This window comes from Corynebacterium sp. HMSC074C11, from assembly GCF_001809455.1.
Lineage (GTDB): Bacteria > Actinomycetota > Actinomycetes > Mycobacteriales > Mycobacteriaceae > Corynebacterium > Corynebacterium amycolatum.
In genome coordinates, this window is sequence record NZ_KV797719.1 from 1 (window position 1) to 57,671 (window position 57,671).

The 57,671-nt window shown below is 58.4% G+C and carries 46 protein-coding genes, 3 tRNA genes, 1 other RNA gene and 1 pseudogene (1 of these 51 running past the window's edge); 20 read left to right on the top strand and 31 right to left on the bottom strand.

The annotated features are described in order from the left end of the window. Positions 1-396 precede the first annotated feature (396 nt). The 5 genes from brnQ (at position 397) to HMPREF2614_RS00185 (ending at position 8,120) form a co-directional block, all read left to right on the top strand. Complete coding sequence (gene brnQ / locus HMPREF2614_RS00165; RefSeq protein ID WP_070559715.1) at positions 397-1,800, top strand: branched-chain amino acid transport system II carrier protein; 1,404 nt, start codon at positions 397-399, stop codon at positions 1,798-1,800. A gap of 80 nt (positions 1,801-1,880) precedes the next feature. After that, entirely contained in the window at positions 1,881-3,125 is a 1,245-nt protein-coding gene (locus HMPREF2614_RS00170; protein ID WP_038625930.1) for a dicarboxylate/amino acid:cation symporter, read from the top strand. A 123-nt stretch (positions 3,126-3,248) separates the two neighbouring features. Continuing rightward, positions 3,249-4,697: a threonine synthase gene (gene thrC / locus HMPREF2614_RS00175; RefSeq protein ID WP_038625932.1), complete on the top strand. Its 1,449-nt coding sequence runs from the start codon at positions 3,249-3,251 to the stop codon at positions 4,695-4,697. Positions 4,698-4,830: 133 nt separating this feature from the next. After that, complete coding sequence (locus HMPREF2614_RS00180) at positions 4,831-6,615, top strand: thiamine pyrophosphate-binding protein (RefSeq protein ID WP_224786586.1); 1,785 nt, start codon at positions 4,831-4,833, stop codon at positions 6,613-6,615. Between the two features lie 77 nt (positions 6,616-6,692). Then, complete coding sequence (locus HMPREF2614_RS00185) at positions 6,693-8,120, top strand: MFS transporter (RefSeq protein ID WP_052155536.1); 1,428 nt, start codon at positions 6,693-6,695, stop codon at positions 8,118-8,120. A 29-nt stretch (positions 8,121-8,149) separates the two neighbouring features. Here HMPREF2614_RS00185 and HMPREF2614_RS00190 read toward each other — a convergent pair whose 3' ends face one another. From HMPREF2614_RS00190 to HMPREF2614_RS00200, 3 genes are all read right to left on the bottom strand, one after another. Next, the gene (locus tag HMPREF2614_RS00190; protein WP_070559718.1) at positions 8,150-10,372 is read right to left on the bottom strand and encodes a hypothetical protein; all 2,223 of its coding nucleotides are present in this window, start codon (positions 10,370-10,372) and stop codon (positions 8,150-8,152) included. A 98-nt stretch (positions 10,373-10,470) separates the two neighbouring features. After that, complete coding sequence (locus HMPREF2614_RS00195) at positions 10,471-13,653, bottom strand: bifunctional [glutamine synthetase] adenylyltransferase/[glutamine synthetase]-adenylyl-L-tyrosine phosphorylase (RefSeq protein WP_049181605.1); 3,183 nt, start codon at positions 13,651-13,653, stop codon at positions 10,471-10,473. A gap of 56 nt (positions 13,654-13,709) precedes the next feature. Then, on the bottom strand, positions 13,710-15,050 hold the full coding sequence (locus HMPREF2614_RS00200; RefSeq protein ID WP_038625946.1) for a glutamine synthetase family protein: 1,341 nt from the start codon (positions 15,048-15,050) through the stop codon (positions 13,710-13,712). Between the two features lie 140 nt (positions 15,051-15,190). On the opposite strand from HMPREF2614_RS00200, the gene panB reads away from it, so the two are divergent. Next, complete coding sequence (gene panB / locus HMPREF2614_RS00205; protein WP_224786587.1) at positions 15,191-16,000, top strand: 3-methyl-2-oxobutanoate hydroxymethyltransferase; 810 nt, start codon at positions 15,191-15,193, stop codon at positions 15,998-16,000. A 162-nt stretch (positions 16,001-16,162) separates the two neighbouring features. Continuing rightward, on the top strand, positions 16,163-17,989 hold the full coding sequence (locus tag HMPREF2614_RS00210) for a CYTH and CHAD domain-containing protein (RefSeq protein ID WP_038625950.1): 1,827 nt from the start codon (positions 16,163-16,165) through the stop codon (positions 17,987-17,989). Positions 17,990-18,001: 12 nt separating this feature from the next. Here the strand turns inward: HMPREF2614_RS00210 and HMPREF2614_RS00215 are convergent, their stop codons facing one another. Beyond that, positions 18,002-18,205 carry an SPOR domain-containing protein gene (locus tag HMPREF2614_RS00215; protein WP_016423068.1) on the bottom strand — a complete coding sequence of 68 codons (204 nt, stop codon included), beginning with the start codon at positions 18,203-18,205 and terminating at the stop codon, positions 18,002-18,004. A gap of 276 nt (positions 18,206-18,481) precedes the next feature. Between HMPREF2614_RS00215 and HMPREF2614_RS00220 the strand changes: the two genes are divergently transcribed. Continuing rightward, entirely contained in the window at positions 18,482-19,645 is a 1,164-nt protein-coding gene (locus tag HMPREF2614_RS00220; protein ID WP_038625952.1) for a galactokinase family protein, read from the top strand. Positions 19,646-19,656: 11 nt separating this feature from the next. Here the strand turns inward: HMPREF2614_RS00220 and rnpB are convergent. The 5 genes and pseudogenes from rnpB to cobC form a co-directional block, all read right to left on the bottom strand. Next, positions 19,657-20,121, bottom strand: an RNA gene (gene rnpB / locus HMPREF2614_RS00225) — RNase P RNA component class A. 59 nt (positions 20,122-20,180) lie between these two features. Continuing rightward, positions 20,181-20,846: pseudogene (locus HMPREF2614_RS00230) on the bottom strand (histidine phosphatase family protein); the annotation flags it as partial. Between the two features lie 24 nt (positions 20,847-20,870). Further along, complete coding sequence (locus HMPREF2614_RS00235) at positions 20,871-21,614, bottom strand: zinc ribbon domain-containing protein (RefSeq protein WP_038625957.1); 744 nt, start codon at positions 21,612-21,614, stop codon at positions 20,871-20,873. A 5-nt stretch (positions 21,615-21,619) separates the two neighbouring features. Further along, positions 21,620-22,807 (bottom strand): Nif3-like dinuclear metal center hexameric protein, encoded by a 1,188-nt coding sequence (locus tag HMPREF2614_RS00240; protein WP_038625959.1) that lies wholly within the window; start codon positions 22,805-22,807, stop codon positions 21,620-21,622. Between the two features lie 69 nt (positions 22,808-22,876). Next, positions 22,877-24,010, bottom strand: a complete 1,134-nt coding sequence (gene cobC, locus HMPREF2614_RS00245) for an aminotransferase class I/II-fold pyridoxal phosphate-dependent enzyme (RefSeq protein ID WP_070559720.1) — start codon at positions 24,008-24,010, stop codon at positions 22,877-22,879. Positions 24,011-24,045: 35 nt separating this feature from the next. Between cobC and HMPREF2614_RS00250 the strand changes: the two genes are divergently transcribed. After that, the gene (locus HMPREF2614_RS00250) at positions 24,046-24,726 is read left to right on the top strand and encodes an HAD hydrolase-like protein (RefSeq protein WP_038625963.1); all 681 of its coding nucleotides are present in this window, start codon (positions 24,046-24,048) and stop codon (positions 24,724-24,726) included. A gap of 68 nt (positions 24,727-24,794) precedes the next feature. Continuing rightward, positions 24,795-25,298: a low molecular weight protein-tyrosine-phosphatase gene (locus HMPREF2614_RS00255; RefSeq protein WP_370547223.1), complete on the top strand. Its 504-nt coding sequence runs from the start codon at positions 24,795-24,797 to the stop codon at positions 25,296-25,298. On the opposite strand, the gene HMPREF2614_RS00260 is transcribed toward HMPREF2614_RS00255, so the two are convergent. Beyond that, the gene (locus HMPREF2614_RS00260) at positions 25,295-25,876 is read right to left on the bottom strand and encodes a GtrA family protein (protein ID WP_038625967.1); all 582 of its coding nucleotides are present in this window, start codon (positions 25,874-25,876) and stop codon (positions 25,295-25,297) included. The two genes, HMPREF2614_RS00255 and HMPREF2614_RS00260, sit on opposite strands and share 4 nt — an antisense overlap. Positions 25,877-26,151: 275 nt before the next feature. Between HMPREF2614_RS00260 and HMPREF2614_RS00265 the strand changes: the two genes are divergently transcribed. After that, entirely contained in the window at positions 26,152-27,138 is a 987-nt protein-coding gene (locus HMPREF2614_RS00265; protein WP_049181612.1) for an SURF1 family cytochrome oxidase biogenesis protein, read from the top strand. A gap of 8 nt (positions 27,139-27,146) precedes the next feature. Here HMPREF2614_RS00265 and HMPREF2614_RS00270 read toward each other — a convergent pair whose 3' ends face one another. The 4 genes from HMPREF2614_RS00270 to HMPREF2614_RS00285 all read right to left on the bottom strand — a co-directional run bounded on the left by HMPREF2614_RS00270 (position 27,147) and on the right by HMPREF2614_RS00285 (position 29,378). After that, complete coding sequence (locus HMPREF2614_RS00270) at positions 27,147-28,130, bottom strand: cobalamin biosynthesis protein (RefSeq protein ID WP_370547261.1); 984 nt, start codon at positions 28,128-28,130, stop codon at positions 27,147-27,149. Next, positions 28,096-28,701 carry a zinc metalloprotease gene (locus HMPREF2614_RS00275; protein ID WP_038625973.1) on the bottom strand — a complete coding sequence of 202 codons (606 nt, stop codon included), beginning with the start codon at positions 28,699-28,701 and terminating at the stop codon, positions 28,096-28,098. Before HMPREF2614_RS00275 ends, HMPREF2614_RS00270 begins: the two co-directional genes overlap by 35 nt. A gap of 71 nt (positions 28,702-28,772) precedes the next feature. Then, positions 28,773-28,844 (bottom strand) — tRNA-Val (locus tag HMPREF2614_RS00280). Between the two features lie 123 nt (positions 28,845-28,967). Continuing rightward, the gene (locus HMPREF2614_RS00285) at positions 28,968-29,378 is read right to left on the bottom strand and encodes a DUF3052 domain-containing protein (RefSeq protein ID WP_005511050.1); all 411 of its coding nucleotides are present in this window, start codon (positions 29,376-29,378) and stop codon (positions 28,968-28,970) included. A 276-nt stretch (positions 29,379-29,654) separates the two neighbouring features. Here HMPREF2614_RS00285 and aceE point away from each other — a divergent pair, with 276 nt between their 5' ends. Further along, a complete protein-coding gene (gene aceE, locus HMPREF2614_RS00290; RefSeq protein WP_038625976.1) occupies positions 29,655-32,411 on the top strand; it encodes a pyruvate dehydrogenase (acetyl-transferring), homodimeric type in 2,757 nt (918 codons plus the stop codon). Then, the gene (locus HMPREF2614_RS10765; protein WP_083300176.1) at positions 32,411-32,770 is read left to right on the top strand and encodes an acyl carrier protein; all 360 of its coding nucleotides are present in this window, start codon (positions 32,411-32,413) and stop codon (positions 32,768-32,770) included. Before aceE ends, HMPREF2614_RS10765 begins: the two co-directional genes overlap by 1 nt. Here the strand turns inward: HMPREF2614_RS10765 and HMPREF2614_RS00300 are convergent. The 4 genes from HMPREF2614_RS00300 to HMPREF2614_RS00315 all read right to left on the bottom strand — a co-directional run bounded on the left by HMPREF2614_RS00300 (position 32,746) and on the right by HMPREF2614_RS00315 (position 37,843). After that, positions 32,746-33,369 (bottom strand): DUF3145 family protein, encoded by a 624-nt coding sequence (locus HMPREF2614_RS00300; protein ID WP_049181618.1) that lies wholly within the window; start codon positions 33,367-33,369, stop codon positions 32,746-32,748. The two genes, HMPREF2614_RS10765 and HMPREF2614_RS00300, sit on opposite strands and share 25 nt — an antisense overlap. Positions 33,370-33,637: 268 nt before the next feature. Then, entirely contained in the window at positions 33,638-34,492 is an 855-nt protein-coding gene (locus HMPREF2614_RS00305) for a serine hydrolase domain-containing protein (RefSeq protein ID WP_038625980.1), read from the bottom strand. Between the two features lie 10 nt (positions 34,493-34,502). After that, complete coding sequence (locus HMPREF2614_RS00310) at positions 34,503-35,879, bottom strand: dicarboxylate/amino acid:cation symporter (RefSeq protein WP_049181620.1); 1,377 nt, start codon at positions 35,877-35,879, stop codon at positions 34,503-34,505. A gap of 320 nt (positions 35,880-36,199) precedes the next feature. Next, entirely contained in the window at positions 36,200-37,843 is a 1,644-nt protein-coding gene (locus HMPREF2614_RS00315) for a DHA2 family efflux MFS transporter permease subunit (RefSeq protein WP_141745453.1), read from the bottom strand. 278 nt (positions 37,844-38,121) lie between these two features. Between HMPREF2614_RS00315 and HMPREF2614_RS00320 the strand changes: the two genes are divergently transcribed. Continuing rightward, positions 38,122-38,195, top strand: a tRNA-Ile gene (locus tag HMPREF2614_RS00320). Between the two features lie 120 nt (positions 38,196-38,315). On the opposite strand, the gene HMPREF2614_RS00325 is transcribed toward HMPREF2614_RS00320, so the two are convergent. Beyond that, positions 38,316-38,882: a thymidine kinase gene (locus HMPREF2614_RS00325; protein ID WP_038625984.1), complete on the bottom strand. Its 567-nt coding sequence runs from the start codon at positions 38,880-38,882 to the stop codon at positions 38,316-38,318. 94 nt (positions 38,883-38,976) lie between these two features. On the opposite strand from HMPREF2614_RS00325, the gene HMPREF2614_RS00330 reads away from it, so the two are divergent. Further along, on the top strand, positions 38,977-39,981 hold the full coding sequence (locus HMPREF2614_RS00330; protein WP_038625986.1) for a PfkB family carbohydrate kinase: 1,005 nt from the start codon (positions 38,977-38,979) through the stop codon (positions 39,979-39,981). A gap of 69 nt (positions 39,982-40,050) precedes the next feature. Here the strand turns inward: HMPREF2614_RS00330 and HMPREF2614_RS00335 are convergent, their stop codons facing one another. The 9 genes from HMPREF2614_RS00335 to HMPREF2614_RS00375 form a co-directional block, all read right to left on the bottom strand. Then, positions 40,051-40,683 carry a MusI family membrane protein gene (locus tag HMPREF2614_RS00335; RefSeq protein WP_038625988.1) on the bottom strand — a complete coding sequence of 211 codons (633 nt, stop codon included), beginning with the start codon at positions 40,681-40,683 and terminating at the stop codon, positions 40,051-40,053. Between the two features lie 115 nt (positions 40,684-40,798). Continuing rightward, the gene (locus tag HMPREF2614_RS00340) at positions 40,799-41,695 is read right to left on the bottom strand and encodes a carbohydrate ABC transporter permease (protein ID WP_038629092.1); all 897 of its coding nucleotides are present in this window, start codon (positions 41,693-41,695) and stop codon (positions 40,799-40,801) included. An 18-nt stretch (positions 41,696-41,713) separates the two neighbouring features. Next, positions 41,714-42,559 carry a carbohydrate ABC transporter permease gene (locus HMPREF2614_RS00345; RefSeq protein ID WP_038625990.1) on the bottom strand — a complete coding sequence of 282 codons (846 nt, stop codon included), beginning with the start codon at positions 42,557-42,559 and terminating at the stop codon, positions 41,714-41,716. A 179-nt stretch (positions 42,560-42,738) separates the two neighbouring features. Next, a complete protein-coding gene (locus HMPREF2614_RS00350) occupies positions 42,739-44,022 on the bottom strand; it encodes an ABC transporter substrate-binding protein (RefSeq protein ID WP_222867013.1) in 1,284 nt (427 codons plus the stop codon). Between the two features lie 526 nt (positions 44,023-44,548). Next, complete coding sequence (locus tag HMPREF2614_RS00355) at positions 44,549-45,772, bottom strand: DUF4032 domain-containing protein (RefSeq protein WP_038625992.1); 1,224 nt, start codon at positions 45,770-45,772, stop codon at positions 44,549-44,551. A 61-nt stretch (positions 45,773-45,833) separates the two neighbouring features. Next, positions 45,834-46,970 (bottom strand): ABC transporter ATP-binding protein, encoded by a 1,137-nt coding sequence (locus HMPREF2614_RS00360; RefSeq protein WP_038625994.1) that lies wholly within the window; start codon positions 46,968-46,970, stop codon positions 45,834-45,836. Between the two features lie 97 nt (positions 46,971-47,067). Then, positions 47,068-48,342: a PhoH family protein gene (locus tag HMPREF2614_RS00365; protein WP_038625995.1), complete on the bottom strand. Its 1,275-nt coding sequence runs from the start codon at positions 48,340-48,342 to the stop codon at positions 47,068-47,070. Positions 48,343-48,523: 181 nt separating this feature from the next. Further along, positions 48,524-49,960: an FtsX-like permease family protein gene (locus HMPREF2614_RS00370; protein WP_038625997.1), complete on the bottom strand. Its 1,437-nt coding sequence runs from the start codon at positions 49,958-49,960 to the stop codon at positions 48,524-48,526. Beyond that, a complete protein-coding gene (locus HMPREF2614_RS00375) occupies positions 49,957-50,673 on the bottom strand; it encodes an ABC transporter ATP-binding protein (protein ID WP_038625999.1) in 717 nt (238 codons plus the stop codon). The genes HMPREF2614_RS00370 and HMPREF2614_RS00375 overlap by 4 nt, the downstream gene beginning before the upstream one ends. A 126-nt stretch (positions 50,674-50,799) precedes the next feature. On the opposite strand from HMPREF2614_RS00375, the gene HMPREF2614_RS00380 reads away from it, so the two are divergent. The 3 genes from HMPREF2614_RS00380 to HMPREF2614_RS00390 all read left to right on the top strand — a co-directional run bounded on the left by HMPREF2614_RS00380 (position 50,800) and on the right by HMPREF2614_RS00390 (position 53,958). Then, the gene (locus tag HMPREF2614_RS00380; protein ID WP_038626001.1) at positions 50,800-51,594 is read left to right on the top strand and encodes a sensor histidine kinase; all 795 of its coding nucleotides are present in this window, start codon (positions 50,800-50,802) and stop codon (positions 51,592-51,594) included. Beyond that, on the top strand, positions 51,591-52,316 hold the full coding sequence (locus HMPREF2614_RS00385; protein ID WP_038626003.1) for a LuxR C-terminal-related transcriptional regulator: 726 nt from the start codon (positions 51,591-51,593) through the stop codon (positions 52,314-52,316). Before HMPREF2614_RS00380 ends, HMPREF2614_RS00385 begins: the two co-directional genes overlap by 4 nt. A gap of 121 nt (positions 52,317-52,437) precedes the next feature. Then, the gene (locus tag HMPREF2614_RS00390; protein WP_049181669.1) at positions 52,438-53,958 is read left to right on the top strand and encodes an acetaldehyde dehydrogenase ExaC; all 1,521 of its coding nucleotides are present in this window, start codon (positions 52,438-52,440) and stop codon (positions 53,956-53,958) included. A gap of 185 nt (positions 53,959-54,143) precedes the next feature. On the opposite strand, the gene HMPREF2614_RS00395 is transcribed toward HMPREF2614_RS00390, so the two are convergent. Both HMPREF2614_RS00395 and HMPREF2614_RS00400 read right to left on the bottom strand, forming a co-directional pair. After that, positions 54,144-54,581, bottom strand: a complete 438-nt coding sequence (locus HMPREF2614_RS00395; RefSeq protein WP_141745454.1) for a hypothetical protein — start codon at positions 54,579-54,581, stop codon at positions 54,144-54,146. 423 nt (positions 54,582-55,004) lie between these two features. Continuing rightward, positions 55,005-55,076, bottom strand: a tRNA-Asn gene (locus HMPREF2614_RS00400). A gap of 284 nt (positions 55,077-55,360) precedes the next feature. On the opposite strand from HMPREF2614_RS00400, the gene HMPREF2614_RS00405 reads away from it, so the two are divergent. Together HMPREF2614_RS00405 and HMPREF2614_RS00410 are read left to right on the top strand one after the other, a co-directional pair. Then, a complete protein-coding gene (locus HMPREF2614_RS00405) occupies positions 55,361-56,518 on the top strand; it encodes an S-(hydroxymethyl)mycothiol dehydrogenase (protein ID WP_070559725.1) in 1,158 nt (385 codons plus the stop codon). Beyond that, on the top strand, positions 56,515-57,147 hold the full coding sequence (locus HMPREF2614_RS00410) for an MBL fold metallo-hydrolase (protein ID WP_016423101.1): 633 nt from the start codon (positions 56,515-56,517) through the stop codon (positions 57,145-57,147). The genes HMPREF2614_RS00405 and HMPREF2614_RS00410 overlap by 4 nt, the downstream gene beginning before the upstream one ends. 49 nt (positions 57,148-57,196) lie before the next feature. Here the strand turns inward: HMPREF2614_RS00410 and dnaG are convergent, their stop codons facing one another. Beyond that, positions 57,197-57,671, bottom strand: the 3' end of a protein-coding gene (gene dnaG, locus HMPREF2614_RS00415) for a DNA primase (RefSeq protein ID WP_083300179.1). The gene runs 1,457 nt beyond the window's last position; only the last 475 of its 1,932 coding nucleotides appear in the window; its start codon lies off the right edge, out of view; the stop codon is at positions 57,197-57,199.

The following is a 57,671-nucleotide window of genomic DNA, read 5'->3' on the forward strand; positions in this document are numbered from 1 at the left end:
AAGATCAACGCACTCTAAAAACGGAAGAGCCACTTTCTGGGAGTTTTCTTGATTTTCCCTCTCTCGAACGCCCCATTAAGATAAATAGAGTGCCTTCGTCGGCACCACCAACGCCGTCGAAGCCCCTTAATAGTTCAAATAAAGACGGCTCATACAAGCCACAACTTAATTCACGCAACAGGCTCCACCCAGCCCGTGACAATTCACAATTTCACATTAAAGTGTCAGTTTTCGGCATCGTGGCCTGTCATCTACATGGGCACACGAACTGCAATTGCGCTGCTGTAACGGGCGTTTGCGCTACCGCAGCACCAGCAACAACGGCGTCGCCACAGCAGCATGCAGCATCGCCCTTGACCTTATGGGCGACACTAATTTAGAAAGAACACAATTCTCATGACCAAGTCGAGCGGAGTGGAGTCCCCGAAGTCTTTCGCTTCCATAATCGTTGTTACAGCGCTCATGCTGTTTTCGATGTTCTTCGGCGCGGGCAACCTCATCTTCCCGCCGAAGCTCGGAGTGGATTCCGGTACCAACTTTGGCCCCTCAATCACCGGCTTCCTGCTCACCGGTGTGGCGTTGCCAGTTCTGGCCATCATTGCGATCGCCATTTCAGGCAGCAATTTACGTGACCTAGCGTTCCGCGCGGGCCGCATCTTTTCCCTGGGCTTCCCGGTAATCGCATACCTTTCCATCGGTGCTTTCTACGCTCTGCCGCGTACCGGTGCCGTGTCGTACGAAACCGGTGTCCAGCCGATTTTCGGCAGTGATTCGCTGGCCGCCGCTGCGTCCTTCTACTTTGTTTTCTTCGGTATCGCGTTGGCATTGGCGTGGAATCCGAATGAAATTGTGTCCAAACTGGGCAAGATTCTCACCCCGGCTCTGCTGATTCTCTTGGTTGTATTGGTTGGAATGTCGGCATTCAAATTCGATGCCGCTCCGGCTGCGCCAATTGAAAAGTACTCCTCTACCCCATTTGCCTCCGGCCTAGTCGAGGGCTACCTCACCATGGACTCCATCGCCGGCCTTGCATTCGGCATCATTGTCATTTCTGCCCTCAGCGTCAGCGGTGTCCCAGAGGGCAAGCGTATGGTTCGCGGCACAATGATCTCAGGCCTGTTCGCCGGCATTTTGCTGGCCATCATCTACTTGGGATTGGGCTATGTCGGCCAGGTGCTGCCGAATGCTGCCTCCTTCGATAACGGCTCGGGCATCCTCGCAGAGGCTTCCAAACAGGCCATGGGTCAGGGCGGTCAGATTGTCTTCGGTCTCATCGTTCTGCTGGCATGCATGACCACGGCCGTCGGTCTGATTGCCGCAACCAGTGAGTTCTTCAATCTGCTGCTTCCGGGTATCAGTTACAAGGCCTGGGCGATTGTCTTCACGGTTATGTCCTTCGTAATGGCAACACAGGGGCTGTCTCAGGTACTGGCGATTGCCGCGCCGATTATCACCTTTATTTACCCGCCGGCAATCACGCTGATTGCACTGACACTTCTCGACCCAGTCATTTCCTACTCCTTCAAGCTGTATTACACCTACCGCCTGGGCGTCTGGGTTGCCACCATCTGGTCGGGTATCTCAGTACTCTCCGGTTTGGGTGTCGGTGGTTCTGCTTTGGCGGACTTCCTTAGTCTCGTGCCTGGTCAGACCATCGAGTTCGGATGGTTCCTGCCGACTCTGGCAGCGGTGGTGATTGGTTACGCAATTGACGTCGTCACGCGAAAGCAGCGCGCAAATCGCCCGGCGAGTGTGCTTGCCGACGAGGCCGTTACAGAAGAGGTAGCCGAAAAGGCGTAAAACCACACCCGGTCATTTGCGTTGCTTAACGTAAATACCGCACGCTAGAGAAGTAAATTCCATCCGAACAAGGATTGACTATGAGTACCCGAATGCGTTTTACGCAAACGCTCCTATTCCGCGTTATTGTCGCGATTATTCTGGGCATTGTCTGCAGCTTTTTCTTCCCGGAATGGCTGGCTCGAATTTTTGTCACTTTCAATGGCCTCTTTGGTAACTTTCTGGGCTTCTTTATCCCGGTGCTGATTTTTGCCCTCATCACGCCGGCGATTGCCAGCCTGGGCCGTGGTGCCGGAAAGTGGTTGGGTATTACCACTGCTATTGCCTACGGCTCGACGGTGTTTTCGGGCCTATTGGCCTACGCCGCTACCCAGGGGCTCTACCCTTGGCTGCTCGGCGCTGATCAGGCCGGTGCATCGGTGGATATTGATGAGGGCGCGCTGGAGAGCTTCTTCAATGTAGAGATGCCACCGCCGTTTGACGTCATGACCGCCCTGCTGCTGGCTTTCACGGTCGGTGTGGCGATGACCACCGTGAAGTCGGACTCGCTCTACCGCGGTGCGACACAGCTGCGCGATGTGATTATGAAGATCATCTCGGCGTTTATCATCCCGCTGCTGCCGGTTTACATCTTCGGCATGTTCCTGTCTATGGGCATGAACGGCAACCTGACCACGACGCTGTCGATGTTCTTCAAGGTGCTCGTTCTGGCAGTCATCGGCACCGTGCTTCTGTTGGCAATCCAGTTCTCCATCGCGGGTGCCATCGCTGGCCGCAGCCCGTGGCAATCCCTGAAGAACATGCTGCCGGCCTACGCCACCGCGCTCGGCACCTCGTCCTCGGCCGCTACCATTCCGGTGACTTACAAGGCCGCGCTGAAGAATGGTGTCTCGGAGAAGGTCGCTGGCTTTACCGTGCCGCTGTGCGCGACCATTCACCTGGCCGGTTCGATGATGAAGATCATCCTGTTCGCGTTTGCGGTGATGTTCATGGCGGACAAGCCGGTTTCGCCGGGTATGGCCATCGGCTTCATTCTCACTTTGGGTATCACCATGATTGCGGCTCCGGGCGTTCCGGGTGGCGCAATTATGGCCGCGGTCGGTGTGCTGCAGTCCATGCTCGGCTTCGATCAGGAGCAGGTCGCTTTGATGATTGCCGCCTACATCGCCATCGACTCCTTCGGTACCGCATGCAATGTCACTGGTGACGGCGCAATTGCCATGATCGTTAACCGCTTCGCCAAGGATGATGTCGTCGACCGTTCCGAAGAGCTCAGCTTCGACGCGGAAGTGGCCAATTCCGCATCTTCCGCAGCCGAGGCCTGACTGGCTTCAGTGCATATGTAAAAATTAAAGAAAACATCCACCGGTCAACCCCGCCGCAATCTTTCACAAGGCCTTCTTATAGGCCGATGCGGCGGGTGTTGGCATACATGTAAGGGGCCCGCCTTGGACTTCATTTCGACTCGCGACCCAGAGCGCACGCCGCACAAGTTCTCAGACATTCTCCTGGGAGGTCTCGCTAACGACGGCGGCCTCTACCTGCCGGTCGAGTACCCACAGGTTGACGATGCCACTTTGACGCGTTGGCGCTCCGTGCTTGTCGACGACGGTTACGCAGCCTTGGCTGCAGAGGTCGTCAGCCTTTTTGTGGACGACATTCCGCTGGAGGATTTGCGCGGTATCTGTGCACGGGCGTACACCTACCCGAAGTTCTCCGATCCGGATATTGTGCCGGTGACGAAGCTGGAAGATCAGCTCTACATCGGTCACTTGTCCATGGGCCCCACAGCGGCATTCAAGGATATGGCGATGCAGCTGCTCGGTGAGTTCTTCGAGTATGAGCTGGCTCGTCGTGGCGAGACCCTGAATATCCTCGGCGCCACCTCTGGTGACACGGGTTCCTCGGCCGAGTACGCAATGCGTGGCCGTGAGGGAATCAACGTGTTCATGCTAACGCCGGCTGGTCGAATGACCGCTTTCCAGCAGGCTCAGATGTTTGGTCTGCAGGATGCCAACATTCACAACGTCGCCCTCGACGGTGTCTTCGATGATTGCCAGGACATCGTTAAGGCTGTCTCCGGCGACTTGGATTACAAGGCCAGCCGCCACATTGGCGCAGTCAACTCCATCAACTGGGCTCGCCTGATGGCTCAGATTGTGTACTACGTCTCCTCGTGGATTCGTGTCACTGGCGGCAACGGTGCTGAGGCCGATAACTCGCAGAAGGTCAGCTTCAGTGTGCCGACCGGCAACTTCGGTGATATCTGCGCTGGTCATATTGCACGTCAGATGGGTGTGCCAATTGACCGCCTGATTGTGGCTACCAATGAAAACGATGTCTTGGATGAGTTCTTCCACACGGGCGGCTACCGCGTGCGCAGCGCTGCGGAGACACAGGCGACCTCTTCCCCATCGATGGATATCTCCCGCGCGTCTAACTTCGAGCGTTTCATCTTCGATCTGCTGGGGCGCGATGCTGAGCGGACTGCAGACCTCTTTGGTGTCAAGGTCAAGGAGGGCGGCTTCTCTCTTACTGCTGATCCAATCTTCCCGGAGGCTTCTGCCAAGTACGGGTTCCTCTCCGGTCGTTCCACCCACGCTGACCGCGTCGAGACCATCAAGGACTGCTGGGAGCGCCTGGAGGTCATGGTCGATCCGCACACCGCTGACGGCATCCACGTCGCCCGCGGCCTGGTAGACCAGGTATCCACCCCAATTGTCTGCCTGGAGACCGCCCTGCCGGTGAAATTCTCCGAGACCATCCTGGAAGCCACCGGCCGCGAGCCGGACTGTCCGGAGCGTTTCGCGGACATCATAAATGCCCCACGCCGCGTTACCGAGCTTCCGAACGATGTCGATGTGGTGAAGAAATTCATCGACGACAACGTGGCTTAAAGCCGATCTAGCTCAACGCCCCCCCATCCGCGCAGCAGCGATGTGGAATAGTGCCCTCTTTTTTAAGGGCAAACGGCATTATCTTGGGCTATAGGGCTGTTATTACCCCCGTGGTTACCTCACAATTGTTCACATGAGTTTCACTCGAGTTAATAGCCGTCCTATGCCCCACGCGCCCGCGTCTTCCCCGCGGGAAGGTTCCCAAAAGACCACAACGGTCTCGCGGGCGCTGGCCGACACACTGGCCCAGCACTGCGACCACTGCTTCGGTCTCATCGGCAATGCGAACTCCCACTTCACGTCAGCCCTTACTGAATCGGGATTCGGCTACTCCTCCGTCCGACACGAATCGGCTGCTGTCGGGGCCGCCGATGCCTTCCACCGCGCAGGCGGAGGGCTTGCTATCGCGACCGCCACTTGTGGCGCAGGATTCACCAATGCGCTAACCACTCTGGCGGAGGCTCGCGTAGCCCGTATCCCGCTTATTTTTGTCGTCGGCACGCACCCGGAACGCCCCCGCCCCTTTGACCTCAATCAGGCGGCGCTCCTCGACGCCCTCGACGTCTGCCATCGCACTGTTACTCCCGAGTCCGCGCTTGACGACGCAAACTTTGCAGTCCAGCACGCACTGAGCTCTCGGCAGCCTGTCGTGCTGCTGCTCCCCTATGACCTCCAAGAAGCACAGATAACGACATCTGCGTCTGAAACACAGTCAGCTAACCAGGAGCATCTACACACCAGCAGACCAGAATGGTTAGAGTCAACTGTCACGTCGCTGGCAGAGGAACTGCAGGCTGCCCGTCGCCCTCTCATTATTGCTGGTAGAGGTGTGCTACTCTCCGATACCGCCGAGCTAGTCCGCCGCATCGGGGACAGTGTAGGGGCACTGTTTATGCACTCAGCGATGGCTCGTCATGTGCTTTCCAGCCCGTGGCAGATCGGCACCGTGGGCGGTTTTGCGCATACGTGGCAGGTAGAACTAGCTCGACAGGCCGATATGGTGCTGTTCCTGGGAGCAAGCTTCAACGCTTTCCAAAACCGTGGCGGCAACATGTTTGCACCGGACGCGAAAATTATCCAGGTTGTAGACGAGCCCCATCCCGCCGCTCAGCCATCGGTGACACCGCTATTGGCTAAGTTGGAGGAACTTCTGCCCGTCCTGGCAGAGCAGCTGGAGAAGCCCCTGGAATCTCGGGCGCAGACAGCCAAAGATAGCGCAATGGGTGAGACGCTGGGATCGTCGTCAAGCACATGGCGTGCGGAGTTGAAGGCACTGCCGACGACAGCGCAGGTCGAGTCGCTGACGTGCGCGGATGGCCGGTTGGATCCGCGGGCGTGCCTGCAGTATCTAAATCGTATCCTGCCCAATGAGCGCGCTGTGTGTAGTGACGGTGGCCATTTCCTGGGATGGGTTCCGAAGTATCTCGATGTACCTGGTCCGCAGCAGCAAGTGATTGTGGGCACGGCGATTCAGTCAATTGGTTTGGGCATGGGCTCGCTTGTCGGCCTCGCGGCGGCACGGCCCGAGGACTATTGCGTGCTAGTCGCCGGTGACGGTGGCGGCACGATGGGTATTGCGGATTTACCTGCGGCGATCGAGCAGCTGCGGTGTGGTCGTGGCGGTTGTGTGGTGTTCATTAACGATGCTGCCTACGGCGCGGAGCTGCACCAGTTTGGCGATGTCGGGTTGGACACCTCGTCCATGGAGATTGCCGACTACAACTTCGCCGCAGTCGGGTGCGCCTATGGCGCTCACGGTTTCAGTGTCGGCAAACCTGAAGACTTTGCCCAGCTCGACGCTTATTTCCATGACGTTTCCAACTCCGATGAGGCTTCCGTTGCCGTAATTGATTTCAAGGTCTCACGGCTGGTGGTTGCGGACTTCGTGAAGGAAGTTCTGGCTAAGGCACAAAGGTAGTTTGCCGCGAGCATGATCGGGTCACCTAGCCCCCCGGTGCGACCCCACTTCAGGCCGGTTAGTTGATGGGGTCTACAATGTGGCGAGTGGTAAAGCAGCGTAACGGTAAAGATCAGATTTCATCAACAGATCAGCCCTCCACCGCGGTGGCAAAGGACCCGCGCGAGCACGTCACTGGCCGCGCGATTGCCGTCTGGCTGGCGGCGCTGATTACCTACATCGTTGCCATCGTCGGCCGCACCTCCATGGGTGTCGCTGGCGTCGAGGCGCTCGATCGCTTCCATATCAACGCCTCCCAACTCGCGCTGTTCACCGCCGTGCAGGTTGGTGTCTACGCCCTGGCGCAGATTCCGACGGGCATCATCATTGACCGCGTCGGCGCCAAGAAAACCATGGTCGTGGGCGCACTGATCATGGCGCTGGGCCAGGTCATCATCGCGTTTACGACATCGTATCCGCTGGCTGTCATCGCTCGTGTATTCATCGGCGCCGGCGATGCCACCGCATTCCTCGGTGCTATGCGCCTGCTTCCCGCATGGTTCCCGCTGCGCGTCACTCCGCTGTTCACACAGCTCACGGCTGGTCTTGGCCAGCTCGGTCAGTTCATCTCTGCTGTCCCATTCCTCGCGATTCTGCACGCCGCAGGGTGGGTACCCGCGTTCCTGTCGCTGAGCACCGCAGGTCTTCTCATCGCCATCGTAGGCATGATCGCGCTTGCCGACGTCCCGGAGAACTCCTCCACAGCGAGGATGTCACTTCGTGAACGCCGCGCCGCCAAAAAGTCCGCGAAGACGGCTGCTGATGGCGGAGCCTCTGCCACAGCCGATGAGAAGCTGACAATCGGACAGACGCTGAAGACTGTGACCACTCACCCGGTGTGCTGGCAGGGTTTCTTCACGCACTGGACTGGTTTGATGCATCAGTGCATCTTCACATTGCTGTGGGGCATGCCTCTGATGATGCTGGGTATGGGGCTTAAGCCCTCCGAGGCCAGTGTCGTGCTGGTCATTAACACGCTGTCAGTAATTATCGCCGGGCCGTTGATGGGCATGGTATCGGCACGCACCGGCCGCGACCGCATCAAGGTTGTTGTCGCAATCGCGTTTATCAACATGGCCGTCTGGATTGTGTTCCTGGCACCGAGCACCCCACCAGCGTACTGGGCAATTATCGTGGTCAACATCCTCATGGCCGGTCTTGGTGCGATGTCCAACTTCGGCTTCGACTCAGTGCGCGAAGAGGTCGATCGCAAGGTACTCGCCACCGGCACTGGGCTGGCGAATATGGGCGGTTTTGTGGCCACCATGCTCGCCGCACAAGGTGTCGGCTTCCTGCTGGATATTGCAGCTCCCGATGGAAACTACACCTGGGAAACCTTCCGCATTGGCTGGTTGGCTGTCGTCGGTGTGTGGGCGATTGGTTTCGTTGGCCTGCTGGTCGCAAAGCGTGCGGCGGCACGCTTTGTCGCCCAGCAGAGCCGTTTTGAGCTGGAACCTACGGAGTAGGAACTACAGGAAGCCGAGAGACAGATTGGTTAGAACAGCGAAAGCTGCTCTGGCCCTTCCAGCCCCTCCGAGTCGTCCGAGTCCTCCGAGTCGTCCGCTTGCTCAGAGGTGTCTGCGTGGTCGCTATCCGCCGTGCGTTCGCTGCCATCGGTCTGAGCACCATGGGAAACGCGCTCACCGGTGTCAGTTTCGGGGGCTGCGTTCTCCGGGGCGTCGTCAAGCGAAGGCGTTGGTTCTACGGCCTCACGCTCATACATTTCCTGCAACTTCTCGGTCTTAGTAATGCGGACTAGCTCGGCGTAGATGACCAGCTTCATAGAACTATTGACCAGTGGCCCCAGCTGGGAAAACAGGACATCAACGTCACCGTCAACCGCGAGGCATGCGCGACGCAGGCTCTCCTCGGAAATAATCCAGCGGGAGGTTTCCGCGCAGGTTTCGCGGTCACCGATGAAGTCCAGCGCGAGGGCAACCTGATTACTGGCGACGCCATCCAGTGTGGCAGCCAGACGCTCGTTAGGCGCTGCATCCTTGAACAGGCGGGCAATCTGGACTGCCTCCGCCGTCGGCACCTGGCCAGCGGCATACTCAGCGATAAGTTCAGCGATACGCTGAGCTCCGACATGCTGATCAGTCAGCCAAATGTCGTGCAAGGCATACATGATGGCCATGGCCTGCCACGAGGCGTGCCCATGGTAGAGAATGCCCAAGATGCCGGCCTGCTCCAGCAGCCAACCGACCATCGCGTCCCCATCAGCGCCGTTGCGAGCGCAGAGGTTGTCGACATTCCAAGCCATATGCCCTTCGACGCAGCAGCCATAGAACTTCTGGTCTTCCTCCAGCTGCGCGGCCAGCGACACTACTTCACGTGCGGCAAACGGGTAGCCGTAAGCAAGGGTGGCATGCGACAAATCATCGACACCCACCGTCACCCACGGAAACTCACCGTGCCACGGACCGCGACCAACGAGGAAGCCCGCCACGAGATACGCCCAACGGGTCGAGGCATCGGCGTTGTACCAGTACTGCAGTGCACGCGGAGTCGGATGCCCGCTGTCAGCGTGAATTAGTCCCGCGTTGACCAGCATCTCCACAATCCAGGGCGCCGCGAAACCGCTCGCGCCTATTGATGCTGCAAAGTCCTGAATCCACAGCAGGCTCGATTCCTCATACATGTGCAACGGGTCCTTCAGGCGCCCGTCGCCGCTGCCCGCAGCATCCATAAACGCCGAAGCAAACGCCACCGCAGCCACAGAAGCTTCGGTCAACTCCTTTGACTCCAGCGTTGCCGGGAAAGACTCCGTCGGATGCGGCTTACGAATCGACCACATGTCGCCCTTGAGCGCCAACGCTACTGCGCCCACCAGACGGGCAACCTCTGTCGGCCCGTTGTGTGCTTCCGCCTCTTGCTCGAATACCGGCATCGCCGGTTCTTCAACCACAGTCAGCAGCAGACGCTCTTCGGCCCATCGCACCGCGTCGGCACGCAGTTCGGACCACATGTAGGAGGGCAAGTATTTCTCGTCGGTTGCCATCCAACGCAGCTCATTGCGAATATCCACCGGCGCTGTCATCACCAGCGCCCGCACCTTCACCGGATCGCAGAGGAAGCCTGCAACTTGCTCCACCTGGCGAGCCTGCAAATTGCGCACCGTCAAATCGCTGGCGTTCAGAGCTCGCGGTGCGCCCTCTCCGCGCGCGCTATCCGGCTCCAGCCCCATGCGCTCCATACGACGACTCAGCACATCCGCTGGCATATTCGCCACCAAGTCGGCGACGCGGAAGTTGAGGCTCGGTTCCGCCGGGAACACCTCCGAAATATGTGGCGGCACATGCCACACGCCCGCCGGTTCCTCCCACACGAGCCCCTGGCGCTGGCCACGGCGTAGCACATGCTCAAGCTGTTGCTTGCCGACGCGACGACGTTTGCGGTCAACACCCTTCGGCGTATCGTGTGCCATCACGTCCGCATCCGATGCCCAATAGGCCACTTCTGCGAGGGTATCCAGCGATGCGGAATCCTCCAGAATATGAACTAAGTGAGCCACATCGAGAACATCGGGATCACAAAAAGACAGCGCCGTATGCGCTGAATCCTGTGACATCAGCAATTCCACCGCCTCTTGTCCAGCAGCTGAGGTGTCAGCTGCTGGACACGTGCGGCTCAATAAAAAACGCAGGTCAGTGCCATCGAGGTTGAGAATGAAATCCTCATACCTAGGGCGTACCGAGTAATCGACGTTGCGTTCCATAGCCCACCATTATGCCCGGTCGCCGTGCTAAGACAAAGGCTGCACCCCGCTGCCGCATAATGAGCCTCGCAGCAAGGTTCGGCAGACCTCTGCCCGGGCTACTCGTGGTCGGGGTTCTCCTCACCCCAAAACACGCGATTGACGACACGGCTGGAGTGGCGAGTCAGACGCAAATAGTGCTCAATAAAACCGTTGGAATCCGATGCATCCCATCCTGCAGCACCTGCGACCTGAGTCAGCTGACGCCCCGGCTGTGGCAGCTGGTCCGTGCGCTTACCACGCGTGAGCACCAGCGCATTACGAGCATTCGTCGCCATCAGCCAGGCATCCCGAAGTGCGTCGGTATCCTCCGCATCTAGAATCTCGCGATTTTTCAGCACTTCCAGACACTCCAGCGTCGAAGTGTTGTGCAACTCCGGCACTTCATGGGCATGCAGCATGATTAGCAGCTGCACAGTCCATTCAATATCGGTCAGTGCGCCGGAACCGAGTTTGGTGTGGGTACGCCGATCAGCGCCGCGCGGCAGTCGCTCCGAATCAACACGCGCCTTCATACGACGGACATCGCGGACCATCTTGGCATCAGCTCCGCCCTGTGGGTACCTCAGCGAATCGATGGCCTTGAGGAAGCGGGTGCCGAGGTCTTTATCGCCGGCAATCCAGGTAGCACGTAGCAGTGCCTGAATCTCCCAGGTTTCACCCCAGCGCTCGTAGTAGGTCACATAGGAATCCAGGGTCCTGACAATCGGGCCCGAGCGTCCTTCTGGACGCAGGTCCACATCGACCTCCAGTGGCGGGTCCTGGCTTGGCTTTGCCAGTCGACGACGCAACGAGTCACAAATCCTGGTTGCCCACTTGACTACCTCGGAATCGTCGACAAGCGGCGTTCCTTCGGTGTCCTTGCGAGGTTCACAGATAAACATCACGTCGGCATCGGAGCCGTAGCCCAGTTCAGCACCGCCAAGTCGCCCCATACCAATCACGGAGATAACGCCCGGAACCTCCGAGTCAGGATGCTCCAGCGACCACGCACGGATTTCGGCGGCGAGGGCAGCTTCGAGCACGTTGTCCCACACCATCGACAGAGAGTGACAGACCTCTTGCACATCCATCAGCCCGAAGAGATCCGCGGAGGCAATGCGCGCGAGCTCTGCACGGCGCAACGCACGTGCCACACCAATGGCCTTAGCTGGACTGTTGTGACGGGCAGCCGCTGCGACCAGCGCACGCCCGACTGCATCGGAGTCGGTATTCAGTAGCTTCGGCCCGGACGCACCGTCGCCGAACCGTTTAATTACGTCCGGCGCACTCATAATCAAATCAGACGCGTAGGGCGAAGAACCGAGCACGCGCATCAGCCGCTGACCGACGATGCCCTCATCGCGCAGCGTTCGCAGAAACCAGGTTTCGTCGTGGAGCTTCTCAGAGAGCTTGCGATAATTGAGCAGACCCGCGTCGGGATCTGGCGTCGAAGATAGCCACTCCATCAGCGTAGGTAGGAGCATCGCCTGAATACGCGATTTGCGCGAGGTGCCTGCCGCCAGCGCAGAAAGATGCTCGTAGGCGCGATCCGGGTACTGATAGCCCAGCGCGGCCAGCTGGCGCTTTGCCGCATCGGCCGATAGCTGCAGGGTTCCAATGTCCTGCTCCACCACGGAGTTCAGCAGTGGACGGTAGAAAAGCTTGTTGTGCAGGGAGCGGATCTGCGAGCTGGCCAGTCGAACCTGCTTGGCCAGCGGTTTGCTGGCATCGGTGCCGCCCTCACCGACGAGGCCAGAGGCTCGACCGAGCCACTGAAGAGCTTCGGTGTCGTCCTCGGCGGGCAACAAATGCGTCCGTCGCATCTTCTGCAGCTGCAGGCGGTGCTCCAGCAGACGGATGAATTCGTAGGCGTTAATCAGCGCGGCACCGTCTTCGCGACCGATGTAGCCAGCCTCGACAAGTGCATCGAGTGCCATCACAGTTGGCAGCACGCGGAGGCTACCGTCATAGCGACCGTGGACCAACTGCAGCAGCTGCACCGCGAACTCGACATCACGCAGACCACCGCGTCCAAGCTTGAGCTCTCGGTAGCGAAGCTCTTCGGGGACGTTTTGTACCACGCGGGCGCGCATGCGTTGAACGTCGTCGACGAAAGAGTCTCGCTGAGAGGCGGTCCACACCATCGGGGCTAGAGCATCGATGTATTCGCGGCCCAGCTCGACATCGCCTGTCATCGGCCGCGCCTTCAATAACGCTTGGAACTCCCAGGTTTCAGCCCAGCGCTTGTAGTAAGCGACGTGGGAATCCACGGTGCGTACGAGTGCACCCGACTTGCCCTCCGGGCGGAGATTCGCGTCGACCTCAAAGAAGCAGTGGCAAGAAATCCGGATAAATTCGCTGGCTAGACGAGTAGCTCGGGCATCCGCCGGCTCTGCGACGAAAATGACATCCACATCGGAGATGTAGTTCAGCTCTTCCGCACCACACTTACCCATGGCGATTACGGCCAGGCGTGTTGAGACCGGTGCGGAAGGAAAGACCTGTTGAACAGCCACAGACAGTGCAGCCGTCAACGCTGCATCCGCCAAGTCACTGAGTGCCTCCGAGACCTGACGGAATGGGACTTGTGGCTGTCCAGGGCGGCGGGGACCCCGTGGGTACGTACCAGCCAAGTCGTGGCACGCAATACGCATAATCAAGTCGCGGTAGGCGCACTGCATCGCAACTTCGGCCTCACGGCCGGTGAGCTTCGCACGGTACAAACCGGGGCCTTCAAGCGTGGCGGGCGCAACGACCGGCTTGCGGTACTCCGGTTCCTCCTGCTTTTCCAGACTGGCCTCATCAGTGAGTTCGATGACCTCGGGCACAGCCCCAACGCTGGAGAGCATCTCGCGGAACATGTCTGCCTCAGTGGGAAGCTCAGCTTGGAGCAGAATCCACTTTTCTGGGTGCGCAACCAGGTGATCGCCCAGTGCACTCGATCCCCCGAGCAGCGCAAACATACGCGTACGCAGCGGAACCTGCTCACGCATGGCCTCATCGAGGCCAGACCAGGTGGCCCAGTTCTCCAGCTTTCCATCCTGCTCCAGCTCGTCGAGAGCGCCTTTGAGCCGCACTAGTGCCACGAGCGCCAGCTTGGGGTCGCTGGCTCCGGCAAGCCCCCACAACAGCTGTAGGGACTCCTCGTTGTACCACCCCAAATCTTCCAGGTCAGCGCGCGTCCGATCGTCGTTACGCAAGCCCAGCGCTGCGGGCCGCGGCACTGACTGGCGGGATGTGCGAGGTCGATTCATCACCATTGAAACTGGTCACCCAAAAACTAAAGACGAAAAAGGTAGGTAGCGGTTCGGGAAAATTAGTAATCCAGGGTTGTGCGCAGCTCCCACTGCGTCACCTGACGCTGGAACTCGCGCCACTCGCGCCACTTATTGAGTAGGAAGAACTCGTAGACATGGTCACCGAGAGCATCGGCCACCAAATCGGAGCGTTCCATCTCCTGCAGCGCCACCTCCAGGGACGTCGGCAAATCGCGGTAGCCCATCGCACGGCGTTCCCGCTTGGTCAGCTCCGAGATGTTGTCCTCTGCCTGCTCCGGCAGCTGGTAGCCCTCCTTAATTCCCTTCAAACCGGCGGCCAAAATTACCGAGTACGCAAGATATGGGTTACATGCGGAGTCCAGGGAACGAATTTCCACCCGGCGCGAGTGCGCCTTGCCCGGCGAGTACATGGGAACACGCACAAGAGCCGAGCGGTTGGCCATGCCCCAGGTCGCAGACGTCGGAGCTTCATCACCAAAGACCGTGCGCTTGTAGGAGTTGACCCACTGATTGGTCACAGCGGAGATTTCGCTGGCATGAGTCAGAATGCCAGCAATGAAGCCCTTTGCGGTGTCGGAGAGCTGATTTTCATCATCCGGATCGTGGAATGCATTTGTGTCCCCTTCGAAGAGGGAAATATGCGTGTGCATGCCATTGCCCGGCAAGTCCTGAAAAGGTTTCGGCATGAATGTCGCCTGCACACCATTTTTCATTGCAATCTGCTTAATGATGTAGCGGAAAGACATCACGTTATCCGCCATAGTCAGCGGATCGGCGTAGCGCAGATCGATTTCCTGCTGGCCCGGCGCGTTTTCGTGATGGGAGAACTCCACGGGGATTCCCATGTCTTCCAACACCGTGATCGCTTCTTGGCGAAAGCGGGGAGCGCGGTCGTAGACCGCCTGGTCAAAGTAACCGCCATTGTCCGTTGGCACCGGCGGCTTTCCGTCAGTAGCCAGGCTCTCTACTAGGAAAAACTCAATCTCCGGGTGGATGAACGCGTGGAAGCCCTCGTCGGCAAGCGCCTTAATTTGGCGGCGCAGCACCTGGCGTGGATCTGCCCACGACGGCTGACCATCGGGCATGACAATGTCGCAGAACATGCGCGCGGACGTGATTGTGTCTTCTTTGTGCAGGCGTGGCATGACCTGGAACGTCGAAGGATCCGGTTGCGCAATGGTGTCAGCCTCGGAGACGCGGGAAAAGCCCTCTACCGCGGAGCCATCGAAACCGATGCCCTCTTCGAAGGACCCCTCAAGCTCAGCCGGAGCGACGGCAACGGACTTCAGATACCCCAAAATATCAGTAAACCAGAGGCGGATATAGCGGATATCTTGCTCTTCGATTGCGCGGAGGACGAATTCCTGCTGACTGTTCATACTTTCCAACGTTACCCAGGTGCCCGGATTCGCGGTACGCATTTTGACCATTCGGCGTGGCTAGCCAACTGCCCCACCCGCGTCATAACTGCTGCCCTCGTGGTCTCGGATTGCGTGTGACTATGGCATGCTCTATTGGCATGAGCGGAAAAAAGATTCGTCTGAATAATCTGGCCGAATGGAAGGCTGAGTCTCGCCCCTGGGCAATGCTGACTTGCTACGACTACTCCACCGCGCGCGCTTTTTCCGCCGCCGGTGTCGAGCTGCTACTGGTCGGCGACTCTGCAGCAAACGTCGTCTACGGCTACGACACCACCACCGAGATCACGCTGGAAGAAATGATTCCGCTTGCTCGCGGTGTCGTCCGAGGCGCTGGCAACGCACTTGTGGTTGCCGATTTACCCTTCGGCACTTACGAGGCCTCCGATGAGCAGGCCGTGCTGTCCGCCGCGAAGATGATGCGCGAAACCGGCGCACACATGATCAAGATCGAAGGTGGCGTGCGCATCGCTCCGCGCATCCGTGCGCTGGTCAACGCCGGCATTCCGGTTATGGCACACATCGGTTTCACTCCGCAGTCCGTCAACGCGCTGTCCGGCTTCAAGGTACAGGGACGCGGTGCGGGGGCGGAACAGCTGCGTGCCGACGCCCACGCGGTAGCCGATGCTGGTGCCTCGGCCGTGGTCCTGGAAATGGTGCCTGCAGATTTGGCCACTGAGATTACCCGTGATCTATCCATCCCAACCTGTGGCATTGGCGCTGGTAACCAGTGCGATGGCCAGGTTCTCGTCTGGCAAGATGCCTTTGCAGTTCCGGCCGATGGCCGCAGGCCGTCGTTTAGTTCGGTGTTCGAAGAGGTCGGCGAGATGCTGACCAAGGGAGCTAAGCAGTATGTCGACCAGGTGCACTCCCGCGAGTTCCCAACTGAGGCACAGAACTTCTCGGGTTAACCGCCCTGGGGTGAGCCGATTTTTTTGGACTGGGCTTTCGTCTAAAGGCCCCGCCCAGCCCCCGTCTACGTCTAAGGGCACCGCCCAGTCCAGGCAATCAAATACGAAAACCAGACATCCGTAACTTAAGGGTTCTTCGATTCGGGGGTAGAATTGGTGCTTATGGCATCTAAGTCTGGTTCTAAGTCCAAAACTCCAACTGCGGCGTTGGAGGTGGAATCTAAGTTCTCAGCTACCCCAGAGGTGGTAGCCCCATCGTTCGATTTCGTTCCACAGGTTGGCTCCACCACCACTGAGGTGCGAAATCTCTCCGCGATTTATCTGGACACGGCGGACCTGCGTCTGACCCGTTCCAAGCACACCCTGCGTCGCCGCACCGGCGGCCCCGATGAGGGTTGGCATCTGAAGGCGCCGGGCAACGGCGGTCGCCTCGAATATGGCGTTGACCTGGAAGAGGGCTCTGTTAACGGTGAAGGCCGCGACGCCGACTACGTCGTGCCCACCGAGTTGCTTGCCCCTGTCCGCGCAATTGTGCGCAATCACCCGCTGCAACCAATCGCGCAGGTAGACAATGAGCGCCACGTCACCACGGTGTTTGCCCTCGATGGCACTCCCATGGCGGAGTTCGCGGATGACCACGTCACGGCGACTTCCTTCCTCGACGGCGGAGAAACCACCACCTGGCGCGAGTGGGAGATTGAGCTTCTGGGGGATTGGGCAGATCACCCGGACGGCAAGGCTGTAATGGCAGCGATGTCCAAGGTCGCTGAGGTGGCTGGTGCCGTGCCGTCGGAAAGCCCGTCGAAGTTGGCGACGGCGTTGGGTGACTCCATCGATTCTGCTCCCCTGCCGCCGACTCCAGCGAAGCTGCCGAAGGGCACGCCGGGGCGCACCGTGGTCGATGCGCTGGCCGCTAACGTGGCCAAGATGGTCGAGTACGACCCGAAGGTACGCCGCGATGAATTTGACTCGGTGCATCAGATGCGCGTCGCCACTCGTGAGCTGCGCAGTCACATGCAGACCTTCCACGGCATTGTCGTGGGCGATAAGGTCGCTGAGCTGGAGAGCAACCTCAAGCAGCTGGCGGGTGTTCTCGGTGTGGCCCGTGACGCAGAGGTCGTTGCTATGCGCTGGGAGGAGCTGCTGGCCAATCGCGAAAGCGCCGCTTTAGGCGAGGAGCTGCGTGCGAATCTCGTCGAGGATGTCCAGAAGGACTACGACCGCGCTCATCAGCGAGTCATTTTCGCACTCAATTCCAGCGAGTACCTGCAACTTCTCGACGATCTCGATGAGTTCCTCGCCAACCCGCCAATCGCCGCAAACTCGGAAGAGGCCGAGGCTGGGGAAAAGAAGTCCAAGAAGAAGGATGATTCGCTTGTCGACGACGCGGAGGCCGCAGCCTCCGAGGATGCTTCGGCAGCTGACTCCGAGGTCGCGGCTGAGACTGATACTGCTGCTGCCGCCGATGCAGCTGCTTCCACGACCTCAGACAAGGCCGAGCCGGAGAAGGTAAAGGCACCGAAGGAACTCGACACCACTGCGGTGCTGCTCGATCACTTGCGCAGCGCGTTTTCGAAGTTCCGTCGTCGCCACAACCTGGTACTCGATGGCCGAGAGGATGCTGACCTTCCAGAGGCAGATTTGGACGAGCGCTACCACGATGTCCGCAAAGCTGCGAAGAAGCTCCGCTACAGCGCGGAAGCTGCTCAGAACGCGGACCTGTCGACCGAGAAGCTCTACGCTGCCTGCAAGAACCTGCAGTCGGTTCTCGGTGACTTCCAGGACACCTGTACTGCGCGTGACTTCGTGTTGGCTCGCGCTAAGCGTGCCTCCCGTGCGGGCAGGGACGCCTTCGGCTACGGCGTGCTTTACCAGATGGAGTACTACGACGGCCTGAAGGCCCTGGCTGAGTACGACGATGCCGTGGCAAAGGTTTTCAAGGCCTTCCGTAAGATGGAAAAGAAGATTAAGAAGGGCAAGAAGGCCTAAACGCGTAGAGCCTTATTTCTCAGCTACGCCCCAGTCATCATCTTCTTCATCCCAGTCGTCGGCCGCCTTGTTGCGCTCGGCGACTTTTTCCATGGCAGCGCGGGCTTCCTCTTCGGAATCATAAGGGCCCATTCGGTCGTCCCAACCGGTTTTCTTCCCCTGAAACACCGTGCCTGTCGATGGCTGGTAGTACCACTTACTGCTGTTGTCGCTCACGATTCTTCTCCTCTTCCACATCGAAAACATGTCGAGTTATCAAGCGGTTGTGCCACCGCTAACTCCGCCCATAAGCAAGCTTGCAGAAAGGCAATCCTTTGCCTGCCATGTGCGCTGCGGCGACATAAAATCCCAGTATATAGGTTTGTCACTGTCCCCCGAGCCGGGTATTATCGACGGAATTGTTCACCTTAGAACACAAGCGCTGAATCCGAGCGCTGAATACAAACACTGCACACAAGCACTATGAGTCCGATCTCTGGAGAGGTTTCACCCATGCCCGCCGCACCCGCTGTCGTAAACGACGTCTTCGATGCCGTCGGTTCTAATGCTTCAGTTGCATACGCCCCGGGTTCCATCAACCTGTTGGGTGAGGACTGCGCGTCCTCCGGCGGCATGCTCCTAACCACCGCCATTCCAGCTTATGCCGCGGTCGGTATTGAAGAGATCGACGAGCAGCAGCTCATTGTCGTGTACAAGCGCGAAACTACCAAGATGGATTTCCCGGACAGCGTCCCCGCCGCTTTTTCGCAGGTGCCGACCGCTGTCGCGGCTACCATCGTCGCATTGCAGCACTCGCTGCACCTCGTTCCGCGCAACAGCAATGGCCTGAAGGTCACCATTGCCTCCACTATCGCGCCAGGTCGCGGTTTTGGAGAGATTCCGGCAATTCAGTGTGCACTCGCGCTGGCTCTCAATGCGCGTTTTGGCGACCGTGATGATGTACCTACCCGCACGCGTATTGCCACCGCTATCCACGAGACCATGGTGCAGGTAAAGGGCCAGTCGTGGCCGCTGTACCCCTACACCACGGCACTGCGCAGCCGCCCGGACAGTCTACTGTGCATCAACCACTCCGACGAGGCAGTCACGCAGACGGCGTTGCCACAGTCGTTGGCGCTGACTATCGCTTACTCCCCGGATGTCACCGGCGGTTCGCCAGACGAAGAGCGCTACGAGTTCTTCCAGCAAGCCTGCGCTGCTTTCGGCGTGCCGACTCTCGCTAGCCTCCCCGACGCACAGGAGCGGGTCGCGGACTGGGTACGCGCTCGTCACGAGGTGCACCCGGACGACGAAAACATCCCCACCATCGGCCGCGCCATCCAGTGGCTTGACGATGCCGACGCATCCTCCGACCGCGCCCGCGCAGTCATCGGTCACATCCGGCACAGCGATATTCAAGCAGCCATCGCAGGGGTTTCGCGCGATGTCAGTGAGCGTGGCTCCGCGCCGTCGGCAAGCTCTGTACTGGGGCAGATTGCCGAGCTGACCGACACCATCGACTGTGAGAAGATTGCCCGTTGCGCGCCGTGCCCGGGCGCGTCGCTGGTGATGTGGTCCCACGTCGACGACGCCGATCGGATTGCCTCCGCGCTTAACGACGGCGGTTCCGAGACCATCCGCGTGGAGAACACTTCGGCCGGCGCGGTGGTCGAGTAAAAAAGCTTGTGTGAACGAGTCGGCCTATGAGCCGGATTCTGTCCCTCGGCGCTCCTTTCGGAAAGCGCCGGGTGGCGATCATCCATCTCGGTCTGCCATTGCTGACAGCCTGAAGCAGCACACCCGCGAGTATCGGACGGGCAGCCCTCAAACACTCGCGCACACGCACGACGAAGCATGCGCGATTTTGCCTTGCTCCTGGTGGGGTTTACCTAGCCGGTGCAATCACTTGCCCCGCTGGTGCGCTCTTACCGCACCTTTTCACCCTCACCGGATCTCCACAGCTTTACGTCAAAGACATCGGCTGTGCGCCCGGCGGTCTATTTTCTGTGGCACTATTCCCGCAGGTCACCCTGGGTTGCTGTTAGCAACCACCATGCCCAGTGGAGTCCGGACTTTCCTCGACAGCGGCCTGGACACACTCTGTAAAAGAGGCGTCCGGTTCCGTTAACTGCCGCGATCACCCGGCCAGCTCGCTCGAATGGTTAGTGTACCCGCCACAACCGCAATTCAAATAACCCGCCGTACCGGGCTGCTAACCACGCAGGTAGCTGGTGTCGTTAATCAGCCGCACTGATGTCGGCCCATCTGCGTAGAACTCCGCGATGGAGAGGCTGGCCAGGTCCAGGTGCAGGCGGGTGAAGATTTCAAAGCCACAGCCGAGCCCCTGGCGCAGCAACGACTTGATTGGCGTGACATGGCTGACTACCAGCACATCAGAGGCACCGAATTGTTGAGCGATGCGCTCACGCGCGGCGCCCACTCGGCTATCGACCGAGCGGAAATCCTCCCCCTCCGGCGGCGCCACGGTCGGGTCCGCGAGCCAAGAACTGTGCAGCTCAGGGGTGGAGTTGTGCGCCTCGGAGAAAGTCATGCCCTCCCACTGCCCGAAGTCGGTCTCCCGCAGGTCCTCGTCAACGTGGATATCCAGGCCGAGCGCATTTGCTGCCGCCTCTGCGGTCTGCTGTGCACGACGCTGTGGAGAGGCCACAATGGCAGAGAAATTCATGTTGCCGCTATCGACCAGCTCTACGAGGTGCCGTGCCGCCGCTGCCGCTTGCTGCCTGCCGACCTCCGTCAGGTCGGGGTTCGAACGACTTCCCGAGTACTCCCGGCGAATCGACATCGGCGACTGCCCATGGCGCAGCAGCACCAGCCGCGTGGGGTCCGTGGTCGCACCCGTCCAGCCCGGCGCGCTATCGCGCTTGTCTGCAGCCTGGCTCATTTACTTGCCTTTCACTGCTCCCAGCGTTTCCGCACGCACGATCATCGCGCCACATTCAGGACAGAACGTCACTTCTTCCGGCGCGAGCGTGGTGAATTCATGCACGGTTCCGACATCGAGCTCCATGAAGCAGGAACCGCAGGTGCGCCCGTTCAGGCGTGCAACAGGGATGCCGTTAGCAAGCGCTAGACGACGGTAAAGCTTGGCTGCCGAACCATCAATGAGTTTGTCAGCCTCTTCGATTCGGGTCTCAGCGATGGAAATGCGCGCAATGAGGTCAACCTCGGCGTCGTTAAGCCTTTGCTTGGCGGCGACGATGTCATCGTGCGCCTCGTCGGCGTCGTATTCGTGCTCAGCGTCGACCTGATAGGCCTCCTGCATGCGCTCGTACTGCTGGAGTTCCTGTTCAGCGCGCTCGCGGCGGCGCTCGGTGGAGCGCAGGTCGTGTTCGAGGTCACGGCGCGTGGATGCGTCTTCTGTGGCACCGAGCGACAGACGGTCTGCCTTTTCGCGAGCCTTCAGCTTGTTGATGTCCGATTCCAGCTTGGCAATATCGCGGCCAATATCGGAGGCGCTGAGCTTGGAGCGCGCTGCCTCACTGGCCTGACGGCTGTGCTTTTTGCGCAGCTCCTGCAACTCGGCACGCTCGGGCAGAACGTTCTGGCGGGCGGTGAGCCCATCCAACAGAGTTTGGTTTTCCGCCTTTTCCAACATCGCCACTTGGATTTGTGGACTAAGCCTCATGGTCTTCACTTCCTTGCCTGTGTCGACGATTCTGCCACTGTCCAGGGATCGGTGCGCACCTCAAGGACCTCGGTCGCGACCCCGAGCCTCTCGGCCAGCATGTCTGCGGCCTGGTAGCACCAGGGGAACTCGCTGGCCCAGTGGGCCGTATCCACGACGCAGAAGTCCGCGGTCCGCAGCGTCTCATCTACAGGATGATGCCGCAGGTCCGAGGTAACAAAAGCATCGACGCCCATCTTCGCCACAGTGTCCAGGAAAGAGTCGCCCGAACCAGATGCAACGGCAACCGTACGAATCATCCGCTCCGGATCGCCTGCGCCGCGCACGCCCCATGCCGTTGCAGGCAGACGCTCAGCCACACGCGCAACGAAGTCCTTAAATGGCATCGGCGTATCTAGCGTGCCCACTCGCCCAATGCCCACAGCCTGCTGCGGGTCCAGACCGGTGGCCTGATTGTCCACGATGTCGAATGCCGGTTCCTCATACGGATGCACTGCAACGAGAGCCTTAACAATCGCCGCGCGCATGGACCGTGGTGCGACCATCTCCAGGCGCACTTCCTCGACATACTCGACCTGCCCCTCGGCGCCGATGAAGGGATTTGCCCCGCTCAGCGGGCGGAACTGGCCGCGGCCGTTAATGCGAAACGCACAGCTGTCGTAGTCGCCGATAGTGCCCGCGCCCGCCTCAAACATGGCTTGCGCGACCTTATCGACGTGATCTGCCGGAACCTTCACCGTCCAGGTATCCAAGCCGGGAGCCGGCTGCGGAGCTAGCGGCGCACCCGGTTCGACTCCGAGCATCGTGGCCAACTGGTCATTGACACCCGGTCGTGCGCTGTCAGCGTTAGTGTGCGCTGCAAAGAGAGCTACACCTGCCCGAATCAGCTTATGAATAATCCGACCCTTCGGTGTATCCGCCGCCACGGAATTCACACCGCGCAGAAGCAGCGGATGGTGCACAACGAGCATCTGAGCACCGGAGGCAATCGCGCGATCTGCGACCTCGTCAGTGCAGTCCAGCGCCAACGCGATGCGACGCACCTCATCCTGCGGGTCACCGCAAATCAGGCCAACTTTATCCCAGCTCTCCGCCAGTGCCGGCGGGTAGGCCGCGTCCATCGCCGTACGCACGTCGGCAACGGTCACCACCGAGTTATTGCCCTCGGCACGGGTCTGCGCAGAGTCCGTCATACATCCATCCCTTCAACATGCATTTCTCTCCAGCTTCTCTTCCAGCGTAGTGAACTCCGCCCCACCGCATCAGTTCTGCGACAGCAAATCCGCTACTTCCGCAACAAGCCGCCGCACACTCGCGTCATCCCGCACGGCCAGCCGCCACCACGAACCGTCCAGGCCGGCAAAGGTGTCGCAACGCCGCACGGCTACTCCGCGCGCAGCGAGCCGCTGTCTCAGACGCTCATGCTTGACGACGTCAACCTCCGCAGCACCCCGCCCATCGTGAGAACTCCGGTCACCTCCCGGACGCGCCAGGACAAAGGGAGCCTCGGAATCCAACACTTGCCAGCCGGCGGCCACTAGCAGCTGGGTCATAGACTCGCGCTGCTGACGAATCTCGGCACGAATTTCTGATAGCAGCTCTTCCTCACGACGCGCGATTTCCGCCATAGCGGTAAGTTGCAACGTGCCCAGCGGCCAGTGCGGACGCCGTCGCGCCAGCTGTGCCAGGAGCTCCGGGTGACCGAGTGCGTAACCGCAGCGCAGACCTGCGATTGCCCAGGTCTTAGTCATACTGCGGAAAACGATGACATTATCGGGGATTCTGTTCGCTTCCCCCGGCCTGCAATCGGCTAGCGAGCACCGCCGAATAATCTCGCCATCGGCGACGTCCATAAACGCCTCATCCACGACCAGGATTCCACAACGGCTGGCGAGCCCCCGCAGGTCATTCGCTGAATGAGCAACGCCGGTGGGGTTGGTCGGATTGCCGATGATGACCATCCGGCCTTCAAGCTGCTGGGAATGCGGGAAGGATGCGTTCTCGTGGACGTCGGCAAGCGTAGGCATGAGCGTGTACGGCGACGGCAGTACCAGCGAATCCACCTCGACTCCTGCGGCGAGGAAGGCGGCTTCGGGTTCGGTGAACTGCGGCTGGACGATTGTGGCGGGCAAGCCCAAGTGAGGCAAGAGCGAGAAGCCCTCGGCGACGCCGTGGAGAAGCAGTACCTCGTCGGCGCTGCGATTGTGGTTGGCGGCGATGGCGGCGCGGACGTCGGCATCGAGCTGCGCCGACGGATACGCGGCAAGTTCTCCGAGGGACGTGGCCAGCGAGTGCTGTAGCCACTGCGGTGTGGTGCCGTGGACATTGACGGCAAAGTCCAGGTCAGCGCCATGGGCGGCCTGGTCGCCATGATAGCGCAGCGGGTCGTCTAACATGCCATCCAGCCTAATGACCTTTTAGGATGAACAATATGTCCACTGGCCATCGCCCCACTGTCCTTATTGATGTCGACGGCACCATCGCCGATTCTCTCCCCGCAATCGCACATGGATTTCGCCTTGCATTGGAGGAAATTGACCGCCCACTTCCGCCTGAGAGCTTTATCAACACGATTCCCGGGCCGCCAATGGTGGAAACACTCGCATCTCTCGGGCTTTCCGACGAACAGGTCGACCGAGCCTTCGCTGTGTATATGGAGCATCAACACGCCGGTGCTTGGCAGCGTGCCGAGATGTTCCCCGGCTGGCCGGAGCTCCTGCGCGATTGGCGGGCAGCAGGCGTACAGCTAGCCACTGCGACTTCCAAGGGCGAGTACTTCGCCTGCAAGACCCTGGACAATTTCGGACTTCTCGACGCCTTTGACTTCATCGGCGCCGCCAGCGACGACGGCTCACGGCAGACAAAGACTGAGGTCATTGAGTACACGCTCAAGGAGTTGGGCATTGAACCCGATGAAGCAGTGCGCCCGCGTGGTTCGGTCGTAATGGTCGGCGATCGCATCCATGATTTTGAGGGCGCAGCACAGTTCGGCATCCCCGCCATCGCTGTTAAATGGGGCTACGGCTCAGAATCTGAGTGGGCATCGGCAGCGGCGGTGGCGTCGTCGCCTGGGGACCTGAATCGTGTTGTGCGGGAAATGCTGTATCTTTAAGACTCGTCAACGATTAGTGACAATCCTATTTTTATTTTCCGAGAAGTTTGGTTTTGCCTATTATGCTTATGAACTCGTCGCATCGTACTGAGTCCGTGTACGTCGTGTTTGTCTGCTCCGGAAATATCTGCCGCTCCCCCATGGCTGAAATCATCGTCCGTGACGCAGTTGAAGCCAATGCGCTTGCCGACGATGTCCTGCTCGCCTCCTGCGGAATCGGCGGCTGGCATGTCGGCGAACCCGCCGACGAGCGGGCGCAAGCCGAGCTGGAAAATGCCGGCTACGACCCAAATCACACCGCCGCACAGCTAGGCGATGAGCACATGGATGCAACGCTTTTCATCGCCATGGATGAATCGCACATCAATGGTCTACTCCGCGCTGGCGTGCCAAAAGAAAAGATTCGCCTGCTGCGTTCCTTCGACCCGGCGTCCCCGAAGGGTGCCGTCGTGGCCGATCCCTACTACGGTGGCCCGGAGGGGTTCGTCCGCACTCGAAACGAAATTGAGGCCGCGACGCCGGGCATCATCGCATGGTTGCGTGAGACTCTGGCGCTGGCCTCTGAACGTTAAGGTTTCAAAACAACCTTTTCTTTTGTTTTATTGGCATTGCCTCGGTTTCGGAACGCCCAAATCTTATTCAAGATGAAGTTAGCGGGCGTGCCCAAGATGACACCGATGAGGTTTGCCCAGTAGAGGCGGTTCCTAAAACCGGTGGAGTCGTCGAAAATGTCCGTTGGCAGTGCCAGCGGCGAGGTGGGGTTAGTCAGCAGCGTAATGACAACCAGGTTCACAATCAGTGCTGAGATACCTGCAAATAAAAACGGGAAGAACTGTCTAAACCAGTTCGGGCGATTGTCAGTTCGGAAAGTCCAGGACCGGTTGAGCTGGAAGTTCCAAATATTAGCCACGACAAACGCCAGAGTTGCATAGACGTGGGAGTAACGGATATTCCACCGTGTTCCGAACAGGTTCAAAAACACGTCGTGTTCATTGGTGCCCAGACTGAGACCCAACTTGCGGGCAATGATCACGACAATCAGGTTGACAACCACACCTGTGCCGCCGACCAGACCGAACTTGATGAACTGGCGCGAGACTGTGCTGAAGCGACGTGAAGGCGAAGATTTCGCTGTTTGCGTGCCCACCACGACACCTCTCTTTCCATCTATCCCGGGTAGATTCCCCGTCAAATACGCTCAAACAACTTTACCCGAAGTTCACTCAATCTCCGCGCAGGTGAATCCTTGTGAAAGCGAGATTTCCCTCACGGCAATCAGCCTTTTCCTCCCCCTCATCACCTCATCAGCACTGTGCTCATTTGGTATGCACTTTTAAAACAGGTGCCACTGCCCACCCGCCACAACAGTGCCATCCGCTCTAGTGCCATCCGCTCTGGTGCCAGCCACAGCACCGGGTAAGCTCAATGAATGTGTTTAAGAATGTGCGCCAGTTTCTGACCCCTGGATGGGTTCTCACTGCGATTGTCGCCATTGCGTTTTCCTATCTCGCATTTACTGTTCTGGCTCCGTGGCAGTTGGGTAAGAACACCGCGACGCAGCATCGCAATCAGCAGCTTGAGCACTCATTCGAGCTCAACCCCGTAGATGTCAACGAGCTAATGCCCAAGGGCAAAGGCTTCGTCGAGGGCAACGAATGGCGTCGCGTTACCGCCACCGGGTCCTTCCTGCCGGATACCCGCGTACTATTGCGTAACCGCCCAGTAAATGGCGCACCCGCTGTCCAGGTACTCGATGTCTTCGTCGCTAACAATGGCGAAAATTACCTGGTCAACCGTGGCTTTGTGCGTCCTACAGACTCCAGCACCCCCAATGTTGAGCCAGCCCCGAAGGGCACCTTGACTATCTCGGCCTTTATCCGCCGAAACGAGGTTCCCGCCGAGACCGCCCCAATCCCCGGCACCCCGCCGCAGGTCTACGGAATCAATACCAAGGAAGTGTCCGAGCTCGTCGGCACCGAACTCAACCCCGATTGGCTTCAGCTCTCGGACAAATCCGATGCCGTCATCGAGGCCATTCCGCTGCCCACCCTGGAGTCCGGCCCCTACCTCTCCTACGGCATCCAGTGGATCTTCTTCGGCGCTCTCGTGCCGCTGGCCGTCGTCTGGTTCATTCGCGCCGAGATTGTCGAACGCAAACGCGACCGCGCGGAGCAGGAGGAGATGGCCAAGAATCTCCGCGATGCCGAAGCCGCAGAACCAGTCAATCACGCTGATGACACCGAGGACGCGGCACCCGAATCGGACGATGCCACCACTTCCACCCCTCCGCCGGCTAAGCCCGAAGAGGATCGCGCCGCTGAGCTGCACCGTCAGCGCATGGCGCAGCGCTACGGCAACACTGGCCACCGCGCCGCGGGTTATCGCGATAACCGATACGACGAGCGTTTCTAACTCTCAGTTCACGCTTTCACTCGTCGAACACATCCGGCAATTACTGCTGCTCCGGCGCAGCTTAGCGCAACGATGTTTTGTACTCGCTTGCTCAGCCCTGCGGCACGCCGCACATCGGCCACCGCAGGCCTCCGACCACTGCCAAGCACCGGGCGCATCTCCACTCCGCTGGGATACACCGTCGCGCCGCCCAGCTGCAGCCCCAGCGCGCCTGCAGCGCTTGCCTCCACGATGCCTGCGTTTGGGCTTGGGTGGTTGCCGGCGTCTCGTCGCCACGCTGCCAATGCTTGACGACGGTCCGGACCTGCAACCACAGTTGCGACAGCTGTAAGTCTCGCGGGGAAGAACCCGACGACGTCGTCAAGCCGTGCACTGGCCCACCCGAACTGCCGATAGCGAGCGTTGCGGTACCCCACCATCGCGTCGAGGGTATTAGCCGCTCGATGAGCGACCACACCAGGAGCGCCTGCAATGGCACCCCACATGAGAGTGCCGGTGACTGCGTCGGAGGTATTTTCAGCGAGCGATTCGACGGTCGCTCGGGCGATGCCATCAGCGTCGAGAGCTTCCGGATCACGCGAACACAACCACGGCACAAGTTCGCGGGCGGCATCGATGTCGCCGGAAGTGAGTCGGTCAGTCATGCGCTCGCCAGTACGGCGGAGAGTGGTGCCGCCGAGCGAAGCCCACGTGGCGGCAGCCAGCGTGAGACTCGGTGCGACTGTGCTGGCTGCGGCGGCAAGCGCTACCGGCGTGGTCACTGCGATTGCGGTGAACGCCACACCGCGCGCTTTGGAGTCGGCGTAGATTCGGCACTCAAGTTTGCTGACGGCCTGCCCGTAGAGGGCCACCGGATGGTGATTGGTGGGATCTGCGAAAATGCGGTCAAGTGCATACCCCACTGCGATGGCCGCTCCACGCCGCCAGAGGTGTCGACTTCTGGCATGTGTACACAATCTAATCAAATTGCCCCTGCAGAACGGCTGCGACATCGAGCGGAGTGACATGCGCTGCCGGATGGCGGTGCTGCGATGCGGCCATCAAGGTGTAATCACAAGTGTGCCGGATACCGAGCAAGTGCCCAAACTCGTGGGCAAGAGTGCTGCGAATTGCATCGGGATAGAGAGTGGAAGTAACGAAAACCGTCATCTCCTTACTAATTTCCGATGCAGAAGCCAAGACGCGCGAGTCCGGCCTTGGCACATAGCGAACGTTCACAGTATCCGAATCAGCCTTGTCCTTGGTCACTTCCCGAAGCACAACCTTGCCACCGAGCTTTTCATTCCACTCTTGAGTAGCAGCATCTAGCTGTGCGCGGTACGGAAAATCTGGGGCAACAACGTAATCCAAAGTGCCATCGGCAATATAGGAAGGCATCTGATCCGAGAGATGGAGAATCGACGGATTATCCACCGGCTCGCCCGCATTTGCAGCCTTGACCATTGCTTTACAGGTGGCCGAATCGATTATCGGTTTACCATCCCCGCCGATTGCGTAGGCGGGAGCGCCCGCGAGCAGAGATCCGACAAAAACAATGGTGGCAAGCGATTTTGTAAAACGCACAGACCGGAAGTTTAGCACAAACAAAATCCGCCCGGATTCTCCGTTACAAGAATCCGGGCGGATTATATCTGTGCGGCGAGAGGGTTTCGAACCCCCGACCGCTGGTGTGTAAAACCAGAGCTCTACCGCTGAGCTATCGCCGCGCTGCTGCGAAACTCTAACACACGGAAAACATAGATTGCCAATTGCGCACTACAAACAGCGTTTATGTCGATTGTTTCAACAGCTCAGCTAGTAGCCGATTCAAACGGGACAGCTAGAGCCGGTTAGCTAGAGCGCTGCACCAGGCAATTGCCCTGCCAATCCCCCAGCCGAAGCGCCGAGGTGTTGGAGAAACCTGCCAGCTGTGCGGACTCGTCAATCACGCCAGGATCAATGGCACCCGGCTGACCAGCGCCCGGCGTGAGTAGCCAAACGCGACCTTCATCCTCCAAAGGGCGGGAAGCATCCACAAGACCATCGACCAAGTCGCCGTCTTCTTCACGCCACCACAGCAATACGACGTCGACAACTTCATCCGTGTCTTCGTCGAGCAGGTCTGCATCCAGGAAATTCTCGACCGACTCACTGATTGCTGAGTCACAGTCTGTATCCCAGCCAACCTCCTGGACTAGCTGACCTTCCTTGATGCCGAGCCTGCTCGCATATTCATGAGCAGCGCCTGTGGCGTTGACCACTTCCCTTTTCCTCCTCTAGAAAAAATATTCAGCTCGATTTTTCGAACTATGTGGAGAAATTTTACCGCTCAAATACATTTTTCACAGCTGCAAAATAAGAATTTCCCCAAAAAGGTGCAGTTTTCGCGGTGTTCTTCGCAATGTTCGTCGTAAAGCCAAGCGGATTATTCGGTGAAAGCGTGTGTAAGAAACGGCTAGGGGCACAACAAACGATTCAGAAGTAGAGTGGAGAACAATAACCTTTGCCTTTCCTTCAGGGACTGAAAGGAGCTCACAATGTCCGATACATCGTCAGGTACGCCACAAGCCCACTCTGATGAGTCAAATTTTGCCCTTATCCGTGATGGGGTCGCCTCCTATCTCACGGATGCAGATCCTGAAGAGACCAAGGAGTGGCTTGAGTCTCTCGACGGCCTGTTGGAAGAGGCAGGTCCGGAACGCGCACGCTTCCTCATGCTGCGACTGCTGGAACGTGCCACGGCAAAGCGCGTGGCCCTACCGCCGCTGACCTCGACAGACCTCGTCAACACCATCCCGACTGAGATGGAGCCAGAATTCCCAGGCGATGAGGACATTGAGCGCCGCTACCGCAAGTGGATCCGCTGGAATGCGGCAATTATGGTCCATCGCGCACAGCGTCCAGGTATCGGCGTGGGCGGACATATCTCCACCTATGCGGGTGCCGCACCGCTTTACGAGGTCGGCTTTAACCACTTCTTCCGCGGCAAGGACCACCCAGGCGGCGGTGACCACGTCTTCTTCCAGGGCCACGCTTCGCCGGGCATGTACGCCCGTGCATTCCTAGAGGGGCGCCTGACCGAAGAGGACCTCGACGGTTTCCGACAGGAGGTCTCCCTCGGTGAGGGCAATGGCCTTCCCTCCTACCCGCACCCGCATGGCATGCCGGAGTTCTGGGAGTTCCCGACGGTGTCTATGGGGCTGGGACCAATTAACGCTATCTACCAGGCCCGTTTTAACCGCTATCTCCATGACCGCGGCATCAAGGACACCTCACAGCAGCACGTTTGGGCCTTCCTCGGTGACGGCGAAATGGACGAGCCGGAATCCCGTGGTGCCATTCAGCATGCGGCGCTGAACAACCTGGATAACCTGACATTCGTCATTAACTGCAACCTGCAACGTCTCGACGGTCCGGTGCGCGGTAACACCAGCATCATCCAAGAGTTGGAGTCGTTCTTCCGCGGCGCTGGTTGGAATGTCATCAAGGTCGTTTGGGGCCGTGAATGGGACGAGCTCTTCGCCAAGGACAAGGACGGCGCACTAGTCGACCTGATGAATAAGTTCTGCGATGGCGATTACCAGACGCTGAAGGCTAACGACGGCGCTTGGGTGCGAGAGCACTTCTTCGGCCGTGACCCGCGCACTGCCAAGCTGGTCGAGGACATGACCGACGAGGAGATTTGGAACCTCCGTCGCGGTGGCCACGACTACCGCAAGATTTACGCTGCCTACAAGAAGGCCTTGGAGACCAAGGATCAGCCGACTGTCATCCTGGCGCACACGGTTAAGGGCTATGGCCTTGGCCACAACTTCGAGGGCCGCAACGCGACCCACCAGATGAAGAAGCTAGCACTCGACGACCTGAAGCTTTTCCGCGATAACCAGCGCATTCCAATCTCCGACGAGGAGCTGGAGAAGGATCCCTACCTGCCGCCGTACTACAACCCGGGCCCGGAGTCCGAGGAAGTGCAGTACATGCTGGAGCGACGCAAGGAGCTCGGCGGTTTCGTGCCAGAGCGCCGCACTAGCTACGAGCCTCTGACAGTGCCAAAGCCTGAGAGCCTGAAGAACCTGCTCAAGGGATCAGGTAAGCAGAAGGTTGCCACCACTATGGCGACGGTGCGTGTTTTCAGGGACCTGATGCGCGATAAGGACCTCAAGGATCGTTTTGTGCCCATCATCCCTGATGAGGCCCGTACTTTCGGCATGGACTCCTGGTTCCCGACGCTGAAGATCTACAACCCGCACGGCCAGAATTACACTCCGGTCGACCATGAGCTGATGCTGTCCTACAAGGAAGCGAAGGACGGCCAGATTCTGCACGAGGGCATTTCCGAGGCGGGCTCTGTGGGGTCGTTTACCGCTGTCGGCTCGGCGTACGCCACCCATGGCGTTGCCATGATTCCGCTCTACATCTTCTATTCGATGTTCGGTTTCCAGCGTACGGCTGACTCCATTTGGGCCGCTGGTGACCAAATGACCCGTGGCTTCCTGCTCGGCGCTACAGCTGGTCGCACGACGCTGACCGGTGAAGGCCTGCAGCACATGGACGGTCACTCCCAACTGCTGGCGGCTACGAACCCGTCTGTGGTCTCCTACGACCCGGCGTTCGCCTACGAGATTGCCTACATCGTCTGCGACGGTATCGACCGCATGTACGGGCCAGAGCGCGGCGAAGATGTCATCTACTACCTGACTATCTACAATGAGCCGACTTCGCAGCCGGCTGTCCCGGAAGACCTCGATGTCGAGGGGCTACTTGGCGGTATCTACCGCTTCCGCAAGGCTGAGGGCGACAAGCATGTCAACCTGCTGGCTTCCGGCATTGGCATGCAGGAGGCGCTGCGCGCCGCGGACATCCTGGAAGACTACGGCGTGGCTTCCTCGATTTACTCGGTGACATCGTGGAATGAGCTGGCCCGCGATGGGCACGAGCGTGACACTGAGCGTCTACACAACCCGGCTGAAGAGGTCGACGACGCCTTCGTTACCCGCCAGCTGTCCGACACCGATGGGCCGTTCATCGCAGTGACCGACTTCCAACGTGCGGTCCCGGAGCAGATTCGCAAGTGGGTTCCGGGTGACTACACCGTCCTCGGCACCGACGGCTACGGCTTCTCGGATACCCGTCCGGCCGCTCGCCGCTACTTCAACTCCGACGGCGAGTCAGTCGCTGTTGCGGCCCTGTCCGCACTGGCACGCGCTGGCAAGCTCGACATGAATGTCGCCCAGGAAGCAGCTGAAGAGCTGCAGATTACCGATCCAACCGCAACCACTCAGGACGCTGAATAATGACCTCAAGCCTTGGAGATCAGCTCAGCGCCCTACTGGGCACACAGGTCACCGGTGACGCTGACGATGCCTCTCCTAATGCAGCGAACGGGGGCTCGAAGAAGAGTTCCGCCGACGCTGACCTGCCCGCAGGTCTTCACGGCGAGGTCGTGGCAATCGTCAAAAAGATGGCTAACGACGAGGTGGAGTCCTTAGAGCTCTCCACCCCGCTGACCGACTACGGTTTTGACCGCCTAAGCGTCGTAGAGTTGGCCGTCCGTTGCGAAGAAGAGCTGGGAGCCCGCGTTGAGGACGAGGACATTTCCTCGTTTAAGACCCTCGGCGATGTAGTTGACTACATCGCCGCCCGGCGCGGGTAGAGCTGCAGCACGTTAGCTGCCTCTACCCCACCAAGGTCTGCGTTGCCAGCGGTCGAGTTGCCGCTGGCACTGTCGGTCCCGGCAGGGGTGGACGTCGTAAAGCAGTCTTCGGGGGCGTAGCCTGCCGTCATCATGCGCATCGGCTCTAACACGCGGTCCCACGGCCCACCGATGGCCGCGTCGAGGGCACCTTTGATGTCGCCGCCGCGCGCCATGATGGAACGCAGCGCGTCTTCGTTGATCACGATGTTTCCGGCGGCATCGGTCTGTCCGGAGAAAGTCCCCAGCTGCGGGGTATGGCAGTAGCGCATACCGTCAATGGCGTAGCCGTCATCATCCACGGCTGGGTCTTGCGCCAGCTCGAAATAGAGGCGCGGCCACCTAGCCAGGTTGTCCACCAGTGTGGCGATGGTGTCAGCACTTGCAGTGAAAGGCACCTCAGCGCACAAAGTGGAATCCTGGTCGGTCGCACGCCAAATATCCCGGCCTGGCTTAGTGCCATCGGGCATGCTGAGTCGGGCCAGCGCCCACGTGATGTGTGGTTGCAGCGGCCCTGGCATGCTGTGAATCCACAGGACGCCTGAAAGTTGGGTGCGCATAGACGAAGGTCCTCGGAAAGGTTGCGGTCAATTGGTGTAAGACGAGATTCGTCTTCCCCTACGAACTCATCCAACGACACTTGCCACACTGCAGAAAAAGCACTGCGGTAAAACAACACTTCTGAGGTTTGCGTTGCACGTGTTTATGATTGTTATTTCCAAGACGGCTGCTGGCAACCCTCAAGTTGTCCTTAATCCCCCAGATGTGATTTAACGCTGAGACGAAAAATCGGCGCCGCAAGCGACGCCGGCTTACTCCACATCCCCCTTAATCCTCAGCGTGTTCTTCCAGCTCACTCCAGAGTTCGTCGTTGAAGTCGGCCCATAGAGGCTTTGCCCACTCGCCGAAATCTCGGTCGGTCAGCGCGATTGCCGCCCGTCCGGTTGGACGATGCAGCCACAGGAGTGTGCCCGCTTGCCCAAAATGGCCTGCGACATCCTTGGGCATCGAGGCACCAAACCACAGCCCCTGCTTGGAATCGGGGTGCCCGAAGATCTCAAAGCCCAGGCCCCAATCGGCCGGACGTTGCATACCATAGCCAGGCACAACACCATTCAGCCCCGGGAACTGCACCGTCAACGCCTCAGTCACGGTATCGGGATGCAGAAGAGTCGGGGCGAGAATCTCATCGACGAAGGCCATGAGATTAGCGACGCTGCTGCGCGCGCCATGCCCTGCCGAGCCATCCAGCACGGAATCCGCCATCCCTAGCGGCTCAAACACAGCCTGGCGCAGGTATTCACTAAACGGCATGTCTGCCTCCGCGGCGATTACATCGGCGATGATGTCAAAACCCGCGGAGGAGTAAATACGCCGCTCCCCTGGCTCTTTTTCCAGCTCACGGCTGGCAAACCCCACCCCGCCGGCGTGCGCCAGTAGGTGACGCACAGTCGCACCACGACCGGGTGGCGTGAGCTCTTGATTGAGCTCCAGCGCACCCTCTTCGACGGCCACAAGCATTCCCACGGCCGCCAACAGCTTGGTCACACTGGCCAGTTCAAAAACTCGGCCGCTATCACCGTGGGTGTGCCAACTGCCATCGTCGGCACGCGCGGCAGCCGCGACCGCATCGACTGGCCACTGGTCAACTTGCGCTAGAACAGACGGCTTCCAAGAAGTCATGTCCTCAAGACTACGCAAGCGCGGCAGACGTGGACTTCTCAGCAGGCGCGTCCGCAGACTCGTCGTCCGACTCGTCAGCTGTTTCGTCGGCTGGCGACAGGTCGGCGTTGGCGCTTGCGTCCCACTCGTCCTGGCCCCAAATTCCTGCACGCTTTGCGACGACCAATGGGACCACGGCCTGGCCGGTGACGTTCACCGCGGTGCGTCCCATATCCACAATCGGCTCAACAGCCAGCAGGAGGCCGACGCCGGCAAGTGGCAAGCCGAGAGTCGACAGAGTCAGGGTCAGCATGACGGTAGCGCCGGTGGTGCCAGCAGTTGCAGCCGAACCGATAACGGAGACGAAGATGATGAGCAGGTAGTCCGTGAAGTCCAGCGGTACCCCGTAGAACTGCGACACGAAGATAGCTGCGATAGCCGGGTAAATGGCAGCGCAACCATCCATCTTCGTGGTAGCACCCAGCGGCACTGCGAAAGAGGCGTACTCATCCGGCACTGCCAGACGACGCGAGACAACGCGCTCAGTGACCGGCATGACGCCCATCGACGAACGAGTAAAGAAGCCGAGCGAGGTCACTGGCCAGACGCGACGGAAGAAGTCGATTGGGCTAATGCCATGAATCTTCAGCACAACTGGGTACACAACTGCGATAACCAGGAACAGGCCAATGTAGATGGCAATGGCGAACTTGCCCAGGCTGCCAAGTGCTTCCCAACCGTACTCAGCGACAGCATGACCGATCAGAGCCGCAGTACCGATTGGTGCCAGACGGATAACCCACCACAGCACCTTCTGCACGATGGTCAAAAGAGAGCCGGAGAACTCGATGAACGGTTCAGCCTTCGGGCCGACCTTTACTGCGGCAATACCGAAGACAATCGCGATGACCAGCAGCTGCAGGACGTTGAAGTTCAGCGAGCCGGATACAGCACCGTCAGATTCGCTGATCTTCACACCAAGGCCGAGGAAGTTCTGCGGGACAATGCTCTGCAGGAATCCCCACCACGAGCCCACAGAATCCGGTTCCTGTGCAGCCGAGGCATCGACGCCGGAGTTAACGCCCGGCTTGATAAGCAAGCCCAGGCCAATGGCAATAACCACCGATACAAAGGATGTGATGGCGAACCAAATAAGCGTCGAAACAGCCAGCTTGGCTGCGCCTGCGACCTGGCGCAGGTTGGCAATCGACACCACGACTGCGGTGACCACCAGCGGCGGAATGAGCAGCTTCAACAGCGTGACGTAGGTACTGCCGACCTCGTCCAGCGCTGTGCGCAGCGAGGAGTCATCGCCAGTACTGCGGGCCATGAAGCCCAAAATGAGACCAATAATCAGGCCATAGACAACTTGGGCACCGAAGCCGGTCGCCCATTTGAATTTATTCACTTTTCCTCCTGGATTTTTATCTGTCTGAAAACACTTATGGCGCGCTTTAGGTCATCTGACATATGCGCGTGATGGGGTATCCGAGGGCCGCTGGGCTCAGCCTCGAAGAGGTAGGCGCAACGGGGGCGGAAACCTGAAGTGTTTAGCGACAGGAGGAAGTGGAAATTCGGCCGTAATCGAGCCAACGCCGCTTTGTGAGCATTTTCATGTTGGTCATTTCTATCTTGCAAGTCCGGTTAAGAGACAAACGATAAGACTGCCACGATTGATGTTGTGACACCAATTCCCAACGCAGGCTCACAGCCAAATATTCCGAATCTTTAATTCGTTTTCTCAGCCTGCTTGCGCAGCTGCAGTACCTTTAGCGAGCAGAGGAAACCGATAGTTAGCGCACCGACGGCGGAATACAGCGCAAACTGTGTGGCATGTGCAAACGCATTTGTCAGCGGGATCAATACAGCGTCGGAAGCGCCCTGCGCCCGCAGACCAATCAGGGTAGAGCCGGCGGAATCCTTCAGCCCCTGCCCCATCTGCTCCAGTCCCGGCGACAACTTCGCAATCTCGCGATCCAGCCCAATCGTCAACGCCATACCACCGAGTGCCGCACCGAGAGCAGAACCAATCTGCCGGATTGTCGACTGCGTCGCCGACGCCTGTCCCGACAGACGCACCGGAATATCGCCGAGCACCAGCGAGGTCAGTTGCGCCGACGCCAGGCCAAGGCCCAGACCGTAGATAATCAGCGCAAACACAACTAGCCACAACGGCAGGCCAACACGCTCTTCCGCCGCCAACTGCAGCGAACCAAAGACCTCGAGCCCCAGCCCCACAATCACGACACCGGCCGGGGTAATCCGGGCCGCTAGATGACGCGCCGTGGCACCTGCGAAAAACGCGCCGAGAGCCATCGCTGCCAGGACCAGGCCAGTTGCGATCGTCGACAAGCCAATCGCCGACACCAAGTAAAGCGGCAGCACGAAGACCAGCGCGAACTCACCCACCGCGACGAGCATCGCCGTGGTATTACCCCAGCTGAACGTGGCGTAAGAGAACATCGACACATCCAACAGCGCAGGATCCGCGTTCTTTCGACGACGATTCTCCCACAGCACGAAGGCGACGAGCACCACCGCACCAACCAAGAGCGTGACGACGGGCGCGGAGGGAAAAGCAAACCCAATCTTGGCACCCTGAATGATGCCGAAGACGACGGCACCAAAGCCGATTCCAGATAGCAGCAGGCCGAGAACGTCGAAACCACCAGCGCCATTGGTCTCGCCCGCGGTGTTCGGCACCCAGCGCAGCGCAAGGAGGAAAAGCACCACAGCGATGGGCACATTGACCCAGAAGATGGCTTCCCAACCAGCGAATTGAGTAAGGACGCCACCCAAGAGCGGGCCGACTGCTGCGGCACCGGACATGACCGCACCCCAGATGCCGAATGCGGTGGCGCGATCTTTGTCACGGAACAGTGCGTTAACGCTGGACAGTGTCGACGGCAGAATGCACGCGCCACCAATGCCCTGGATAACGCGGGCTACGACCAACGGGGCCAAGGATGTGGAAAGCGCGGCCACAACGGAGCCGCCCGTGAAGATGACCAGACCGACGAGAAAAAGGGTTCGACGGCCAAAGCGGTCACCAGCACGGCCAGAGGTTAGCAGCAGCGCGGCGAAGACGACGGAGTAGATAGTGGTAATCCACTGCGCACCGACGATGTCGAGGCCCAGCTCCGAAATGATAGTCGGCAGTGAGACACCAACAATGGTGCCGTCGAGGACAATCATGCCTAGGCCAACCGCAAGCACGAGCAGGCCCCACCAGCGCTGTGGCGAGGCCGAGAACTCAGCAATCTGATCCTCGTTGGCGATTGCCGTGACGGCGGTGCCCTCCGCTTTCTCTGTAGCACCGGGTTGTGCGTCGGCTGAGACGTCGGCGCTGCTCAAGGAAGGTTTCGTACTCATAGGATTAATGCTAGAAGTGTCCAAGCACTGATTCATCAACCGAAAGTCGTAATTTTCCGGAGCTTTGGTTCGTTGAGCACGGGAGACGCTTTGCTTCATCGAGCTCAGAGATGAGGGCATCGAGAACGCGGGACAACTTCTTTGAATCCGCGCAATGGCAGCAGAACCTGCTGGCTATAGGGCTTTTATCACCACGCAGTGGCAGATTGCTATGATGCTATGAGGTCTCGGGCGCTAATTAATAGCGCTTAATTGCCGCTTCGCAGTGCCCGAGCCTTGCCCCTATAGCTCAGTCGGTTAGAGCAGAGGACTCATAATCCTTTTGTCGCAGGTTCGAGCCCTGCTGGGGGCACTAAATGCCCTGGTGAGAGAACTTCCGCGGTTCGACTACCGGGGCTGTTCCCTTTTTGTTCCCTATTTCTCGTCGCCTGTTTTCTTGTCGCACTCTAGTCTCGGAACTGTCCCCGCCCGCTCACGCCCACTTACCCGACATCCGGTTGTAACAGCTGGCACACAGGGAGATGTACTTCGGCGCTTCGAGTGCCTCAATTTCCACGGTCTCGCCGTCGAGAATAATGCTGCCGTCCGGGTTTAACCGCGCCGTAAAGATGGCCTTCTGCCCACAGGTGCAAATTGTCTTAATTTCCTCAATGGTGTGGGCGACTTCAAGCAATCGCTGGGAGCCCGGGAAGGCATGCGTGCGAAAGTCGGTACGCAGGCCATAGCAGAGCACCGGAGTACCGCGAAGGGTAATGCCCAGCAACTGGTCAACCTGGTCAGGGGTGAGAAACTGTGCTTCATCGATGATTAGGCAATCGTGGCCGTCGGCAAGCGAGGAAAGGTCATCGCCGTCGTGGATGAGGTGCGCGCGTTCCGCAATTCCGATGCGGGAGTGCACGTCGCCGTCAGCCAAAGTATCCACGGCCGGTTTGGCGATCAACGGTCGCATATCGCGCTCGCGGTAGTTGTGGGCGACGCGAAGGACCTCGATGGATTTTCCGCTGTTCATGGTCCCGTAGCGGAAGTACAGTTTTGCCATAGCCATCGATTGTAGGGCATCGATTCGCGGGCTCTGACAGGCGTGAAACCGGGCGGCCAACGCGGATTTCAATTCGCGACTATCCTATATTTTTATGCAGCCGAATCCTGACCTGAATGAGAATCCAACCGTCGTTGTATGCGGATCGATCCACCTAGATACCCTGGTCCAGGTCGATAGCGTCCCCGCCGAAGGTGGCACGCTCATCGTTGATGACGGCACTAATTCGCTAGGCGGTAAGGGCGCTAACCAGGCCGTTGCCATTGCTTACGACGGTGTCCGTGCTGTCATGGCCGGTACGGTTGGTGAGGATCGCGCTGCGGACGTCGTGGTCGAGGAACTCAACGCACACGGCGTAGATGTCCACTCCATTAAGACTTCCTGGGATTTGCCGACCGGCAGCGCTTTCGTTGCAACGAACCGCAAGGGCCGCCCGGTCATTTTTGTCCAGCGCGGTGCCGACGCACTGACGGACCCCACCGATTTCGTCGATGAGTTCGCATCAGCGGATGTCGTGCTCGCACAGGGCGAGCTCCTCCCGGAAGCAACTGAGGCCATCGCGTCCGTCGCATCCATGTACAGCGCGCGACTGGTACTGAACCTCAATCCGGTCGTAACCGTTACACCTGCGCTGATTGACCATGCAGATCCGCTGATTGTCAATATGAAGGGCGCCTGGGAAACAATCCGTCGCCTGGACATCGCCGAGGGTATCCGCGCTACCGACTACCGCGCACAGCTCGAGGCACTACTGCAGTACTGCCCCAGCGTCATCATGCTCCGCGGCGACCACGGCTGTCTCTTCGCACAGCACTCCGACGGTATCGATGACGAGCCGACAATCTACGAGCACCCCGCGCTCAAGCTGCCAGAGGAGAAGATTGTCGACGGCACTGGCTCCGGCGATGCGTTCGTCGGCACGCTCACCGCGGAACTGGCTAAGGGTACCTCGCTTTACGACGCCATCCCTCTGGCCACCGCCGCGGGTGCAGCAGCCGTACAGGCGGTCGGCGCATGCTCCGCGTTTGTCCGCCGCGAGAAGCTGCTAGAGATGGTCGAGGCGGAGGACTTTCCCCAGATTAAGGAGTACGAGGGCTAAGGGCCGTCAGCAGCCTGGTGTGCGAGCTGGCACCGATTAAGTCAGTGCCAGTGGAGCCAGTGGGAAAACCTACCCAGCATTGTCTGGCAGAACGGGCTCAAGCGCCAGCATCACTAAATACCAACTCAGCGAGTACCCGATGAGGAAGACATAGGTAGCGATCGCGTAGATCTTCGCCGGAAAAAAGAAAATGGCCGCGGGCACGATGAGAAGCGCCAAAACTGCGAGCGCAGTCCGCGGCAGGTTTTTGACGGTCATGCTGGTGGCCGTTGCCAGGGTTCGGCGTAGCGACGATTGACCGTCGGAAAGCGAGCACAGCGAGTAGACCCACGCGGTAATTCCCAGCAGTATTAGCGCCCCGGAGGTAACTCCTGCGGCGAAGATTAGGCCGACAGTGCCGAGGTCCGCGCGCGAGATAACGTAGAACTCATAGCCGATGGCACCGGCGAGAACCAAGGTGAACAGCCACCACAAGGTTGGTGTGCGCCAATTGTCCAACAGGGCGCGTAAGTAACGCCGTACGGGCCTCGAGCCCTCGTCACGGACCATATCGCGAGCGACCACTACTCCAGCGCGAGTTGCTGCGCCTGCAGTGACTATCGGGATGGATGCGACGATCATCAGCAGGTTGATGATTACAAGGTCTGCTAACAGCGACCAGGCTGCGTAGAACTTTGTATCGGTGCTGAAAAATCTATCCACGAGTTCATATCCTAATAAAGGCTGATTAACAGACGAAAGCCTCAACCTACGCGGTTGAGGCTTTCGCTTTCGTAAAACGCGGTGCTTGGCGCCCTATGCGCTAACGCTTAGGCGACTACCCCTTAACGGCGCCCGCAGCAACACCCTCGATAATGTGCTTCTGGGTAGCGACGTAGAAGATCACAATCGGAATGATTGCGAGCACCAGCATTGCCATCATCGCGCCAAGGTCACGGTTACCGTTGGAGCCAACGAAGCTCTGCACGACAACCGGGATGGTCTTGTACTTAGTGGACAGGCCAATGACCAGGTACGGCAGCAGGTAGTCGTTCCATACCCACATCGCGTTAAGAATTGCGACTGTCACTGCAGTCGGCTTGAGCATGGGCAAAACGATGCGGAAGTAGTTCTGCATCGGAGATGCGCCGTCAATCATCGCGGCTTCCTCGATATCGATCGGGATCGACTTGATGAAGCCGGCAAACATGAATACCGACAGACCAGAACCAAAGCCCAAGTAGAGAACCACAATGCCGATTGGGTTGTTCAAATGCAGCATGTCGGCGATCTTGACGGTCGGGAACATCACCATCTGGAACGGGATGACCATCGAGAACACAAACAGGTAATACAGCAGCGAGGTCCACCACGTCTTCACCCGCGTGATGTAGTAAGCCGTCATCGCAGAGAAGAACACAATCGCAATAACCGAGAGGATCGTGATGACAAAGGACCACACGATCGCCCAGCCGAAGCCCTCCTTCATCAGGCCGACGGCGTAGTTTTCGAACCCGACCCACATGTCACCTAGTGGCAGCTGGAAGGGGTTATCTGAAATTGCGAACTTGGACTTGAACGAGTTGAAGATAATGAACGCGATTGGCCCCAAGAACACGACGGTCAAAAACACCAGAATCGCGTAGATGATGACCTTAGATACGCCTCCCACCTTGGCCTCGTCCTGCTTAGCGGGCTTGGACTTTGGGAGCTTGGTGGTCGTTTCAGTGGTCATTGCAGCGTCGACAGACATTTATGCCTCCACTTCCTTGCTGCGAGTAGCACGCAGCTGCAGCATCGCGATCGCTACGACCACGACGACGAAAATTACTGCCTTGGCTTGACCAACGCCCTCCACACCAACTCGGTTGAACATGGTGTTGACGATGTTCAGAGCAACCATTTCTGTCTCTGAGCCCGGCGCACCATTGGTCAGGGCCAAGTTTTGATCGAAGAGTTTGAAAGTGTTCGACAGGGTCAAGAAGAGGCAAATGGTAATCGATGGCATGACCATCGGGATAGTAACGTGCCGCAGAATCTCCCAGCGTCCAGCGCCATCAATCTCCGCAGCTTCAATGAGCTCCGGCGGGACATTCTGCAGACCGGCAATATAGATAATCATCATGTAGCCGACCAGCTGCCAGTTGATGAGGATGATCAGACCGGCGTAACCGAACTTCCAGTCGGACACAATCGTCGTACCGTACGATGCCAGCACGGCGTTGATCATCGACTGCCAGGTGTAACCGAGCACAATGCCACCGATAAGGTTCGGCATGAAGAAGACTGTTCGGAAGAAGTTCGTACCCTTCAGCTTGCGCGTCAGAATCCATGCGATCCAGAACGCGAACAAGTTCACAGTAATGATGGAAACAACAACCACCATGAGAGTAAATCCGAAGGAAGCGACGAAGCCCTCGCGCTCACTAAAGGCCTTCTGGTAGTTCTCGATACCAACCCACTGCGCATTAGTGATGGTTGTGAAGTCAGTAAATGATAGGAAGAAACCGATTACGAACGGCACCAAGAACGCGATTGCAAAGGCAATCAGCGTGGGTAGCACGAAAATTGGGAAATACTTTTTCAATGTTGCTTGCATTTACAACACCGCTCCTAAAGCTAAAGGCGGAGCCCGGTGCCTCGAGACCGGTTTAACAGGTCACCGAGCCCCGAGCTCCGCCTTGCCATTGGTTGAACTCATTCCGTCGGTTGTTCATGCACGAGAAACTTTCGCTTCACACTCACCGATGGAATGGCTCACCTTTGATTTGCTGGTATTTAATTGTTTGGAGATTCCGCATTCCAGCTGTCGGCGAAAGTCTCGACAACCTTGTCCCACGGCATCTTTCCGGAAGCGTACTGCGCCAGCGCTGCGCCAAAATCATCCTTGAACTGCTGAGACGGGAAGTACTGGAAGTCCCACGGGATGGTGGTCAGATCCTCGTTCTCAATTGCTGCGGCAACTTCCTTGGCCAGCGGGTCATTCGGGGTGTCGGCTTCAGTGAAGTTCTGGAACGGAGCGATGAATCCAAGATCCTCGACGACGTACTTCTTGCCCTCATCGGTGTTGAACAGCCAATTGACGAAGTCCTTCGTTGCCTTTTGGGAAGCCTCCGAAGCCTTGGAGTTGACCGTCAGGTAGTTTTCAGTACCAACCGAGATGCCGGTCTTATCCTCGTCCTTCAGACCCATGTACATAGGCATGAACTTAATCTTGTCCTGCTTGACCACGTTGCCAGAGACATCGTTGATCTGGGACCATGCCCAGTTGCCATTCTGAACCATAGCGGCCTTGCCCTGAGCGAACTCAGCCATCGAGTCGGACACAGCCTTCGACGGGGCCAGAGTCTTTTCGACAGTGGAGTTATTCAGGTACAAATCAAAGAGGTTCTTGAACTCCTTGTTGTACTTGAACTTCACATCAGCGGTTTCCTTGGTGCCAAGGTCCTCGAATTCATAATGAACCGGCCCGTTGGCCAAGTGCGTCTGCCAGCGCCAATCCTCACCGGATGCGAGCGAGGTGGAAGCGAAGGTGCCGGAGATTCCCAGCTTGTCCTTCTTGGCCTGCATGTCCTCAGCGACTTCCTTCAGCTTTCCGAAGGCCTTGATTTCGTCGATGCTCTTGGCCTTGGCATCAGGCATCGCGAAGTACTTGTCCATGATCTCTTCGTTATAGATCAGGCCAAATCCCTCGACTGCAAACGGGACGCCGTATACCTTGCCGTCCTCCCCCTTCAGCGGCTCAATGCCCTCGTTGAGGTTTTGTGCAATTTCAGTGTCAGACATGTCTGCCATGTATTCCTGCCAAGTACGCAGGCCCGCCGGACCATTGACTTGGAACAGTGTTGGCGCGTCCTTTTTACCAATCTCGGCCTTCAGAGTCTGCTCATAGGAATTCGAAGCAGCGGTAACGACCTTGACCTGAACACCAGTCTTGTCAGTGTATGCCTTCGCAATCTTCTGATATGCGGCATCCTGCTCCGGCTTGAAGTTAAGGAAGTAGACACCACCATCTGCAACCGCATCATCACTCGAGCACGCAACCAAACCAGCGGTTGCCATCAGGCCTGCTGCACACAGAGCTGAAAGGCGCTTGAAGTTCTTCACTATATTTTCTCCCTTGAGAAGAAAGGCCACTTCAATGGCACCCTCCGAGTAATTCGGACGGATATTTGCCAACAGCCGTGGCCTAATTGGATTATCCCGCCCTGCGGCTAGAAGTAGCCTTTCATGCGAACTTCGATGCCACCCACGCGGGCATTCGGTCTCACCAAAATCTTACTTGACCAAAACCAATTTAGGTTGGCCTTCAGTCAGCTGTGAACAAATGCAAAGGAGAAAAATAGTAAAAGCTCTCGAAAACACACCTAGAATTAGAGCTGTTCTCGAGCTGTTTTCACTGAACAGAGCCATCTACCGACACCAAAGCAAGCACCTGGCCGCGACAATCACACACAGACCCGACAACCACCCGACCGCCAAAAGTACCCCTGTTTGGCCTGTATGTATATTTTTATATACATTCTGGTAGGTCGTTTGGTTGTCACTTTTGAAATAATCGTACGCTCAACAGTCTGCTTTTAGAGAGCTACTCGACCTCATCGCTCGCCGGAAGATATACGGACTCGTCGCGATGCCCGGGCAACACTCGGGCCACGTAGCTCTGCACCGCTTCTTGAAGCGGCACATCCGCACGGCGTTTTTCCGCTATGTACCAGCGATGTTCCAAGACCTCGTGGAAAATCTGCGCATCCTGCAGCCTTCCACGCAGCCCCTCGGGCACAGCCAGGATTGTGGCCTCGAAAACTTCACGCAGCCATCGGTGCGCAACTTGCTCTAGCGGGATCCCTTCCAGACCTTCCGACAACCGAAAGGTCTGCATACTATTGAGCATCCTCCTCGCTTGCCCCTCTTGCACGTCCAATCCTGTCAGCCGCATCAGCTGCCGATGATGATGGCCTGCGTCAACCACCCGTGGTCGGAACACAACGCGGCCACCATCACTCGTGACTTTCAGCTCACCGACATCGAAACCGAGGTCATTGAGCCTGCGCATCCGCTCATCGACAAGCCAAGGCTCCTCAACACCGATGGATTCTTCCCCCGTCAGCTCTTGCCACAGATCTTCATAACGCTCAATAATGCGTCTACCCACCGCAATTACATCCATTTCAGGATCCAGGAATCCGCCGGCCTGCAGATCCATGAGCTCCCCGATGATATTGGTATGGGCAACGTCGACATCGTAGAGCCTGCGGGAATCTGAGAGCGTACCTTGCAAATCTCCCGTCTCCGCGTCGACAAGGTAGGCGGAAAAGGCATCTGCGTCACGACGAAACAGAGTGTTCGACAGCGACACGTCACCCCAGTAAAAACCAAGCAGATGCAGACGAACTAGCAGAACTGCTAAAGAGTCAATCAGGCGAACCACAGTTTCGCGGGTGACCTGTTGAGAAAAAACTGCACGATACGGCAGCGAATACTCGAGATGTTCTGTGACGAGTGCGGCAGTTAACGGTTCGCCATCTGCATCCTTACGGCCGGTAATTACCGCGAGCGGGCGAACCGATGGAGCACCGAGCCTGATCAGGTCACGCAACATTCGGTATTCATGATGAGCAGTGAACTCACCAATTTCTTTCACTGCAATGACGCGGTCGTCTAAGTTGACGAATCGGACAATGTGCCGGGAAATTCCCTGAGGTAGGGCGGCTAACAAATCATCTGGCCACTGTTCCAGAGGTATATGCCAAGGAAGGCGCAAAAGCTTCGAAGCCACCGTTGTCGCGGCTATTTTCATAGTTTCCGACACGGTGGCTCCTAAAACTGTCCTGCTGCCCTACCAGCTACTCATTTCATCTAAACGTAGGAGTTTAAGCTGGAAGGCGCATACCAGTCGACTTAGAGAACAGGTGCAGCATGCCCGGGCGAATCTTGCCGTAAACTACCGAGCCCAACTTCGGCGCGGTGCGCGGGGCGGTACGAATAACCACCTGACCGTGCTCCTCTTCGTCCGGATTAGAGGAGGATCCGGAACTCAGTGCTCCACCACCGACGAGGTCGCCATACATGAATGCATCGGAGCCCAATTCCTCGACCAAATTGACCTGCACCGGAATGACGTCATCGCCCGGCCCCTCGACCAGGTCAAATGCCTCCGGACGGAAGCCCACAATAATCTGGTTCTGATCCTCCGGCACGATTGCAGCAAGTGTTGCTTCCGGCAGCTTAATCTTGGCCTCACCCAACGTGGCGTAACCATTCGAGACGTTGAACGTGCCCAGGTTCATCGCAGGTGAGCCAATGAAGCCTGCGACGAATTCGTTTGCCGGGGTTTCGTAGAGTTCACGCGGAGTACCGACCTGCTGCAGAACACCGAAGTTAATAACGGCGATGCGGTCGCCCATGGTCAGCGCCTCAGTCTGATCGTGGGTGACATACATCGTGGTCACGCCCATCCGACGCTGCATGGCCGCAATCTGTGTGCGGGTTTGAACACGCAGCTTCGCGTCCAGGTTCGACAACGGCTCGTCCATCAGGAACACCTGCGGCTTGCGCACAATCGCACGCCCCATTGCCACACGCTGACGCTGACCACCGGACAGAGCCTTAGGCTTGCGGTCCAGGAACTGAGTTAGATCCAGAGTCTTTGCAGCCTCTTCGACACGACGGTCAATCTCGTCCTTGTCCACACCAGCAATCTTGAGCGCGAAGCCCATGTTCTCGCGCACCGTCATATGCGGGTACAGTGCGTAGTTCTGGAAGACCATCGCAATATCGCGATCCTTGGGCGAGACATTGGTCACATCACGATCTCCAATGAAAATCTTGCCCTCATTGACTTCTTCCAGACCGGCAAGCATGCGCAGTGTTGTGGACTTACCACAACCGGAGGGGCCCACCAGAACCAGGAACTCACCATCGGCAATTTCCAAGTTGAACTTGTCCACAGAAGGCTTCGTCGCACCAGGGTAAATGCGAGTGGCATCAGAAAAAGTCACAGTAGCCATGTGAATGCAAACCTTTCATCGGCAGGTACGTGCCGAACGATCCGAGTGAAAGTAACCGCAGGAACAGCTCCTACGTATCTGCCTCATAAGCTTACTCTTAATCGAGCAGCCCCGTCACGAGCTCCGCAATCTTCGAGCGCTCCGAGCGCTTCAGCGTGATGTGTGCAAAAAGCTCATTACCCTTGAGTTTTTCAATCACCGCCTGTACACCGTCATGGCGGCCGACGCGCAGGTTGTCACGCTGCGCCACATCGTGCGTAAGGATGACCCGGGAATTGCTACCAAGACGCGACAGTACCGTCAGCAGTACGTTGCGCTCCAGCGACTGTGCCTCATCGACAATCACGAAGCTGTCATGCAGGCTACGACCGCGAATGTGAGTCAACGGCAGTACCTCTAGCATGTCGCGCGAGGCAATCTCATCCATGACGTTCTCCGAGACCAGCCCCTCCAGCGTGTCGTAAACAGCCTGCGCCCACGGGTTCATCTTTTCGTCCTCACTACCGGGCAGGTAACCAAGGTTCTGGCCACCGACCGCGTAGAGCGGACGAAACACCACGATTCGGCGATGCAGACCGCGCTCCAGCACCGACTCCAGACCCGCGCACAGCGCAAGCGCCGACTTACCCGTGCCGGCTCGGCCGCCGAGGGAAACAATCCCCACCGAGTCATCCAACAGCAGGTCGAGCGCCACACGCTGCTCCGCCGACCGCCCCTTCAGCCCAAACGCCTCCGTATCGCCCCGCACAAGCTTGACGACGCCCGGGGCGCTCACCCTTGCCAGCGCAGACTGGCTACCGGCGCTGAGCTGCACGCCGCAGTGCAGCGGCTGCTCCTGAACCTGCTCGAGCTCCAAAAAGCCATTGGCGAAGAGACGATCAATTTCCTCCGGGTCGACGTCCACTTCCACCATTCCCGAGTACCCAGTCAGTACGACGTCCTGGGCGCGGTAATCGTCGGCAGGCAATCCCACCGCCCCAGCCTTAACGCGAAGCGGAATGTCCTTGGTGACCAGCACGACATCATGGCCATCGTGCTGAAGGTTAAGGGCGCAAGCGAGAATGCGGTGATCATTTTCGGCGGTGCGGAAGCCTGCGGGGAGGATGGAAGGATCGGAGTGGTTGAGCTCAATATGCATAAACCCGCCAAGGTCATTGGCGGGCACAGGCCGGTCCAGGTGGCCGTAGCGGTAGCGCAGCTCTTCGAGGAAACGGAGCGCTTCTCGGGCGAACCACCCCAGCTCTGGGTGGTGGCGCTTGGCCTCCAACTCACTCACCACGACCAGCGGAAGCACAACTTGGTGCTCGTCGAACTTCTTGGTGGCGTGGGGATCGGACAGCAGGACCGAGGTATCAAGCACGTAGGTACGCATGCCCTCAGGCTAAAAGTCAGAGGTAGAAATTACGTGGTTGTGAGATGAATGCTTGGTTATCAGATGAACCACAGTTGGTTACGAGCTCTAATCCTCAAGTTGAACCCTAAGGAACTGGCCGAGCACCACTGCACGGCCACTCCACTGCCCTTTTAATGGCAACTAGTCGTTGCAATGGCGACTAGTCGTTGTGGCGAATCTGACGTCCCAGCAGCTTGCGGCGAAGTGGATCGACAGCCAAGGTCGCAGCGCCAACTGCCAAAACTCCCAAGACGTACGCCAGCGCAACAACAAGTGAGCGTTGCCCAAAAGTGATTTCGTTCGCGACCGGACCGAACATGAACGCCCCCAACAGCGCACCCATGACAAAGCCGAAGATGCTGGTCACAAGCATGGGGAAGAATGTCTGCTTAAAAGTGACCGTGCGGTGGAAGGTGATTGGAGTACCGATGAAGTCCAGCGCCTTTGTCAGCGATGCCTCTTCATAGACAGCTGAGGCCTGAGTCAGCACGGTCGATACCAGCAGCAGAATGAAACCGATTACGAAAGTGATAGTCACACCGGTTGCAATATCGTGCGCGAATGTGGCGTCTGCAACCTCTTCAATCTTGTCTTCGCCAGGCACCATCATTGTGTAGCCAAGCAGCAGGGACAGGAAGGCCATGGAACTTACTCGACGCCACGATTCCTTAGCGTTAGTCGCTACTCGTCGCGTCGCCACAAAATCACTTGAAGTACCGAAGAAGCTGGAAATGCGGGCAACAAGCTGGATAAAGAAAGGCGCCACTAGGCCAATTGCCCAGACCATCAGGTACATCATCGCTGCGACACCAATTATGGTCGAGAGGGTTCCACCCGCGATATTGGAGTTGCCAACCACGTACAGCACACCCGCACCGATAACAGCGGCCACAATCATGCGCCATGCCTTCATCGACTTGGGCACTTCTTTACGGCTAACGCCAAGCGGTGAAATCATCACCCTACGCAAACCAACCACAGCCGCAAAGAGCGCGAGAAGCACCACGGCACCCCAGACGAGTGGGTAGCCCCACCAAGACAGCAGCATGTCCCAGGTATCCAGGTAGTCATTATCGAACTTGATCATCGCCCAGAATGGCGCGGTGGCAACCGACAAGAGCGTGCCCACCACAAGCCCAACAGCCGCCAACACGAGGGTTTCGATAATAACCATGCGTGTAACTGCCCTGTTAGACAGACCAATCAAGCGCAGAGTTGCCAGTCGCTGCTCCCGCCCTGCAGCGCCAAGCACCGCCGACTGTGCCACCAGCGAAACCATTGCCGGAATCACAAAAACACAGGCCACGAGTGCCAGCTGCAGGTACATCTCGCCCTGACCTTGATTCATGTAATCCTCAGGCGTTGGGTTCGGCGGCAGCTTTGGCTCAGCCTGCCAACGGCGGTAAAACATGGCCGTGCCACCGACGACGACCAACGCCAACCAGGTACTCACGGTCATGGCCACCACGGACAATGCGGATAACCAGCCGTTTCCCGAATGGGATTCACGCCCGGCGCGCTGCAGCCGCGTGCTCAGGTCCGCTAGTGCGCCGGTAGGGATTCTTTGAGGTTTTGGTGCTTCAGTTACGGTGCTCACTTTGTAACCTCCGCTCCTGCCAGCAGGCGGTCGTCGTGAATCAGGCCATCGCGGATCTCCACACGTCGACGACACCAGTCGGCCACCCTCACATCGTGAGTAACCATCACCAAGGTCGTGCCGGTCTGCTCCACCAACGCAATCAGTTGCTGCATGACCTCATGACCTGTGGACTGGTCCAACGCGCCAGTCGGCTCATCAGCAAAGATGACACCTGGCTCACCGGCCATCGCGCGGGCAATGGCCACACGTTGCGCTTGACCGCCGGACATTTGTCCTGGGCGACGGCGCGTGAGGTCTTTTAGGCCCAGGCGGCTGAGTACATCGTCGGCAAGCGCGAGTGACGTTGAGCGCTTCCTGCCCTGCAGAATCATTGGCAAAGCGACGTTTTCCCTGGCAGTCAGCTCGGGCAGGAGCTGGCCGTCTTGGAAGACGAAGCCGAAGTCGTGCAGGCGGAGGGCGGAGCGGTCGGCGTCGGAAAGCGAATTGATCTTGGTGTCACCGAAGATGACGTCGCCGTCGTCCGGCAGCAACACGCCGGACATGCAGTGCAGCAACGTGGACTTACCAGAACCGGACGGTCCCATGACTGCAACGGTTTCGCCGGGCTCAATGGTCAGCGAAATGCCGGTGAGAACGGGAGCGGAATTGTAGGACTTAGTGATGTCACGAATACAAAGTCGTGCGTTTCTTGGGCTGTTGTTCTCTGTCATGACACTCATTTCACTCGCACGGAGGCGATTTCAACACCGTGCCCACTTTCCTTTTGCGGTAGTGCTAGGTCTACCATGCCGGAAATTAATTCCTCCGCACACAGAGCTTTCGTACCATAGGAAACTATGGAGCTGAAGGATTATTTCCGCAAATATATCGGCGCGAACCGCCGCGAAAAAGCGCATAAACGCAGCTACGAGGAATCCGCCGCCGCCCGCATCGCCGAACTTACCGCTTCACGACGAACAATTGCCGAAGCCTTTGAGATTGAACGTCGCCGCATCGAAAATGACCTCCACGACGGAGCTCAGCAATACATTGTTGCGGCTTCAATGAAATTAGGACTTGCGGAATTAGAGGCATCCAAGACTGGCAATGAGGAACTAATGCAGCTCCTGTCGGAAACGCGCGGCCATTTGGAGGATGGATTACGTGCTTTGCGACGAACAGTCCACGGAATTCACCCGCAGGTGTTGCGCGATCGCGGTCTGCAAGCGGCTGTTGAGGAAATTGCTGAAGGGTATGGCCCTCACGTTGTTGTGCACACTCCCTATCCCCTGCCGGAATTGGAGGAAAGCGTGCTCGCCGCGGCATATTTTTTCTGTGCAGAAGTACTGACTAATGCGGCGAAATATGCACCGAATGCCCCTGTTTCTGTGTTGCTCACCTCAGATCAAACACTGAATATTTCAATTACCGACCAAGGCCCCGGTGGTGCGAAGTTGGGGCGCGGATTGCGGGGCATGAAAGAGCGTCTAGCTACTTTCGACGGTGCGATGACCATGCACTCTCCCGAAGGCGGGCCAACGCAGGTAATAGCCAGAATTCCCTTGATGCTAAATCGCTGGGAATCGGGCATTGGAGAAATGGAAGGCGTGGATATGGAAAGCGTAGAGAAGAAAGGTGCGGAGAAAAAATGAAAATTGTCATTGCGGATGACTCGGCACTCCTGCGGGAGGGGGTCGCGGGGCTCGTCGAAAAGCGTGGACATGAAGTCATTGCGATGGTCGATACTGCCCACGGCCTGGTGGCGGACATCGATGACCGTTTTGATGACACGGGCGAGTTGCCAGATCTGGTGATTACCGATGTGCGCATGCCACCGAAGATGAGTGACGACGGCCTGCGGGCGGCGGTCGAGTTGCGCGAGCGTTATCCGCAGCTGAATGTGATGGTGTTGTCGCAGTATGTGGCGCCGGCGTATGCGCGTGAGTTGTTCTCGCCGGGCGGTGCTGGAGGTAGTGCTGGGGTTGGTACTGGGGTCGGCTCGAGTGGCAGCAGCTCGAGTGGCGGGACCGGGTATCTGCTCAAAGACCGCGTTGGCCAGGTGCTGGACTTCTTGGGTTCGCTCGAGGTCGTCGCAGGTGGTGGCGTGGTGATTGACCCTGATGTGGCGACGGCATTGATGCAGTCCGGCAAATCGGGGCTAGCCAGTTTAACGGCGCGCGAACGCGAAGTGCTCGAGCTGATGGCACGAGGCAAGTCCAATAAGCAGATTGCCGATGACCTCGTGCTTTCCGGGGCGGCAGTGGCGAAACACGTGTCCAACATCTTTATGAAGCTGCATCTGGAGCCCGGCGAGGAAAACCGCCGTGTGCGAGCAATCTTGGAATTTCTCACGGCGACGTCGGGGCAGATTTAGGGTCGGCAGCAATCGCATCGCTCGCAAAGGCGATGAAAAAATAAGTGTTGCTAGTAGCACAAGTCACACTTTAAAGTTGGCTCGTACGTTTGTTGTTTTCCCACCGAAAGGACGTGTCTACATGACTGTTTATGCCAACCCCGGCACCCCCGATGCAATCTTCACGTACAAGGAGCAGTACGAGAATTTCATCGGCGGTAAGTGGACACCCCCAGTAGACGGGCAGTACATGGACAACTCCACCCCGATTACGGGCGAGGTTTTCTGCCGGGTACCGCGGTCTAACGAGAAAGACATTGAGCTCGCCCTCGACGCCGCACACAAAGCGAAGGACTCCTGGGCCGCGGTCCCTGCGGCCGAGCGGGCGCTGATCCTCCACCGCATCGCAGACCGCCTGGAGGAAAACCTTGAGAAGATTGCAGTCGCCGAGACCTGGGAGAACGGTAAGGCCATCCGCGAGACTCTCGCCGCTGACATCCCCCTCGCCATCGACCACTTCCGCTACTTCGCCGGCGCCACCCGCACGCAGGAAGGGCGCATCTCGCAAATCGACGACAACACGGTCGCCTACCACTTCCACGAGCCACTCGGCGTCGTCGGCCAGATCATCCCGTGGAACTTCCCCCTCCTGATGGCCGCGTGGAAAATCGCCCCGGCCCTGGCCGCCGGCAACTGCATCGTACTCAAGCCCGCAGAGCAGACCCCCGCGTCGATTCTCATGCTCACTGAGATCATCGCCGATCTGATTCCTGACGGCGTCCTCAACATTGTCAATGGCCTCGGCACCGAGGCTGGTGCTGCGCTGACTGCAAGCGACCGGATTTCCAAGATTGCGTTCACCGGATCGACTGCCGTGGGCCAGCTGATTAACAAGGCAGTGTCCGACAAGATTATTCCGATCACGCTGGAGCTCGGCGGCAAGTCCCCGTCCATATTCTTCCCCGATGTCATGGACGCCGACGACGCGTTCCGCGAAAAGTGCGTCGAGGGCCTGGCCATGTTCGCGTTGAACCAGGGCGAGGTCTGCACCTGCCCGTCGCGAGCCCTGGTTCACGAAGACATCGCTGATGAGTTCCTGAAGCTCGCGGTCGAGCGCGTCAAGCAGATTAAGACCGGCAACCCGCTAGATACGTCGGTGCAGATGGGCGCCCAGGCCTCCCAGGAGCAGCTGGACAAGATCTCCGGCTACTTGGAATCCGGACCGAAGGAGGGCGCCGAGGTCCTCACCGGTGGCAACGTCGCCAAGCCCGAAGGACTGGAGGGAGGATTCTACGTCGAGCCGACAATCTTTAAGGGCGACAACTCGATGCGCTTCTTCCGCGAGGAGATCTTCGGCCCGGTCCTGGCCGTAACAACCTTCAAGACCCTGGAAGAGGCTCTCGAAATTGCCAACGACACCATCTATGGCCTTGGCGCTGGCGTGTGGAGCCGCAACCAGAACAACGCCTACCGCGCTGCCCGCGGTATCCAGGCCGGTCGCGTATGGGTGAATAATTACCACAGCTACCCTGCTCACGCAGCCTTCGGCGGTTACAAGCAGTCCGGTATCGGCCGCGAGAATCACTTGATGATGCTCGAGCACTACCAGGAGACCAAGTGCATGCTCGTCTCTTACGACGAGAACCCGACTGGCCTGTTCTAAAAATCCGCTCCCTCTGGGCTGGGCAATCTTTCGATTCCGATTCACGTCCGATAAAGGTGTCGACAATTGCCTTGCCCGCCCCCAAAAAACGCCCTCCGCGCCTAGCCGGTTTCGATAGTCGGCCTTAACCTGACGCACCAGGCGCTGGCGACTCCAAATTTAGAGGCCTAGCTCACGGCCGCCAGCTAGGCCTCTCTTTCTTTCTTCACTTGCCGGTACCACCTACGCATCCGATTAATCGCGGCGCTGGCGGCCCATCCGCCGAGAAAAAGTAGCGGGATGTAGAAGAACACGACATAGGCGACGACCAGGCCGTCCTGACCATCGGGCGACGTGGTGAGAAATAGGAATACCAGATCGCCAAGCGCGGCAATTCCTGCGCCGGTAGCTGCTGGGACAATGCTCCGCGCGCTGGTCATCCCCCGAGCCGACGAGCCATCACCGGCGAAAACGGCTATTGCTCCGACCAGCATTACTGAGACCAGCATGGACACAATCCACGACGCAATTCCTTCGTCGTAGGCGAGATTGGGCTCCGGCAAGATTAGCCCACCTAAAACACTCCACGCGACCGCGGCGAAAAAGGACGCCAGCAAGGGGCGGGTTATATTGTCGAGCCTCATGCGTCCCAGGTTACGTGAGATGACCTCCAGAAACATCGAATCTCCCCTCCCCAGTGGAGAATCGAGTCACGCCCGCAAGAGCAAAATCCTCCGAGCATAAAGTGGGGTAAGTAGAAAAACTGACAACCCGAAAACTTACGGGCTGCAAATGTGAAACTGTGCGAGTTTATGACACTTTCAGGCCATTTTTGTCATAAACGCAGTCAGTAACTCGGATCGACCCAACGCCACCAGTCATAAACGCAGTCAGTAACTCGCATTGGGACTAAACGGAAAAGGTGTCCGCCCGGCGACACGCCGAGCGGACACACTTTTTGCTACTTAACCCAGACACGCTTTTCTTTACTTACCCCATTATCCGCGTACTTTGCGCCCTAGAGACCAAGAAAGCCAGGTAGGAATCTGTCCTACCTGGCTTAATTGCTCCTCCAGCTGGACTCGAACCAGCAACCCTTCGATTAACAGTCGAATGCTCTGCCATTGAGCTATGGAGGAATACTCACCGCCAAGAACTAGCTAAACCATACTTCGGCCACACCGTTCCTTGCGACGGATAGATATTTTACCCAGACCCCTTGAAACTCACAAATCGCCAGGTCAGAGGTTCATTTAGGCATCTTATTCCCATCGGCCATGACATTGTTGTGAGTTCTTGAAACCACACAATCCGTGCAATCCACACAATCCACGCAATCTCACACAGCCCAACGAAGCCCCCAGCAGTACTGAAAACGCTTTCCATCATGCACTTTTCGTACCGCGTTCATACGATGGGACTTATGTCTGAACAAACCAACGGAACCGAAAACACCGAGCAAACCGCACGCGTTGTTCGCGGTGTTATCGCACGCGAGAAGGGTGCACCGGTAGAACTTACAGATATCCACATCCCATCCCCGGGCCCGAACGATGTCATTGTTGACATCCAGGCCTGCGGCGTGTGCCATACCGATCTGGCTTACCGCGACGGCGATATCGCCGACGAGTACCCGTTCTTCCTCGGCCACGAGGCCGCAGGCGTAGTCTCCGAGGTTGGCGAAGAGGTCACGCATGTTGCCGTCGGCGATTTCGTTGTCCTCAATTGGCGCGCCGTCTGTGGCGAGTGCCGCGCCTGTAAGCGTGGTGAGTCACAGTACTGCTTTAGCACTTTCAACGCCTCCAAGCCCATGACGCTTGACGACGGCACGGTCCTCACCCCAGCACTTGGAATCGGCGCTTTTGCGGATGCCACCCTCGTCCACGAGGGCCAGTGCACCAAGGTCGATTCGGCAGCCGATCCGGCCGTTGCGGGTCTGCTTGGCTGCGGCGTCATGGCCGGCATCGGTGCGGCCATCAACACCGGCGAGGTCAAGCGCGGTGAATCAGTAGCCGTCATCGGCTGCGGTGGCGTTGGTACCGCCGCTATCGCCGGTGCCAAGCTGGCTGGCGCTAGCACGATTATTGCCATCGATATCTCGGACGAGAAGCTCGACACCGCCCGCGAATTCGGCGCGACCGAGACCATTAACTCTGCGGAGCTGACTAAGAGCGATAAGGGCACCGGGGAAGAGGATCCCGTCGTTAAGCGAGTGCGTGAGCTGACCGACGGTTTCGGTGCTGACGTCGTGATTGATGCGGTCGGCCGTCCGGAAACTTACAAGCAGGCGTTCTACGCCCGTGACCTGGCTGGACGTGTTGTTCTGGTCGGCGTTCCGGCGCCGACGATGGAGCTGGACATCCCGCTGGCGGATGTGTTTAGCCGCGGTGGTGCACTGAAGTCGTCCTGGTACGGCGACTGCCTGCCGGAGCGGGACTTCCCGATGCTGGTAGATCTGTCGTTGCAAAACCGCCTGCCGTTGGAGGGCTTCGTAACGGAGCGCATTGGCATTGAAGATGTTGATGAGGCTTTCGAAACTATGAAGGCCGGTAAGGTACTGCGATCGGTGGTGACGCTGTGAACAAGGATTTGAGAGTCGACCACGTTCTCACGTCGGGCACGTTCTCGCTCGACGGTGGTACGTGGGACGTAGACAACAACGTATGGGTGCTCGGCGACGACCGTGAGGTCATTGTCATCGATGCGGCGCATGAGGCGCAGCCAATTATTGATGCGGTGGATGGCCGCAAGGTAAAGGCCATCGTGTGCACCCACGCACACAACGATCACATCACTGTGGCACCTGAGCTGCAGGAAAAGCTCGACGCTCCCCTGCTGGTCCACCCGGGCGACCAGATGCTGTGGGAGCAGTCCTGGCCGAACCTGGCGCACGAGGACCTCGCACACGGTCAGCGCCTGGAGATTGCGGGCACGGAGGTTGTCATTATTAACACTCCGGGCCACTCCCCTGGCTCGTGCTGTCTGTACGTGCCGGAGGCCGCGGAGCTGTTCTCAGGTGACACGCTGTTTTCCGGCGGTCCTGGAGCGACCGGCCGGTCCTACTCGGATTTCGACACGATTATTAACTCCATCCGCGACAACCTGCTGACCCTGCCTGCGGAAACGACTGTCCGCACGGGTCATGGCGATCACACGACGATTGGTCGCGAGGCTCCACACTTGGAAGAGTGGATTCGCCGCGGCTACTAGTCGCTAGCTGCTGACGGGTGGCTGGCGCCTAGAAACTGCTAGCCACTAGCTACTCAAATACAACCTTGACCGCCTCTGCTTGCAGTTCGCGGCGGTACTGCTCCATCGCGAGCAAATCCGCGAACAGCGTGTTATAGGCGGTTTCGTCGTCTGAGGGGCGCATCCGCGAGAGCATCGCTTTCAGCTGTGCAATCTGGTCACCGACCCACACTTCCTGCAGTCGCGCCAGAATCGCCTGCGCATACGGGCGCAGCGTCTCCGCATCGACAGCGATTTGCTCCACCCCCAGCTCAGTCACGAGATGCTTGACGACGTCCTCCCGCGCCTGATCCATAATTGCGGTCGCCCAACTATGTGGCTGTGTGGCCGCTTCCCCGCAGGCACCACCTGCAGCCATGATGGCGTCGAATACCGCTCGGTAGGTCGGATGCCCAAAGGTCTCGGGTGCGAGCGCATCGAATACCGGGCCGGTGGTGGCGGGCTCCTGAATTGCCAGCTTGAGGGCCTCACGCTGCGCATAGAGC

Excerpts from the sequence above, each read along its gene's own strand:
- HMPREF2614_RS00315 (WP_141745453.1), bottom strand. The coding sequence starts at position 37,843 with ATGAGTACGAAACCTTCCTTGAGCAGCGCCGACGTCTCAGCCGACGCA.
- HMPREF2614_RS00350 (WP_222867013.1), bottom strand. The coding sequence starts at position 44,022 with ATGGCAACCGCTGGTTTGGTTGCGTGCTCGAGTGATGATGCGGTTGCA.
- HMPREF2614_RS10765 (WP_083300176.1), top strand. The coding sequence starts at position 32,411 with ATGACCTCAAGCCTTGGAGATCAGCTCAGCGCCCTACTGGGCACACAG.
- HMPREF2614_RS00390 (WP_049181669.1), top strand. The coding sequence starts at position 52,438 with ATGACTGTTTATGCCAACCCCGGCACCCCCGATGCAATCTTCACGTAC.
- HMPREF2614_RS00345 (WP_038625990.1), bottom strand. The coding sequence starts at position 42,559 with ATGCAAGCAACATTGAAAAAGTATTTCCCAATTTTCGTGCTACCCACG.
- HMPREF2614_RS00235 (WP_038625957.1), bottom strand. The coding sequence starts at position 21,614 with ATGAGGCTTAGTCCACAAATCCAAGTGGCGATGTTGGAAAAGGCGGAA.
- HMPREF2614_RS00305 (WP_038625980.1), bottom strand. The coding sequence starts at position 34,492 with ATGACTTCTTGGAAGCCGTCTGTTCTAGCGCAAGTTGACCAGTGGCCA.
- brnQ (WP_070559715.1), top strand. The coding sequence starts at position 397 with ATGACCAAGTCGAGCGGAGTGGAGTCCCCGAAGTCTTTCGCTTCCATA.
- HMPREF2614_RS00330 (WP_038625986.1), top strand. The coding sequence starts at position 38,977 with ATGCAGCCGAATCCTGACCTGAATGAGAATCCAACCGTCGTTGTATGC.
- cobC (WP_070559720.1), bottom strand. The coding sequence starts at position 24,010 with ATGTTAGACGACCCGCTGCGCTATCATGGCGACCAGGCCGCCCATGGC.
- HMPREF2614_RS00265 (WP_049181612.1), top strand. The coding sequence starts at position 26,152 with ATGAATGTGTTTAAGAATGTGCGCCAGTTTCTGACCCCTGGATGGGTT.
- HMPREF2614_RS00195 (WP_049181605.1), bottom strand. The coding sequence starts at position 13,653 with ATGGTGATGAATCGACCTCGCACATCCCGCCAGTCAGTGCCGCGGCCC.
- HMPREF2614_RS00170 (WP_038625930.1), top strand. The coding sequence starts at position 1,881 with ATGAGTACCCGAATGCGTTTTACGCAAACGCTCCTATTCCGCGTTATT.
- HMPREF2614_RS00200 (WP_038625946.1), bottom strand. The coding sequence starts at position 15,050 with ATGAACAGTCAGCAGGAATTCGTCCTCCGCGCAATCGAAGAGCAAGAT.
- HMPREF2614_RS00395 (WP_141745454.1), bottom strand. The coding sequence starts at position 54,581 with ATGAGGCTCGACAATATAACCCGCCCCTTGCTGGCGTCCTTTTTCGCC.
- HMPREF2614_RS00190 (WP_070559718.1), bottom strand. The coding sequence starts at position 10,372 with ATGGAACGCAACGTCGATTACTCGGTACGCCCTAGGTATGAGGATTTC.
- HMPREF2614_RS00385 (WP_038626003.1), top strand. The coding sequence starts at position 51,591 with ATGAAAATTGTCATTGCGGATGACTCGGCACTCCTGCGGGAGGGGGTC.
- HMPREF2614_RS00405 (WP_070559725.1), top strand. The coding sequence starts at position 55,361 with ATGTCTGAACAAACCAACGGAACCGAAAACACCGAGCAAACCGCACGC.
- HMPREF2614_RS00250 (WP_038625963.1), top strand. The coding sequence starts at position 24,046 with ATGTCCACTGGCCATCGCCCCACTGTCCTTATTGATGTCGACGGCACC.
- HMPREF2614_RS00270 (WP_370547261.1), bottom strand. The coding sequence starts at position 28,130 with ATGTCGCAGCCGTTCTGCAGGGGCAATTTGATTAGATTGTGTACACAT.
- HMPREF2614_RS00380 (WP_038626001.1), top strand. The coding sequence starts at position 50,800 with ATGGAGCTGAAGGATTATTTCCGCAAATATATCGGCGCGAACCGCCGC.
- HMPREF2614_RS00240 (WP_038625959.1), bottom strand. The coding sequence starts at position 22,807 with ATGACGGACTCTGCGCAGACCCGTGCCGAGGGCAATAACTCGGTGGTG.
- HMPREF2614_RS00220 (WP_038625952.1), top strand. The coding sequence starts at position 18,482 with ATGCCCGCCGCACCCGCTGTCGTAAACGACGTCTTCGATGCCGTCGGT.
- HMPREF2614_RS00325 (WP_038625984.1), bottom strand. The coding sequence starts at position 38,882 with ATGGCAAAACTGTACTTCCGCTACGGGACCATGAACAGCGGAAAATCC.
- HMPREF2614_RS00185 (WP_052155536.1), top strand. The coding sequence starts at position 6,693 with ATGTGGCGAGTGGTAAAGCAGCGTAACGGTAAAGATCAGATTTCATCA.
- panB (WP_224786587.1), top strand. The coding sequence starts at position 15,191 with ATGAGCGGAAAAAAGATTCGTCTGAATAATCTGGCCGAATGGAAGGCT.
- HMPREF2614_RS00255 (WP_370547223.1), top strand. The coding sequence starts at position 24,795 with ATGAACTCGTCGCATCGTACTGAGTCCGTGTACGTCGTGTTTGTCTGC.
- HMPREF2614_RS00300 (WP_049181618.1), bottom strand. The coding sequence starts at position 33,369 with ATGCGCACCCAACTTTCAGGCGTCCTGTGGATTCACAGCATGCCAGGG.
- aceE (WP_038625976.1), top strand. The coding sequence starts at position 29,655 with ATGTCCGATACATCGTCAGGTACGCCACAAGCCCACTCTGATGAGTCA.
- HMPREF2614_RS00210 (WP_038625950.1), top strand. The coding sequence starts at position 16,163 with ATGGCATCTAAGTCTGGTTCTAAGTCCAAAACTCCAACTGCGGCGTTG.
- HMPREF2614_RS00375 (WP_038625999.1), bottom strand. The coding sequence starts at position 50,673 with ATGACAGAGAACAACAGCCCAAGAAACGCACGACTTTGTATTCGTGAC.
- HMPREF2614_RS00180 (WP_224786586.1), top strand. The coding sequence starts at position 4,831 with ATGAGTTTCACTCGAGTTAATAGCCGTCCTATGCCCCACGCGCCCGCG.
- HMPREF2614_RS00365 (WP_038625995.1), bottom strand. The coding sequence starts at position 48,342 with ATGCGTACCTACGTGCTTGATACCTCGGTCCTGCTGTCCGATCCCCAC.
- HMPREF2614_RS00360 (WP_038625994.1), bottom strand. The coding sequence starts at position 46,970 with ATGGCTACTGTGACTTTTTCTGATGCCACTCGCATTTACCCTGGTGCG.
- HMPREF2614_RS00340 (WP_038629092.1), bottom strand. The coding sequence starts at position 41,695 with ATGACCACTGAAACGACCACCAAGCTCCCAAAGTCCAAGCCCGCTAAG.